This is a genomic window from Kitasatospora sp. NPDC056800 (assembly GCF_042789775.1).
GTDB lineage: Bacteria > Actinomycetota > Actinomycetes > Streptomycetales > Streptomycetaceae > Kitasatospora.
Map to the genome: position 1 here is coordinate 50,748 of NZ_JBHUAL010000003.1, position 52,238 is coordinate 102,985.

Annotated in this window: 52 protein-coding genes, 1 pseudogene and 1 riboswitch; of the genes and pseudogenes, 41 read left to right on the forward strand and 12 right to left on the reverse strand. The window is 73.6% G+C overall.

Annotation, left to right across the window (positions count from 1 at the left end):
• Positions 1 to 200: 200 nt before the first annotated feature.
• The 11 genes from mltG (ACFRQN_RS01360) (at position 201) to ACFRQN_RS01410 (ending at position 12,364) form a co-directional block, all read left to right on the forward strand.
• Complete coding sequence (mltG, locus tag ACFRQN_RS01360; protein ID WP_063780218.1) at positions 201 to 1,472, forward strand: endolytic transglycosylase MltG; 1,272 nt, start codon at positions 201 to 203, stop codon at positions 1,470 to 1,472.
• A 188-nt stretch (positions 1,473 to 1,660) separates the two neighbouring features.
• Complete coding sequence (mltG, locus tag ACFRQN_RS01365) at positions 1,661 to 3,586, forward strand: endolytic transglycosylase MltG (protein WP_380737413.1); 1,926 nt, start codon at positions 1,661 to 1,663, stop codon at positions 3,584 to 3,586.
• 79 nt (positions 3,587 to 3,665) lie between these two features.
• Positions 3,666 to 4,496 carry a shikimate dehydrogenase gene (locus ACFRQN_RS01370; protein ID WP_380737415.1) on the forward strand — a complete coding sequence of 277 codons (831 nt, stop codon included), beginning with the start codon at positions 3,666 to 3,668 and terminating at the stop codon, positions 4,494 to 4,496.
• Between the two features lie 227 nt (positions 4,497 to 4,723).
• On the forward strand, positions 4,724 to 5,908 hold the full coding sequence (gene aroC / locus ACFRQN_RS01375) for a chorismate synthase (RefSeq protein ID WP_107086502.1): 1,185 nt from the start codon (positions 4,724 to 4,726) through the stop codon (positions 5,906 to 5,908).
• Positions 5,905 to 6,426, forward strand: coding sequence for a shikimate kinase (locus ACFRQN_RS01380; RefSeq protein WP_049653982.1), 522 nt, complete (start codon positions 5,905 to 5,907; stop codon positions 6,424 to 6,426). The genes aroC and ACFRQN_RS01380 overlap by 4 nt, the downstream gene beginning before the upstream one ends.
• The gene (gene aroB / locus ACFRQN_RS01385) at positions 6,419 to 7,510 is read left to right on the forward strand and encodes a 3-dehydroquinate synthase (protein WP_049653979.1); all 1,092 of its coding nucleotides are present in this window, start codon (positions 6,419 to 6,421) and stop codon (positions 7,508 to 7,510) included. Before ACFRQN_RS01380 ends, aroB begins: the two co-directional genes overlap by 8 nt.
• A gap of 8 nt (positions 7,511 to 7,518) precedes the next feature.
• A complete protein-coding gene (gene aroQ / locus ACFRQN_RS01390; RefSeq protein WP_049653999.1) occupies positions 7,519 to 7,947 on the forward strand; it encodes a type II 3-dehydroquinate dehydratase in 429 nt (142 codons plus the stop codon).
• Positions 7,948 to 8,032: 85 nt separating this feature from the next.
• Complete coding sequence (locus ACFRQN_RS01395; RefSeq protein ID WP_380737417.1) at positions 8,033 to 8,935, forward strand: AAA family ATPase; 903 nt, start codon at positions 8,033 to 8,035, stop codon at positions 8,933 to 8,935.
• 79 nt (positions 8,936 to 9,014) lie between these two features.
• Complete coding sequence (locus ACFRQN_RS01400) at positions 9,015 to 9,824, forward strand: Fpg/Nei family DNA glycosylase (RefSeq protein WP_380737419.1); 810 nt, start codon at positions 9,015 to 9,017, stop codon at positions 9,822 to 9,824.
• A gap of 135 nt (positions 9,825 to 9,959) precedes the next feature.
• Complete coding sequence (locus tag ACFRQN_RS01405; RefSeq protein WP_074002386.1) at positions 9,960 to 10,286, forward strand: putative quinol monooxygenase; 327 nt, start codon at positions 9,960 to 9,962, stop codon at positions 10,284 to 10,286.
• A gap of 71 nt (positions 10,287 to 10,357) precedes the next feature.
• Complete coding sequence (locus ACFRQN_RS01410) at positions 10,358 to 12,364, forward strand: AAA family ATPase (protein WP_380737421.1); 2,007 nt, start codon at positions 10,358 to 10,360, stop codon at positions 12,362 to 12,364.
• Between the two features lie 44 nt (positions 12,365 to 12,408).
• Here ACFRQN_RS01410 and ACFRQN_RS01415 read toward each other — a convergent pair whose 3' ends face one another.
• Positions 12,409 to 14,082, reverse strand: coding sequence for a hypothetical protein (locus ACFRQN_RS01415; protein WP_380737423.1), 1,674 nt, complete (start codon positions 14,080 to 14,082; stop codon positions 12,409 to 12,411).
• A 122-nt stretch (positions 14,083 to 14,204) separates the two neighbouring features.
• Positions 14,205 to 14,588, reverse strand: a complete 384-nt coding sequence (locus tag ACFRQN_RS01420) for a metalloregulator ArsR/SmtB family transcription factor (protein WP_049656554.1) — start codon at positions 14,586 to 14,588, stop codon at positions 14,205 to 14,207.
• Between the two features lie 82 nt (positions 14,589 to 14,670).
• Positions 14,671 to 14,884, forward strand: a riboswitch (cobalamin riboswitch).
• A 30-nt stretch (positions 14,885 to 14,914) separates the two neighbouring features.
• Here ACFRQN_RS01420 and ACFRQN_RS01425 point away from each other — a divergent pair.
• Positions 14,915 to 16,030 (forward strand): HoxN/HupN/NixA family nickel/cobalt transporter, encoded by a 1,116-nt coding sequence (locus tag ACFRQN_RS01425; protein ID WP_049656561.1) that lies wholly within the window; start codon positions 14,915 to 14,917, stop codon positions 16,028 to 16,030.
• 66 nt (positions 16,031 to 16,096) lie between these two features.
• Here the strand turns inward: ACFRQN_RS01425 and rpmG are convergent, their stop codons facing one another.
• Positions 16,097 to 16,261, reverse strand: coding sequence for a 50S ribosomal protein L33 (gene rpmG / locus ACFRQN_RS01430; RefSeq protein WP_049656556.1), 165 nt, complete (start codon positions 16,259 to 16,261; stop codon positions 16,097 to 16,099).
• 144 nt (positions 16,262 to 16,405) lie between these two features.
• Here rpmG and rpmB point away from each other — a divergent pair, with 144 nt between their 5' ends.
• The 10 genes from rpmB to ACFRQN_RS01480 all read left to right on the forward strand — a co-directional run bounded on the left by rpmB (position 16,406) and on the right by ACFRQN_RS01480 (position 23,002).
• Complete coding sequence (rpmB, locus tag ACFRQN_RS01435) at positions 16,406 to 16,642, forward strand: 50S ribosomal protein L28 (protein ID WP_074002388.1); 237 nt, start codon at positions 16,406 to 16,408, stop codon at positions 16,640 to 16,642.
• On the forward strand, positions 16,642 to 16,947 hold the full coding sequence (gene rpsN, locus ACFRQN_RS01440) for a 30S ribosomal protein S14 (RefSeq protein WP_074002389.1): 306 nt from the start codon (positions 16,642 to 16,644) through the stop codon (positions 16,945 to 16,947). Before rpmB ends, rpsN begins: the two co-directional genes overlap by 1 nt.
• Before the next feature lie 5 nt (positions 16,948 to 16,952).
• Positions 16,953 to 18,119, forward strand: coding sequence for a CobW family GTP-binding protein (locus ACFRQN_RS01445; protein WP_380737453.1), 1,167 nt, complete (start codon positions 16,953 to 16,955; stop codon positions 18,117 to 18,119).
• A gap of 14 nt (positions 18,120 to 18,133) precedes the next feature.
• Positions 18,134 to 18,370, forward strand: coding sequence for a 30S ribosomal protein S18 (gene rpsR, locus ACFRQN_RS01450; RefSeq protein ID WP_049661328.1), 237 nt, complete (start codon positions 18,134 to 18,136; stop codon positions 18,368 to 18,370).
• A 48-nt stretch (positions 18,371 to 18,418) separates the two neighbouring features.
• Complete coding sequence (gene rpmF, locus ACFRQN_RS01455) at positions 18,419 to 18,592, forward strand: 50S ribosomal protein L32 (protein ID WP_380737425.1); 174 nt, start codon at positions 18,419 to 18,421, stop codon at positions 18,590 to 18,592.
• A 199-nt stretch (positions 18,593 to 18,791) separates the two neighbouring features.
• Positions 18,792 to 19,898: a Xaa-Pro peptidase family protein gene (locus ACFRQN_RS01460; RefSeq protein ID WP_117487146.1), complete on the forward strand. Its 1,107-nt coding sequence runs from the start codon at positions 18,792 to 18,794 to the stop codon at positions 19,896 to 19,898.
• Positions 19,899 to 19,977: 79 nt separating this feature from the next.
• On the forward strand, positions 19,978 to 20,541 hold the full coding sequence (efp, locus tag ACFRQN_RS01465) for an elongation factor P (protein ID WP_049651352.1): 564 nt from the start codon (positions 19,978 to 19,980) through the stop codon (positions 20,539 to 20,541).
• Between the two features lie 4 nt (positions 20,542 to 20,545).
• A complete protein-coding gene (gene nusB, locus ACFRQN_RS01470; protein ID WP_049651353.1) occupies positions 20,546 to 20,983 on the forward strand; it encodes a transcription antitermination factor NusB in 438 nt (145 codons plus the stop codon).
• Positions 20,984 to 21,124: 141 nt separating this feature from the next.
• Complete coding sequence (locus ACFRQN_RS01475) at positions 21,125 to 21,952, forward strand: thioesterase family protein (protein WP_049651354.1); 828 nt, start codon at positions 21,125 to 21,127, stop codon at positions 21,950 to 21,952.
• A 135-nt stretch (positions 21,953 to 22,087) separates the two neighbouring features.
• The gene (locus tag ACFRQN_RS01480; RefSeq protein ID WP_380737427.1) at positions 22,088 to 23,002 is read left to right on the forward strand and encodes a hypothetical protein; all 915 of its coding nucleotides are present in this window, start codon (positions 22,088 to 22,090) and stop codon (positions 23,000 to 23,002) included.
• A 148-nt stretch (positions 23,003 to 23,150) separates the two neighbouring features.
• Here ACFRQN_RS01480 and ACFRQN_RS01485 read toward each other — a convergent pair whose 3' ends face one another.
• Positions 23,151 to 23,654 carry a transcriptional regulator gene (locus tag ACFRQN_RS01485; protein ID WP_030056198.1) on the reverse strand — a complete coding sequence of 168 codons (504 nt, stop codon included), beginning with the start codon at positions 23,652 to 23,654 and terminating at the stop codon, positions 23,151 to 23,153.
• A 329-nt stretch (positions 23,655 to 23,983) separates the two neighbouring features.
• On the opposite strand from ACFRQN_RS01485, the gene pyrR reads away from it, so the two are divergent.
• The 14 genes from pyrR to ACFRQN_RS01555 all read left to right on the forward strand — a co-directional run bounded on the left by pyrR (position 23,984) and on the right by ACFRQN_RS01555 (position 40,650).
• The gene (gene pyrR / locus ACFRQN_RS01490) at positions 23,984 to 24,607 is read left to right on the forward strand and encodes a bifunctional pyr operon transcriptional regulator/uracil phosphoribosyltransferase PyrR (RefSeq protein WP_049651356.1); all 624 of its coding nucleotides are present in this window, start codon (positions 23,984 to 23,986) and stop codon (positions 24,605 to 24,607) included.
• A gap of 5 nt (positions 24,608 to 24,612) precedes the next feature.
• Positions 24,613 to 25,602, forward strand: coding sequence for an aspartate carbamoyltransferase catalytic subunit (locus ACFRQN_RS01495; protein ID WP_049651357.1), 990 nt, complete (start codon positions 24,613 to 24,615; stop codon positions 25,600 to 25,602).
• Complete coding sequence (locus tag ACFRQN_RS01500; RefSeq protein ID WP_049651358.1) at positions 25,599 to 26,900, forward strand: dihydroorotase; 1,302 nt, start codon at positions 25,599 to 25,601, stop codon at positions 26,898 to 26,900. Before ACFRQN_RS01495 ends, ACFRQN_RS01500 begins: the two co-directional genes overlap by 4 nt.
• Positions 26,900 to 27,463, forward strand: a complete 564-nt coding sequence (locus ACFRQN_RS01505) for a hypothetical protein (RefSeq protein ID WP_049651359.1) — start codon at positions 26,900 to 26,902, stop codon at positions 27,461 to 27,463. Before ACFRQN_RS01500 ends, ACFRQN_RS01505 begins: the two co-directional genes overlap by 1 nt.
• Entirely contained in the window at positions 27,460 to 28,617 is a 1,158-nt protein-coding gene (gene carA, locus ACFRQN_RS01510) for a glutamine-hydrolyzing carbamoyl-phosphate synthase small subunit (protein ID WP_117487144.1), read from the forward strand. Before ACFRQN_RS01505 ends, carA begins: the two co-directional genes overlap by 4 nt.
• Positions 28,610 to 31,918: a carbamoyl-phosphate synthase large subunit gene (gene carB / locus ACFRQN_RS01515; RefSeq protein WP_117487143.1), complete on the forward strand. Its 3,309-nt coding sequence runs from the start codon at positions 28,610 to 28,612 to the stop codon at positions 31,916 to 31,918. The genes carA and carB overlap by 8 nt, the downstream gene beginning before the upstream one ends.
• Positions 31,919 to 32,007: 89 nt before the next feature.
• Complete coding sequence (locus ACFRQN_RS01520) at positions 32,008 to 33,111, forward strand: quinone-dependent dihydroorotate dehydrogenase (protein WP_117487142.1); 1,104 nt, start codon at positions 32,008 to 32,010, stop codon at positions 33,109 to 33,111.
• A 44-nt stretch (positions 33,112 to 33,155) separates the two neighbouring features.
• Positions 33,156 to 33,986 carry an orotidine-5'-phosphate decarboxylase gene (gene pyrF / locus ACFRQN_RS01525; RefSeq protein WP_380737430.1) on the forward strand — a complete coding sequence of 277 codons (831 nt, stop codon included), beginning with the start codon at positions 33,156 to 33,158 and terminating at the stop codon, positions 33,984 to 33,986.
• A 407-nt stretch (positions 33,987 to 34,393) separates the two neighbouring features.
• Positions 34,394 to 34,720, forward strand: a complete 327-nt coding sequence (mihF, locus tag ACFRQN_RS01530) for an integration host factor, actinobacterial type (RefSeq protein ID WP_030056187.1) — start codon at positions 34,394 to 34,396, stop codon at positions 34,718 to 34,720.
• 49 nt (positions 34,721 to 34,769) lie between these two features.
• Positions 34,770 to 35,327, forward strand: coding sequence for a guanylate kinase (gmk, locus tag ACFRQN_RS01535; protein ID WP_049651364.1), 558 nt, complete (start codon positions 34,770 to 34,772; stop codon positions 35,325 to 35,327).
• A gap of 37 nt (positions 35,328 to 35,364) precedes the next feature.
• On the forward strand, positions 35,365 to 35,631 hold the full coding sequence (gene rpoZ / locus ACFRQN_RS01540) for a DNA-directed RNA polymerase subunit omega (protein ID WP_030056185.1): 267 nt from the start codon (positions 35,365 to 35,367) through the stop codon (positions 35,629 to 35,631).
• A 188-nt stretch (positions 35,632 to 35,819) separates the two neighbouring features.
• Positions 35,820 to 37,049, forward strand: a complete 1,230-nt coding sequence (coaBC, locus tag ACFRQN_RS01545; protein WP_375875501.1) for a bifunctional phosphopantothenoylcysteine decarboxylase/phosphopantothenate--cysteine ligase CoaBC — start codon at positions 35,820 to 35,822, stop codon at positions 37,047 to 37,049.
• 152 nt (positions 37,050 to 37,201) lie between these two features.
• Entirely contained in the window at positions 37,202 to 38,425 is a 1,224-nt protein-coding gene (metK, locus tag ACFRQN_RS01550; RefSeq protein WP_049651366.1) for a methionine adenosyltransferase, read from the forward strand.
• Positions 38,426 to 38,565: 140 nt separating this feature from the next.
• Complete coding sequence (locus ACFRQN_RS01555; RefSeq protein WP_380737433.1) at positions 38,566 to 40,650, forward strand: primosomal protein N'; 2,085 nt, start codon at positions 38,566 to 38,568, stop codon at positions 40,648 to 40,650.
• Between the two features lie 430 nt (positions 40,651 to 41,080).
• On the opposite strand, the pseudogene ACFRQN_RS01560 reads toward ACFRQN_RS01555, so the two are convergent.
• Positions 41,081 to 41,548 (reverse strand): annotated as a pseudogene (locus ACFRQN_RS01560) (hypothetical protein); the annotation flags it as partial.
• Positions 41,549 to 41,870: 322 nt separating this feature from the next.
• Here ACFRQN_RS01560 and def point away from each other — a divergent pair.
• The 5 genes from def (at position 41,871) to ACFRQN_RS01585 (ending at position 46,653) form a co-directional block, all read left to right on the forward strand.
• Positions 41,871 to 42,416: a peptide deformylase gene (gene def, locus ACFRQN_RS01565; protein ID WP_380737435.1), complete on the forward strand. Its 546-nt coding sequence runs from the start codon at positions 41,871 to 41,873 to the stop codon at positions 42,414 to 42,416.
• Positions 42,417 to 42,534: 118 nt separating this feature from the next.
• Positions 42,535 to 43,473, forward strand: coding sequence for a methionyl-tRNA formyltransferase (fmt, locus tag ACFRQN_RS01570; protein ID WP_074002397.1), 939 nt, complete (start codon positions 42,535 to 42,537; stop codon positions 43,471 to 43,473).
• Positions 43,474 to 43,608: 135 nt separating this feature from the next.
• Complete coding sequence (locus ACFRQN_RS01575) at positions 43,609 to 45,042, forward strand: RsmB/NOP family class I SAM-dependent RNA methyltransferase (protein WP_380737437.1); 1,434 nt, start codon at positions 43,609 to 43,611, stop codon at positions 45,040 to 45,042.
• A gap of 432 nt (positions 45,043 to 45,474) precedes the next feature.
• Complete coding sequence (locus ACFRQN_RS01580) at positions 45,475 to 45,630, forward strand: hypothetical protein (RefSeq protein WP_158077698.1); 156 nt, start codon at positions 45,475 to 45,477, stop codon at positions 45,628 to 45,630.
• A gap of 66 nt (positions 45,631 to 45,696) precedes the next feature.
• The gene (locus tag ACFRQN_RS01585; protein WP_380737439.1) at positions 45,697 to 46,653 is read left to right on the forward strand and encodes a MerR family transcriptional regulator; all 957 of its coding nucleotides are present in this window, start codon (positions 45,697 to 45,699) and stop codon (positions 46,651 to 46,653) included.
• 87 nt (positions 46,654 to 46,740) lie between these two features.
• Here ACFRQN_RS01585 and ACFRQN_RS01590 read toward each other — a convergent pair whose 3' ends face one another.
• The 7 genes from ACFRQN_RS01590 to ACFRQN_RS01620 all read right to left on the reverse strand — a co-directional run bounded on the left by ACFRQN_RS01590 (position 46,741) and on the right by ACFRQN_RS01620 (position 51,923).
• On the reverse strand, positions 46,741 to 47,190 hold the full coding sequence (locus ACFRQN_RS01590) for a hypothetical protein (RefSeq protein ID WP_049654244.1): 450 nt from the start codon (positions 47,188 to 47,190) through the stop codon (positions 46,741 to 46,743).
• A gap of 173 nt (positions 47,191 to 47,363) precedes the next feature.
• Entirely contained in the window at positions 47,364 to 47,711 is a 348-nt protein-coding gene (locus ACFRQN_RS01595; RefSeq protein ID WP_380737441.1) for a sulfurtransferase TusA family protein, read from the reverse strand.
• The gene (locus ACFRQN_RS01600; RefSeq protein WP_380737443.1) at positions 47,708 to 48,394 is read right to left on the reverse strand and encodes a class I SAM-dependent methyltransferase; all 687 of its coding nucleotides are present in this window, start codon (positions 48,392 to 48,394) and stop codon (positions 47,708 to 47,710) included. The genes ACFRQN_RS01595 and ACFRQN_RS01600 overlap by 4 nt, the downstream gene beginning before the upstream one ends.
• A gap of 158 nt (positions 48,395 to 48,552) precedes the next feature.
• Positions 48,553 to 49,092 (reverse strand): MarR family winged helix-turn-helix transcriptional regulator, encoded by a 540-nt coding sequence (locus ACFRQN_RS01605; protein WP_380737445.1) that lies wholly within the window; start codon positions 49,090 to 49,092, stop codon positions 48,553 to 48,555.
• 78 nt (positions 49,093 to 49,170) lie between these two features.
• Positions 49,171 to 49,527 (reverse strand): DUF6204 family protein, encoded by a 357-nt coding sequence (locus ACFRQN_RS01610; protein ID WP_380737447.1) that lies wholly within the window; start codon positions 49,525 to 49,527, stop codon positions 49,171 to 49,173.
• Between the two features lie 142 nt (positions 49,528 to 49,669).
• Entirely contained in the window at positions 49,670 to 50,599 is a 930-nt protein-coding gene (locus tag ACFRQN_RS01615) for an aminoglycoside phosphotransferase family protein (RefSeq protein WP_380737449.1), read from the reverse strand.
• An 88-nt stretch (positions 50,600 to 50,687) separates the two neighbouring features.
• Positions 50,688 to 51,923: a serine hydrolase domain-containing protein gene (locus tag ACFRQN_RS01620; RefSeq protein WP_380737451.1), complete on the reverse strand. Its 1,236-nt coding sequence runs from the start codon at positions 51,921 to 51,923 to the stop codon at positions 50,688 to 50,690.
• Positions 51,924 to 52,238: the final 315 nt, after the last annotated feature.

Here is a 52,238-nt window from a genome sequence, read left to right on the forward strand (position 1 = left end):
GGGCCGCGCCCTCCGACCCCGACGGGGTGCTCGCCACGCCCGTGGAGACCGTCCCGGCCGGGGTGAAGTCGCAGGCCAGGATCGCCGCCGGTCCGTGCGGACGCGTCCGCACGGACCCCTTTTCGTTCGCTTCCTTGTCTGTTTTGGATCGATTCATGTCGATCCGGATCGATCTGGGACCGCCGAAGGGGGCGCGAGCCATGACCGACCAGGACTTCCACCCGGGTCTCACGCCCGGACATCTGGGCGCACCGGTGCTGGAACCGGAGGGCCGTCCGCCGGGTGCGCCCCGTCCGCGCTTCGATGCGCCCGATCCGCACCGACGGCGCAACGGGCTGGCCTGCGGGCTCACCGCGCTCGCGCTGATCGCGGTGTTCGGCGGGGTCGGGCTGACCGGGTACACCTGGATCCAGGCGCAGCGCAAACCCCCGGCCGCCGCCGACTTCGCCGGGCAGGGCACCGGCAGCGTGCAGGTCTCGGTGCCGGAGGGCGCCGGCCTCTCCCAGATCGCCTCCGCGCTGGTCCGCAACGGCGTGGTGGCCAGCTCGCTCGCCTTCACCCGGGCCGCGAAGGGCAGCGCGGCGGCGGCCGGGCGGATCCAGCCCGGGACGTACACGCTGAAGCAGCGGATGTCGGCCGCGGCGGCGCTGGCGGTCCTGATCGACCCGGCCAACGCCAACGGCCTGACCATCCCCGAGGGATGGCGCGGCTACCAGATCTACGCGGCCATCGACAAGAAGCTGAACCTGCCCGCGGGCACCGCCCAGAAGACCGCCCAGGACCAGGGCGCCGAACTCGGCCTGCCGGACTTCGCCAACGGCAGCCCGGAGGGCTACCTGTTCCCGGCGACGTACAGCGTCACCGAGGGCACCACCGCCTTCGACCTGCTGAAGCAGATGGTGGACCGGGCCGGCCGGGAGTTCGGCCGGGACGACGCCACCGTGGTCGCGCAGAACCTCGGGCAGAGCGTGTACGGGCTGATCACCGTGGCCAGCATGGTCCAGGGCGAGGCCGACAACACCGAGGACATGGGCAAGGTGGCCCGGGTGATCTACAACCGGCTGGCCAAGGGCATGCCCCTGCAGCTGGACTCCACCATCAACTACGCGCTCGGCCGCTCGACCCTGAACACCTCGGTGACCGACACCAGGCTGGACTCCCCGTACAACACCTACCTGCACGCCGGACTGCCGCCGAGCCCGATCTCCAACCCCGGGCGGCAGGCGATCATGGCCGCGCTGGACCCGACGCCGGGGGACTGGCTGTACTTCGTCACCGTGAAGCCGGGGGACACCCGCTTCACCGACAGCTTCGACGTCCAGCAACGCAACGTGGCGGAGTTCAACGCCAACCGGGCGGCGGCCAAGCCGAGCGCCCCGGCGTCGGGCGCGCCCTCCGACCCGGCGGCGACGGCCCCGGGGGCCTCGGGCGGGGCCGGTGCGCCTTCCGCTCCCGGTGCGGGGACGCCGTAACGGAGTTGTGTGCCGTCGGTGAGATCGCTCACTGACGGTGCGTCCGCCCGGCCGGGGGTAAGGCTGCGGTACGGTAACGTCTCCCTCCAGGCGCTGCGCTAGCACGCCGGTTCGAGAATCAGCCGGGACCGCGTCGTCCCGGACGGCCGGTTTGATCCTCCGGTCGTCACCGTCGGTTAAGGGGATCAATGACCGATCTGGGCGGGGGCTACAACCCCCAGGGCGAGCCGTGGCACCCCGGTGATCCCGGGTACGACGGCCGGCAGCCGGTCCCCGGCCAGCAGGACGGCCAGTGGCAGCAGCAGTACCCGCAGCAGGGCCAGCAGGTCCAGCAGCAGTACGGGGACGTGCAGCAGGGGTACGCGCAGCAGCAGATGGCGCCGCAGATGCAGCAGCAGATGATGGCGCAGCAGGGCTACCAGCAGCAGGCCCCCCAGCAGCAGATGCCGCAGCAGGGCTACCCGGGCGGTCAGCAGGGCTACCAGCAGCAGATGGCGCAGCAGCAGGCGCCGGTGCAGCAGCAGGGCTACCCCCAGCAGGGGTACGTGCCGCAGCAGCCGCAACCGCAGCAGCCGATGCAGCAGGGGTACGCGCAGCAGCAGGCGCCGGTGCAGCAGCAGGGTTACCAGCAGCAGGCTCCGCAGCAGGTCCAGCCCCAGCAGGTCCAGGCGCAGCAGCCCCTCCAGCAGCAGCCCCCGCAGCAGCCGGCCCCCGAGCAGCAGGCTCCGCAGCGGCAGGTGCCGAGACGCCGGGCCAAGCCGCAGCCGGCCCCGGAGCCGGTGCCGGCCTCCGGCCCCGGCCCGGACGGGATCGACTGGGAGGCCGAGGCCGCCGCGCTGGAGGCCGGCGCCGACCCGGTCGGCGCCGCGCGCGAGGTCGGGACGGACGAGTGGGACGGCCACGCGGACGGCGGCCGCCACGAGGAGGACGGGTACCCCGACGAGCACGCCGAGGCCGGGGAGGCCGGCTTCCTCGGCGAGCAGGACGACTCCCGTGAGGCCCAGAAGAAGCGCAAGGAGAAGGGCAAGAAGTCGGGCCGCCGCAACGGCGGCGCCTGCCTGCTGGTCGCCGCGGTGCTGCTCGGCGCCGTCGGCGGGGCCGGCTGGTGGGGCTACGGCTTCTACCAGGACCACTTCGGCCCGGCACCGGACTTCACCGGCGAGGGCACCGGCTCCGTCCAGGTCGAGGTCAAGAAGGGCGCGGTCGGCGGGCAGATCGGCCTGGCGCTGAAGAACGCCGGCGTGGTCAAGAGCGTCGACGCGTTCAACACGGCCTGCAAGGCCGAGCCCAAGTGCGGCACCATCCAGTACGGCTTCTACGAGATGAAGAAGGAGATGCCGGCCGCGGCCGCGCTCAAGGAGCTGCTCGCCCAGGCGGGCGGCGCGGCGATCGTCGTACCGGAGGGCAAGAACTCCACCGAGATCTACACCCTCATCGACACCAAGCTGAAGCTGCCGCCGGGCACCACGGCGGGCGTCGCCAAGGCGCAGGTCAACGACCTCGGCCTGCCGCCGTACGCGAACGGCAACATCGAGGGCTTCCTCTGGCCGACCCGCTACAACATCGCCGAGGGCATGAAGCCCGAGGACCTGCTCAAGCAGATGGTGAAGAACGCCACCGAGAAGTACGCCGGCCTGGACGCCCAGGCCGCTTCGGTGGGGCTGAAGACCGGCTACGAGGTGCTCATCGAGGCGAGCATCCTCCAGCGCGAGGGCAACAACCCGGAAGACTTCGCCAAGATGGCCAAGACCATCCAGAACCGGCTGGCCGCCGGCGGCGAGATCAACCACCGGCTCGGCATGGACACCACGCTCCAGTACTCGCTGGGCCGCAAGGACCTCGACAAGAAGGACATGGACGACGCGAACAACAAGTACAACACCTACGTGAACCAGGGCCTGCCGCCCGGTCCGATCTCCAACCCCGGCGACGAGGCGCTCAACGCGACGCTGCACCCGGCGGACGGAAAGTGGCTGTACTTCATCGCGATGTCCCCGACCCAGACCCGGTTCGCCGAGACGAGCAAGGAGCACTACGCCAACGTCAAGGAGTACTGCCAGTCGGCCGGGCAGGGCTTCGACGAGGCGCGCGGCCACTGCACCACCAAGAAGTAGCCGCACCACCAGGAAGTGGCCGCGGCACCAGGAAGCAGCCGCGGCCGGACGACAGTTCGCCAGTTCGCGGAGAGAAGCGTTGACCAGCAAGCACCGGGCGGCCGTTCTCGGCTCGCCGATCGCCCACTCGCTCTCGCCGGACCTGCACCGGGCCGCCTTCGCGGCGCTCGGGCTGGACGGCTGGCGCTACGACGGCTTCGAGGTCGACGAGGCCGGGCTGCCCGGGTTCGTCGCCGCGCTGGACGAGGCCGAGTGGGCCGGGCTGTCGCTCACCATGCCGCTGAAGCGGGCGGTCATCCCGCTGCTCGACGAGGTCAGCGCGACGGCCCGCTCGGTGGACGCGGTGAACACCGTGGTGTTCACCGCCGACGGCCGGCGCACCGGGGACAACACCGACGTCCCCGGGCTGGTCAACGCGCTGCGCGAGCGCGGGATCACCGAGGTGCCCGAGGCGGCCGTCCTGGGCGCCGGGGCCACCGCCTCCTCGGCACTGGCCGCGCTCGCCCAGATCTGCACCGGCGAGGTGACGGTCTACGTGCGCAGCGCCGAGCGGGCCCGGGAGATGGCCGAGCTGGGCGAGCGGCTGGGCGTGGCCGTCCGCACCGCCGACTGGGAACTCGGGGCGCAGGCGCTGACCCGGCCGCTGACGATCTCCACCACGCCGGTCGGCGCGACCGACGTCTTCGCCGAGGCGCTGCCCGCCGAGCCGGGCGCGCTGTTCGACGTGCTGTACCACCCGTGGCCGACGGCGCTGGCCGCCGCCTGCGCCGGGCGCGGGGCGACCGTCCTGGGCGGGCTGGACCTGCTGGTGCACCAGGCGGTGCTGCAGAACGAGGCCTTCACCGGGCGGACGCCCGGGCCGCTGGCGGCGATGCGCGAGGCGGGGGAGAAGGCGCTCGCCGGGCACTGAGCCCGGCCGCCGTCGGACCTGGGCGGGCCCGGCCCCACGGCCGGGTGCCCGCCCGCCCTCCGTCCGGTTTCCCGGGCGGTTCCCGGCCGGATCGTGGCCGGTTGCTGTCCGTCACGCGGACTGTGCCCCCGGGTGCCGCTGGGGCATGAAAGGATTCAGGTACAAAAGGCACGCCCGGGGCGGGCCCCGGCGGTGCCGTGGTCCGGTCCGCTGATGAAGGAGCTCCGTTGGGTACGTTGCGCTGGCTGACGGCGGGGGAGTCGCACGGCCCCGCACTCGTCGCGACGCTGGAAGGCCTGCCCGCCGGTGTACCGGTCACCACCGACGTGGTGGCCGACGCGCTGGCGCGCCGCCGGCTCGGTTACGGCCGCGGGGCGCGGATGAAGTTCGAGCAGGACGAGGTGACCTTCCTCGGCGGCGTCCGGCACGGTCTGACCATGGGCAGCCCGGTCGCGATCATGGTTGGCAACACCGAGTGGCCGAAGTGGGAGCAGGTCATGTCGGCCGACCCGGTCGACCCCGAGGTCCTGGCGGGCCTGGCCCGCAACGAGGCGCTCACCCGCCCCCGGCCCGGCCACGCCGACCTGGCCGGCATGCAGAAGTACTCGATCGACGAGGCCCGGCCGATCCTGGAGCGCGCCAGCGCCCGCGAGACGGCCGCCCGGGTCGCGCTGGGCGCCGTCGCCCGCGCCTACCTCCGCGAGGTGGCCGGGATCGAGATCGTCAGCCACGTGGTCGAGCTGGCCGCCGCCAAGGCGCCGGCCGGCGTGGTGCCGCTGCCCTCGGACGAGGCCAAGCTGGACGCCGACCCGGTGCGCTGCCTGGACGCCGACGCCTCGAAGGCGATGGTCGCCGAGATCGACCAGGCCCACAAGGACGGCGACACCCTCGGCGGCGTGGTCGAGGTGCTGGCGTACGGCGTGCCGGTGGGCCTCGGCTCGCACGTGCACTGGGACCGCCGGCTGGACGCGCGGCTGGCCGCCGCGCTGATGGGCATCCAGGCGATCAAGGGTGTCGAGGTCGGCGACGGCTTCGACCTGGCCCGGGTGCCGGGCTCCCAGGCCCACGACGAGATCGTCCCGACCGCCGAGGGCGTCAAGCGCACCTCCGGCCGCTCCGGCGGCACCGAGGGCGGCCTGTCCACCGGCGAGGTGCTGCGGGTGCGCGCCGCGATGAAGCCGATCGCCACCGTGCCGCGGGCGCTCCAGACCCTGGACGTGCGCACCGGCGAGCCGGCCAAGGCGCACCACCAGCGCTCGGACGTCTGCGCGGTGCCGGCCGCGGGCATCGTCGCCGAGGCGATGGTCGCGCTGGTGCTGGCGGACGCGGTGAACGAGAAGTTCGGCGGCGACAACGTCTCCGAGACCCGCCGCAACGTGCAGGGCTACCTCGACAACCTGATCATCCGATGACGAACCCCGTTGTCGTGCTGGTCGGCCCGCCCGGCAGTGGCAAGTCCACCGTCGGGCGGATGCTGGCCGAGCGCCTGGGCGTCGGCTTCCGGGACACCGACGCCGACGTCGAGGCGACGGCCGGCAAGCCCATCCCGGAGATCTTCATCGACGAGGGCGAGCCGCACTTCCGCGCGCTGGAGGCGGCCGCCGTGCGCGCGGCCGCCGAGGGGCACGACGGGGTCCTGGCGCTCGGCGGCGGCGCGGTGATGGCCGAGGCCACCCGTGCGCTGCTGCACGAGCTGCCGGTGGTCTTCCTGGAGGTCCCGCTCGCCGACGCGGTCAAGCGGGTCGGCCTGGACGCCCCGCGCCCGCTGCTGGCCGTCAACCCGCGGGCCCGCTGGCGCGAGCTGATGGAGGCCCGCCGCCCCCTCTACCTGGAGGTGGCCACCGCCGTGGTCGACACCGCCGGGCGCACCCCGGAACAGGTCGCGGACGCCGTACTGGAAGCACTGGAGCTGAAGACCCCCCATGACTGACACCACCGTCAGGATCCACGTCGGCGGCAGCGCCGGCCACGACCCGTACGACGTGCTGATCGGGCACCAGCTGCTCGGTGAGCTGTCTCCGCTGATCGGGACCCGCGCCAAGCGGGTGGCGCTCATCCACCCGGAGGCGCTCGCCGCCACCGCCGACGCGATCCGCGAGGACCTGCTCGGCGAGGGCTACGAGGCCATCGTGCTCCAGGTGCCCAACGCCGAGGACGCCAAGAGCGTCGAGGTCGCCGCGTACTGCTGGTCGGTGCTCGGGCAGACCGGCTTCACCCGCAGCGACGTCATCGTCGGCCTCGGCGGCGGCGCCACCACCGACCTGGCCGGCTTCGTCGCCGCGACCTGGCTGCGCGGGGTGCGCTGGATCTCCATGCCCACCACGCTGCTCGGCATGGTCGACGCGGCCGTCGGCGGCAAGACCGGCATCAACATCGCCGAGGGCAAGAACATGGTCGGCGCCTTCCACCCGCCGGTGGGCGTGCTGGCCGACCTCGACACCCTGGAGACGGTGCCCAAGCACGACTACGTCTCCGGCCTCGCCGAGGTCATCAAGTGCGGCTTCATCGCCGACCCGGCCATCCTCGACCTGATCGAGGCCGACCCCGAGGGCGCCAAGACCCCGTCCGGCCCGCACACCGTCGAGCTGATCCGCCGCGCCATCCAGGTCAAGGCCGACGTGGTCTCCGGGGACCTCAAGGAGTCCGGCCGCCGCGAGATCCTCAACTACGGCCACACCCTCGGCCACGCCATCGAGCGCAACGAGCGGTACAAGTGGCGGCACGGCGCCGCGATCTCCATCGGCATGGTCTTCGCCGCCGAACTCGGCCGCCTGGCCGGGCGGTTGGACGACGAGACGGCCGACCGGCACCGCACCGTGCTGGCCTCGGTCGGCCTGCCGCTGAGCTACCGGGCGGACGCCTGGCCGAAGCTGCTGGACGCGATGAAGATCGACAAGAAGTCGCGCGGCGACCTGATCCGCTTCATCGTGCTGGACGGCCTCGGCAAGACCTCCGTACTGGAGGGCCCCGACCCGTCGCTGCTGGTCGCCGCGTACGCGGAGGTCTCGGCGTGACCAGGGTGATGGTGCTCAACGGCCCCAACCTGGGCCGGCTGGGCAGCCGCGAGCCGGACGTCTACGGCGCCACCTCGTACGCCGGGCTGGTCGAGCGCTGCACCGCGCTGGGCAAGGAGTTCGGCTTCGAGGTCGAGGTGCACGAGACCAACTCCGAGCAGCAGATGGTGGAGTGGCTGCACGAGGCGGCCGACGGGCAGGTGCCGGTGGTGATCAACCCCGGTGCGTTCACCCACTACTCGTACGCGATGCGGGACGCCGCGGCCCAGCGCACCGCGCCGCTGATCGAGGTGCACATCTCCAACCCGTACGCCCGGGAGACCTTCCGGCACACCTCGGTGATCGCCGCGGTGGCCTCCGGCACCATCGCCGGTTTCGGGCTCGGCTCCTACGAGCTGGCGCTGCGCGCGCTGGCCGAGCGGCTCACCACCCGCTGAGGGTACGGGCGGTGGCCCGGCGGCGGACTGTGCCCGCTGCCGGGCCGCCGTGTAGTGTCCCCGCTGAGAAGTGTCGGGAGGTGCCGTGACGCAGTACACCGGAGGCGGGCAGGTCCCGCCGCGTCCCGTCGCCCCGCCGGTGCCGCCGGGGGGCGGAACGCGGGGGACGTCGTCGGGGGCGCAGCCGCCCTCCCCGCAGCCTCCGCCGTCCCCGCCGCCGGGCCGGCCGGCGCCGGCGGCGCCCGTCACTCCCGGGCCGACCGGCCCCGGGCCCGCCGCCCACCCCGTTCCCGCCCACCCGGCTCCGGCCCCCGCGGCCGTACCCGTGCCGAGCGCGCCGCCCGTACCCGCCGGGGGCACCGGGCACTTCGTGCTGCCGTCCGGCGCACCCGTCCAACTGCCCGCCCACCCGCCGCGGCAGCACGCGGCCACCGGGCCGATAGCCGTCCTGCTGATCGGACCGGCCGGGGCCGGCAAGACCACCGTCGCCCGCCACTGGGCCGAGCGGCGGCCCACCCCGACCGCGCACATCAGCCTGGACGACGTCCGCGAGTGGGTGCAGGCGGGCTTCGCCAACCCGCAGTCCGGCTGGAACAACGCCTCCGAGGCGCAGTACCGGCTGGCCCGCCGCACCTGCGGCTTCGCCTGCCGCAACTACCTGGCCAACGGCATCTCCTGCATCATCGACGACGCCGTCTTCCCGGACCGCCCGGCGATCGGCCTCGGCGGCTGGAAGCGGCACATCGGCCCCGGCATGATCCCGGTCGTGCTGCTGCCCAGCCTGGACTCGGTGCTGCACCGCAACGCCCGGCGCAGCGGCAACCGCCGGCTCGGGGACGAGGAGGTGGCCCGCATCCACGGGCGGATGGCCGGCTGGTACAACTCCGGGCTGCCGATCATCGACAACTCCGCCCTGGACGTCGCCGGGACGGCCGCCGAGCTGGACCGCGTCATCCTGGCCCGGCTGATGGGCGTCCCGGTCCGCTGACCCGCGGCGGCACGGGGCTGTCGGTGCCGGCTGCGATGATGGACGGGTCCAGTCGCCGAGCCCGGAGGAGCCGACGCCCGTGCCCGAAGGCCACATCATCCACCGCCTCGCCACCGAGAACCGCGAGGCTTTCGGCGGCCGCCCGGTGCGGGTCTCCAGCCCGCAGGGCCGGTTCGCCGACGAGGCCAAGGTGATCGACGGGCAGCTGCTCACCGGCGCGGAGGCCACCGGCAAGCACCTCTTCCTCGGCTTCGAGGAGGGCGCCTGGGTGCACGTCCACCTCGGCCTCTACGGCGGCTTCACCTTCGGCACCGGCCCGGCGCCCGAGCCGGTCGGGCTGGTCCGGCTGCGGCTGGAGAACGAGGACGGCTACGCCGACCTGCGCGGGCCCAACACCTGCGCGCTCGTCACGGACGACCAGAAGGCCGCCGTCGCCGCCCGGCTCGGCCCCGACCCGCTGCGCGCCGACGCCGACCCGGAGGCCGCCTGGCGCCGGATATCCGGCAGCCGGACGACCGTCGCGGCGCTGCTGATGGACCAGAAGGTGCTGGCCGGGGTGGGCAACGTCTACCGGGCCGAGGTGCTGTTCCGCCACGGCATCGACCCGCACCGCGCCGGGCGCGACCTCACCCGCCGGGAGTGGGACGCGATCTGGGCCGACCTGGTCGCCCTGATGCGCGAGGGCGTCACCGCGGGCCGGATCGACACCGTCCGCCCCGAGCACACCCCCGAGGCGATGGGCCGCCCGCCCCGGGTGGACGACCACGGCGGCGAGGTGTACGTCTACCGGCGGGCCGCCATGCCCTGCCTGGTCTGCGGCACCGACGTGCGGACGGAGGAGCACGCCGCCCGCAACCTCTTCTGGTGCCCCGCCTGCCAGGCGGCGTGACCGGCCCCGGCCGGGACGCGCAACGCCCCCGTGTCGTGGAGAGCCCTTCTGACCTGCGACGATGGACGGGTGCCCGCCGAGCGGCGGGCACCTGTCCGCACGGCCACGTGTGAACGTGGAAGGGAAGGAAGTCCCATGATCTTCATTACGGTCAAGTTCGCGGTCCGCCCCGAGCGCGCCGACGAGTGGCTCGACCTGGTCGACGGTTTCACCCAGGCCACCCGCAGCGAGCCCGGCAACCTCTTCTTCGAGTGGTCCCGCAGCGTCGACAACGCCAACGAGTTCGTCCTGGTCGAGGCGTTCCGCGACGGCGACGCCGGCAAGGAGCACGTGGAGTCCGCGCACTTCACCAAGGCCATGGACGAGATGTCGTACGCCGTGGCCGCCAAGCCGCAGATCGTCTCGATCGAGATCCCCGGCATGGACGGCTGGGGCGAGATGGGCGAGATCACCCCCCGGTGACACCCGAGCGCCCCTCCGGCCGGGTGCCCAGCCCGTAGGCTGGGGCCCGGGCGGCCGGAGGGAGCAGGCGGATGGAGCGGCACGAGGTGGCCAACACCGTGTCAGGCGCCACGGTGGGCGGCCATGTGGTGCAGGCCGGGAGCATCGGGTCGGTGCACCTCCACCAGCCGCCGACGGTGCCGACGCCCCGTCAGGTGCGCGCGCCGCACGGCCCGTTCGTCAACCGTGAACCGGAGTTCGCCGCACTGGCCGGCGCGCTGGACCGGGTCGAGGAGGGCGGACTCGGGGTCGTGGTGTTCACCGGCCTCGGCGGGGTCGGGAAGACCGAGCTGATCGCCAAGTTCACCGAGCGCCACCGGGAGCGCTTCCCCGGCGGGGACCTCTACGCCGACCTGAAGGCCTACCGGCACCAGGGCGGGGTGGACCTCCCCGGGCTGCTGGCCGGCTTCCTGCGCGCCCTGGGCGCCGAGCCCCCGGCCGTGGAGGCCGAGCGGTTCACGGCCTTCCGCACCGCCACCGCCGGGCGCCGGTGCCTGTTCTTCCTGGACAACGTCGAGCACGCCGCGGAGGTCCGGGCGCTGCTCCCCGCCTGCGGGCTGGTGGTGGTCGCGAGCCGGCGGCGGCTGCCCGCGCTGCGGATGGACGGCGCCGAGGTGCGCCGACTCGGGCCGCTGAGCGCGGCGGCGGGCGCCGAACTGGTGCGGGGCTGGGTGGGCTCCGGGCGGGGAACCGACGGGGAACTGGCCGAACTGGTCGAGCTGTGCGGCGGGTTGCCGCTCGCGCTGAACGCGGTCGGGAGCCAGCTGCTGGACCGGGACAGCCTGCCGGTCGGCCGGGTGGTGGCCGAACTGCACGACCGGGAGGGCAGGTTGGCGATGCTGGAGGACGAGGAGAGCGATCTCGGCGCGACGTACGACCTGGTCCACGAGCGGCTGTCGGCGCCGGGCCGGGCGCTCTACCAGCTGATCGGCGTGCACCCCGGCCCCTTCGTGTCCGCCGAACTGGCGCGGGCGGTCGGCGTCGAGCGCGCCGAGCAGGCGGTCAGGGAGCTGCGTGGCGTCCACGTGCTCGACGAGGTGGTGGACGACGACGGCGAGGACCGATTCCGGGCCCACGACGTGGTGCGGCTGCACGCCTACGGCCGGACGCGGGAGCTGCCCGACCGCGCCGGGCTCCTCGCCGGCGTCGTGGCGTACTTCCGGGGCCGTGCCTCGCTCGCCGACCGGACGATGGGCAGGGACCGGCTCCGGCTGCAGGACCCGAGCGGCGACGACCTGCCCGGCTTCGCCTCCGACGCCGCGGCCCTGGAGTGGCTGTACGCCGAACGCGCCGACTTCCGCGCGGTGGTGGAGGAGGCGGCCGCGCAGGGGTGGCACGGCGAGGTGTGGCGGCTCTGCGAGTCGCTCTGGCCGCTGTACCACGGCCGCAAGCTCTACGACGACTGGATCGCCACCCACCGGCTCGGCATCGAGTCGGCCCAGTGGGACAACCAGCCGGCCGCCGTGGTCAAGATGCGCAACCAGCTCGCCCGCGCCCACCAGGAGCGCAAGGAGTACCGGCTCGCCGCCGAGCAGCTGGCGCTCGCCACGGAGCTGGTCCCGCTGGTGACGAACCGCCGGGTGGTCGGGGTGCTCTACGAGACCGACGGCCTGCTCTGCCTGGCCGACGGCCGCCCGGGCGACGCGGTGGAGCGCTTCACCCTGGCCCTGGCGGAGAACCGGGGCGACGACCACGGCGAGATCGTCCAGAGCTACAACCTGGCGCAGGCGCTGATCGCCGACGGCCGTCCGGAGGAGGCGCTGACCCTGCTGGCCGAGGCCACCGCCCGGGCCGGGCGGACGCGGGACAACGACATGCTGATGAAGCTGCCGCTGGTCCGGGCCCGGGCCCACCGGGCCCTCGGGCAGCTGGACCTCGCCGTCGCCCACGCGGACGACTGCGCCCGGCGGGCCAAGGAGCGGAACCAGTACGCGAAGGAGGCGCAGGCCCACACCCTGCTCGTCACCCTCGCCGAGGAGCTGGACGACGCGGAGCTGGCGGAGCGCAGCCGCGAGCGGCTGCGGCAGCTGGCGGGCTGAGGGGCGGTCCGGGCCGAGGGGCGGTCCGTAGCGGGCGGGCGGGGTCAGGGCCCGGTACGGAAGGACACCCGGGTGCGGTCCCCGCCGGTGCGGACGGTGAGTCCGTGCTCGGGGAGGCCGGCCGGGTCGCCGCCGTCGGCGAGCCAGCAGGCCACGGCGGAGCCGAGCAGCAGCGGGTCGACGGCGGGGTCGGGGCGGCCCCAGTCCGGTTCGGCGCGGGCCTCCAGCAGTCGGCCGCCGTGCAGCCGGAGCAGGTGGCGGGCCGGGCCGAGGGCGGCCACCGCGACGGCGAGGCCGGGCAGTTCGGCGGCGGTGTCGGCGAGCCAGCGGGTGGCGGTGCGTTCGGCGTGCGCCTCGGTGCGGGCGATCACCTCGGCCGTGTAGCGCAGGGCGTCGCCCGGGTGCTCGTCGGTGAGGGCGTGGAAGCCGCGCGGGGTGTGGTCGTCCGGGTGGAAGGGGTAGCGCCGCAGGCTCACCTCGGTCCCCTCGGTGCTGCCCTCGACGTCGTACGCGGTGGGCCACTCGGCGGCCCCGGGGCAGGGGACGGGCCTGGGGTAGGGCGGCAGGGCCGGTTCGTCCCCGGGTTCGTCCAGGCCGTCCAGGAAGGAGTAGAGCAGCGGGCGCAGCAGCCGGGCGGATTCGCCGCGGTGGGCGAGCGAGCGGTCGGTGATCTCGCGCAGGCCGGCCGGGGCCTCGGCGAGGGCCCGTTCGAGCTGGGCGGCGAGGTCCCCGTCCGGGTCGAGGACGGGGGCGGCCTGGCCGAAGGCGTAGCTGGGGGAGCGCGGGTCGAGTTCGGCGGCGCCGGTGGCGACGAGCATGGTGCGGTGTTCCAGGGCGGCGCCGTAGACGGTGACCGAGCCGTGGTCGCCGATCACGCAGTCGGCGGCGACGAGCGCGGCCTGCCAGCCCTGGTGGGGCGGGATCAGGCGCAGGCCCATCCGGCGGGCGTCGTCGAGCAGCGCCCCGGGGGCGTGGCGGCTCCACACGTTGGGGTGCAGGACGACGGCCACCGTGTACTCGTCGGCGGGCAGTTGGCGGACGAGCCGCCGGGGCAGGTCGGGGTGGCGGCCGAATAACGAGTGCTCGCTCCAGGTGGAGCTGACGACGACGAGCCGTCGGCCGCCGACGGCGCCGAGCGCGGCGCGGTAGCCGTCCCGGGAGCGCCGGCTGGCGAGCATCCGGTCGAAGCACGGGTCGCCGACCACCCGGGCGACGTCCAGGGCCTCGGGGCAGGAGGTCCGCAGCCGGTCCAGCTGTTCGGGGTGGGAGAGCCCGAGGACGTCCACGAACACCCGCCCGCGGTGGGTGAGTTCGTTGCGGGACAGGCCGGCGGCGCTGACCGTGTCGCCGGTGGACTCGGTGACCAGGCGGTTGTAGCCGGCGCCGTGCGGCAGGACGACGAGGCGGGCGTCCAGGCGGTGCATGGAGGAGTGGACGGCGCAGGCGACGGCCAGGTCGAAGCGGTGGCGGACGGCGTCGTCCCAGTCCAGCACGGTGAAGCCGGACAGGCCGTGCAGGTAGTCGTCCAGGGCGCGGTCGGCGAAGACGGAACCGGGGTTGACGGTGAAGTACCACTCGATGCCGTGCGGGCTCAGCAGGGAGAGGACGTCCAGCACCCGGGTGGCCGAGGTGAGGGTGCGGGCGACCGCCAGCACGCGGGCCTTGACCGGGTCGGTGTTCCAGCGGTCGGCGGGCCAGGCATGGGGGTGGGACGGCACATCATGATCGTACTGGCCGGGGCCGTTCACGGCGCGCCTTCCCGAGCGGGAGTCAGCGGCCCGGGCGGGAGTCGGCGGACCGAGCGGGAGTCAGCAGGTCGGGCAGGCGTCGGCGGGAGGGGTCAGCCCACTGCCGCGCTGGGCTCGTGGTGCTCGGCGGCGGCGCACTCGTCGAGGAGGGGGCGCATGGCCTCGTCCACGAGCCGGTAGCGCACCACTCGTCCGTCCCGGTCGCCGGTGACCACGCCGGCCGTACGGAGCAGCCGCAGGGCCTGGGAGACGGCGGGGTCGCGCATGCCGGTGGCCACCGCGAGGTCGCTGACGGCGAGCGGGCCGGCCCGGTGGAGGGCGAGCAGCAGGGCGAGCCGTCCGGGGTCGGCGAGCAGGGAGAACCGCTCGGCCCAGGACCGGACGTGCGCGGGGTCGCCGATCGCGGCGATGGCCTCGCAGACCCGGTGCCCGTCGATGGTGCGGTGGCCCGCGCGGTCGGCCGGTACGAGATGCATGCGGACATTCTTGCAGGCGGTCGCCTGTGATCCTGGACACCTGCGCAGGTGCGCAGCCTTGCACGGGTCGGGGCGCGGCCCCTACGGTGTTCCCCGCCGTGGTGCTCGGGAAGACCGGTGACGGACCCTCAGGGGTCCCAGCCCGGAGCGGCCCTCGCCACTGTGATCGGGTCGTTCCTCCGCCCGCGGAGGAACGTCGTCCGTGCCCACGGAGCCACTGGGTGCCTCGCGCACCTGGGAAGGCGGGCACGGGTATCCCGTCAGCCAGGAGACCGGCCACGGCATCTCACGAGGTTTTCCACGAGGTGCTGGAGCGTGATCCGCAGATGACCCTGCCCGAAACCGTTGCCGCCGGCGCGAAGCCGGCCCCTTCCGTGCTGCCCAGCTTCAGATGGCGGCGCGAGGACACCGTCCGTACGGCCGGGCTGATGGCGGTGATCGTGGCCATGCACGTGGTGGCCTTCGGCACGCTGATCTTCCTGGTCGCGCCCGAGCGGTACGCGGTCGGTACCCAGGTCTTCGGGGTGGGCCTCGGCATCACCGCGTACACCCTCGGGATGCGGCACGCCTTCGACGCCGACCACATCGCGGTGATCGACAACACCACCCGCAAGCTGATGGCGGACGGCAAGCGGCCGGTCTCGGTGGGCTTCTGGTTCGCCCTCGGGCACTCCTCGATGGTGGTGCTGATGGCCGCCCTGGTGGCGGGCGGCGCGCAGCTGGCGAACACGCTGATGGACGACGAGTCGGCCACCCACAAGTGGCTGGGCGTGATCGGGACGACCACCTCCGGCGTGTTCCTCTACCTGATCGGCGCGCTCAACCTGGCGGCGCTGCTCGGCATCCTCAGGGTGTTCCGCTCGATGCGGGCCGGGAAGTTCGACGAGAAGGAGCTGGAGGCGCACCTCGACTCGCGCGGCTTCATGGCCCGGGTGCTGAACCGGGCGACCCGTTCGATCACCCGGCCGGGGCAGATGTTCCCGGTGGGCATGGTGCTGGGCCTGGGCTTCGACACCGCGACCGAGGTCACCCTGATGGTGATGGCCGGCTCGGGCGCGGCCTCCGGGCTGCCCTGGTACGCGATCGTCTGCCTGCCGCTGCTGTTCGCGGCAGGGATGAGCCTGTTCGACACCCTGGACGGGACGTTCATGAACTTCGCGTACCAGTGGGCCTTCGCCAACCCGGTCCGGAAGGTGTACTACAACCTGACCATCACGGGTCTGTCGATCGCGGTGGCCTTCATCATCGGCACCATCGAGCTGGTCGGGGTGCTGCACGAGAAGCTCGACCTGACCGACCCGGTCACCGGGTTCGTCGCGGACATCTCGCTGGACAACGTGGGCTACGCGATCGCCGGGCTGTTCGTGGTGGTCTGGGCGATCGCGATCGGGTACTGGAAGCTCGCCCGGGTCGAGCAGCGCTGGACGCCCGAGGGCTCCTGAGCCGAGCGGCCCGGCCACCCACGGCGCCTCCCCGAGTCCGGGGAGGCGCCGTTCGCGTGTCCGGGGTCAGCGCTCCTCGCGGAAGTCGACGTGCCGGCCCGCGGCCGGGTCGTACTTGCGCAGGACCATCCGGTCCGGGTCGTTGCGGCGGTTCTTGCGGGTCACGTACGTGAAGCCGGTGCCGGCGGTGGAGCGGAGCCTGATCACCGGGCGCAGTTCGCTGCGGGCCATGGGACGTCCTCCTGGGGTCTGGGGGTCGGGGTCTCGGGTTCCGGTCCGAGGGGTTGGCTCGAACCGTACATCGAAATGGAAGTCATTTTCATCTGGTGTAACGTGAGCCCGGTCCTGCCCATTCCCGGACGCCAGGGAGCACCCATGTCCGCCCGCTGCCAACTCACCGGCCGCCGGCCCGGCTTCGGCAACGCGATCTCGCACTCGCACCGCCGCACCGGCCGCCGCTTCGACCCCAACATCCAGCGCAAGCGCTACTGGCTGCCCGGCGAGGGCCGGTACGTCCGGCTGGCGCTGAGCGCCAAGGGCATCCGCACCGTCGACGCGATCGGCATCGAGGCCGCCGTCGCCCGCATCCGCGCCCGGGGGGAGAAGGTCTGATGGCCAAGCAGAGCAAGATCGCCAAGAACGAGCGGCGGCGCGCCGTCGTCGCCCGCTACGCCGAGCGCCGGGCCGAGCTCAAGCGGACCATCGCCCACCCCGGCACCGGCCCCGCCGAGCGCGCCGCCGCCCAGGCCGAGCTCGCCCGCCAGCCGCGCGACGCCAGCGCCACCCGGGTCCGCAACCGGGACGCCGTGGACGGCCGGCCCCGCGGCTACCTGCGGGCCTTCGGCCTCTCCCGGGTCAACCTGCGCGCCCACGCCCACGCCGGGCACCTGCCCGGTGTCCGCAAGGCGAGCTGGTGAGCGCCGTGGACGGGACCAGGCTGCCGGTGGTGGTCGTCGCCGGCCTGCACGCGGAGCAGCGCCGGGCCGCCGTCGAGGAACTGGCGGCGGCCGCGGTGGACGCCGTGGTCCTGCACCACGACCTGCGGGACGCCGCGCTCGGCACCGTCCGCTGCGAGCTGCGCGACGCCGCCGGGGCCTTCGACGCGGCCGACGTACCGCTGGCGAACGACTGCCCGTGCTGCGCCCTGCGCGAGGACCTGCTGCCCCGGCTGCTGGAGATCGCCGACGGCGGCCGGTACGGACTGGCGATCGTCGAACTGTGGGGCGGCAGCGACCCGCACCCCGCGGTCGAGGTGATCGCCGGGGGAGAGGTGGACGGGCGGCCGCTCGACGACGCCGTCGAACTGGCGGGCGTGGTCACCGCCGTCGACCCGGACCGGCTGGTCGGCGAGCTCTCCGTCCCCGACGACCTGGTGGAGCACGGCGAGCAGACCGCCTCGCGCGACGACCGGACCCGCGCCGAGGCGCTCGCCCACCAGATCGAGTACGCCGGCACGCTCGCCGTGCCGCGCGCCGCGGCGCACGCGCCGGGGCTCGCCCTCCTGCGCCAGCTGCACGCCACCGCCCGGACCGTCCGGCTCGGCACCGGCGCGCTCACCCGGGCCGCGCTCGGCGGCTTCGACGTGGCCGCCGCCCGCGACCGGGTCAACCCGGCGCTCGCGCTGCTGCCGCAGGAGCGGGACGAGGCGGGCGTCGCCACCCTGCTGTGGGAGCGCCGCCGACCGCTCCACCCCGAGCGGCTGCACCGGGCGCTGGAACTGCTCGTCCCGGCGGCGCAGCGCAGCCGCGGCCGGTTCTGGCTGGCCAACCGGCCCGATCTGATACTCGCCTGGGACGCCGCCGGGGCGAACCTCGCGGTCGAGGAGTGCGGGCCCTGGCTCACCTCCCTGCCCGACGCGGCCTGGGAGCTCTACCCGCCCGCGCGCCGGGCCGCCGCCGCCCTCGACTGGCACCCCCGGCACGGCGACCGGGTGCAGCAGCTCAGCTTCACCGCCGAGGGGCTGGACGTCGACGGCATCACCGACCTGCTCGACTCCTGCCTGCTCACCGACGCCGAACTCGCCGCCGGCGAACCCGGCTGGAAGGCCCTGCCGGACGCCTTCCAGGACCTGCTCGACCCCGTCCACTGAAGGAGCGCCCTCCCGTGCGCAAACGATCCGCCCCGCCGAAGCCCCGGCCCAACCCGCTGCTCGCGGCGGGCATCGAGTACATCGACTACAAGGACACCGACCTGCTGCGCCGCTTCGTCTCCGACCGCGGCAAGATCCGCGGCCGCCGGGTCACCCGGCTCACCGCCGAGCAGCAGCGGGCGGTGGCCCGGGCGATCAAGAACGCCCGGGAGACGGCCCTCCTGCCGTACGCCTCGGGCGCCACCCGCTAGCGCCGCCCGACGACGCGTTCGACCACACCACCCGAGAAGGAGCCCGCGATGGCCGTACCCAAGCGCAAGACCTCCCGCAGCAACACCCGGCACCGCCGGGCCCAGTGGCGGGCGACGCCCCCGAAGCTGGTCGCGATCACCCTGAACGGCCGGGAGATGCTCGTCCCGCAGAACCTCGCCCCGGCGTACCGGCGGGGTCTGCTCGAACCGTACGGGCAGTAGGCGCGACGGGAGGAAGCCGCCGCCGAGGGGAGGTGGGCCCCTCGGCGGCGGCGCGCGTCCGAGCGGCGGTGGGGGCGGGGGCCCCGGCGCGGGCCGGAGGGCGACGGCGCGGTCGCGCGGGGGGCGCGCAAGGGGCACCGGGGGTTCTGGCGGGGGTGCTCGGCGGGCGCTTCGGGCCGGGGGTTCGTAGGCTCGACGCATGGCGGATGCGTACGCGGGGCGGCGGGAGCGGGTGAGGGAGCACTGCAGCGCGGCCGGGGCCGATGCGGCGCTGATCACCCGTGCGGCGAACGTGCGGTACCTGACGGGCTGCGCGCCCTGCGGGGCGAGCCTGTTGCTGACCAGGGAGCGGGCGCTGCTGGCGCTGCCGGACGACCTGCCGCCGGACGACACCGGGGAGCACCTGATCGCCCCGGACGTCACCCGGCTGCCGGTGGCGGCCGGCTCGGACACCGCGCTGGCCGCCGCGGCCGCGGCCACCCGCTCCGGGGTGTCGGGCCTGGCGGTGGAGGAGCACGACCTGACCGTCAGCCGGCACCGGGCGGTGGGCGACCTGATAGCGGGGACCCGGCTGGTGGACCTCGGCCGGACGGTCGAGCGGCTGCGGGTGGTCAAGGACGAGCACGAGATCGCGGACCTGCGGATCGCCGCCGAGATCGCCGACCAGGCGCTGGGCGAGCTGCTGGAGTCGATCCTGGTCGGCCGCACCGAGCGGCACCTGGCGATGGAGCTGGAGCGCCGGATGATCGACCACGGCGCCGACCGGGCGGCCTTCCCGGTCTCGGTCGGCACCGGCAGCCACTCCGGCCAGGCCGCCCACCAGCCGACCGACCGCCGGGTGGAGGAGGGCGACTTCCTGACCGTGGTGATGGGCGCCCAGTACCGCGGCTACGGCGTCTCCACCGCCCGCACCTTCGTGATCGGCGCCGCCCCCGCGCCCTGGCAGGTGGAGCTGCACCGGCTGGTCTTCCGGGCCCAGCGGGCCGGGCGGGAGGCGCTCGGACCAGGCGTGGAGCAGTGCGTACCCGACCGGGCCGCCCGGCAGGTCCTGGAGGCGGCCGGCCACACCGAGCCCTCCCCGCACCCGGTGGGCCACGGCATCGGGCTGGAGATCCGGGAGGCGCCGCGCCTCGGTCCGGCGGACATGGGTAAACTGGACAGCCGCGTGCCGGTCACCGTCGGTCCGGGGGTTCACCTCCCGGGCAGGGGCGGCGTCCGGATCGAGGACACGCTCGTCGTGCGCCCCCTTGAGGAGGGCGGGCCCGAGCTGCTCACCATCACCACCAAGGAGCTCCTCGCCCTGTGACCGCGACCCCCCGGGGGGCCGTGGGCGGCAGGACGCAATCCCTTGGTTCCTTGACAGCTATACAGGAGTAAGTGCGCCCGTGGCTTCCACGAACGATCTCAAGAACGGCATGGTCCTCAAGCTGGAGGGCGGCAAGCTCTGGTCCGTCGTCGAGTTCCAGCACGTCAAGCCCGGCAAGGGCCCGGCCTTCGTGCGTACCAAGCTCAAGGAGGTCCTGACCGGCAAGGTCGTCGACAAGACCTTCAACGCGGGCACCAAGGTCGAGACCGCCAACGTCGACAAGCGCGGCATGCAGTTCTCGTACAAGGACGGCGAGAACTTCGTGTTCATGGACATGGACACCTACGACCAGCTGACCATCGAGCCGTCGGTCGTCGGCGACGCCGCCAAGTACCTGCTGGAGGGCTTCGAGGCCCTCGTCGCGCAGAACGAGGGCTCGGTCCTCTACATCGAGCTCCCGGCCGCGGTCGAGCTGACCATCGCCGAGACCGAGCCGGGCGTCCAGGGCGACCGCTCGACCGGTGGCACCAAGCCGGCCACCCTGGAGACGGGCGCCGAGATCCAGGTGCCGCTCTTCGTCACCACCGGTGAGAAGGTCAAGGTCGACACCCGCGACGGCAGCTACCTCGGCCGGGTGAAGTAAGTCCGTGTCGGCCGCACGCAGCAAGGCCCGCACGCGGGCCTTCCAGATCCTCTTCGAGGCCGACCACCGTGGGGTAGACCCGCAGCAGGTCCTCGCCGACTGGGTGGCCCGCGCCCGCGAGCCCAAGCCCGACGAGGGCACCCCGCAGGTCGGTGAGTACACCATGGAGCTCATCGAGGGGTACGTCCAGCACGCTCGTCGCATCGACGACCTGATCGAGCAGTACGCCGTGGGCTGGACGCTCGACCGGATGCCGATCGTGGACCGCAACGTCCTGCGGCTCGGTGCGTACGAGCTGATCTGGGAGGACGGCGTCCCGGACGCCGTCGTCCTGGACGAGGCCGTCGAGATCGCCAAGGAGTTCTCCACGGACGACTCCCCGGCCTTCGTCAACGGCCTGCTCGCCCGCTTCCTCGAGCTGAAGCCGAGCATCCGCCGCTGAGTGGTCGAATCCCGTGAACGGCCGTCGGACCCGAACAGGTGTCCGGCGGCCGTTCCGCGTTTCATGCGGGCGGCGTAGGGTGAGGGCCTACTTGTCAGTAACTTGACGTCCGGAAGCACGCGTGAAGGGCAGGCCCCCCACATGACCACGGCGATCCGCAGCGAGTTCGACCAGGGCATCGCCCTGACCAGGCACCCCGAGGAGGCCGGCCGGTACGAGGCCGAGCTCGGCGCCGGCTGGCAGATCGGCGGCGGGGTGAACGGCGGACTGCTGCTCGCGGTGGCCGGACACGCGCTGTCGCTGGAGCACGGCACCCACCCGGACCCGGTGTCGATCAGCGGTTACTACCTGTCCGCCTCCACGCCCGGCCCGGCCACCGTCCGCACCGAGGTGCTGCGCACCGGCCGCGGCCTGTCCACCGGCACCGCCTCGCTCAGCCAGGACGGCGTCGAGCGGCTGCGCGTGGTGGCCAGCCACGGCGACCTCGCCACCGCCGACGGCGAGGTGCGCACCAGCGCGCTGCCGCCGCAGCTGCCGCCGCCGGACCAGTGCATCGGCGTCGAGCACGCGCCCAAGGAGCTGATCGCCCAGGCCGCCCTGCTGGAGCGGTTCGACCTGCGGCTGGACCCGGCCACCATCGGCTGGGCGCTCGGGCAGCCCTCCGGCAACGGGCGGATCCAGGGCTGGTTCCGGCTCGCCGACGGCCGCGAGCCCGACCCGCTGCTGCTCCTGCTGGTCGCCGACGCGCTGCCGCCGGTCACCTTCGACCTCGGCCTGCCGGGCTGGGCCCCCACCGTCGAGCTGACCGTCCACCTGCGCGCCAGGCCGGTGCCCGGCTGGCTGCGGGTCACCCACGCGACCCGCAACCTGGCCGGCGGCTACTTCGAGGAGGACGCGGAGGTCTGGGACGAGTCCGGCCGCCTGGTCGCGCAGTCCCGCCAGCTGGCCCGCGCGCCCCGCTCCGCCTGACGCCCGCGCGACCCGCATTACCGGTGGTTACATTCCTGTGACACGCCGTACGTGTGCGACGCGCGCGGATGGGGAGGAAGACGGTCAGCGGCACGCCTGCCGCCGACCGTCCTCCCCTGAAGCCAGGAGCCACCGATGAGTCATTTGGGGCGCGCCCGCCGTAACTCCGACTGCACCGCCGGCGGCTCGCGGCCCGTGGTGCGGTCGCACCGGCCGCGGCGGGTCGAGGGCGCCGAGCAGGCGTTCGTCATCGGAGTGCTCACCAACGCCGCGGACTTCGCCCGGGCCCGCGCCTGGGGGATCTCCGACGCCCCCGACCACGAGCGCTACCTGGCCGACACCGCGGACCTGCTGGCCGAGGCGCTGGAGCGGTTCGACACCGTCCGGGCCCGGACGTTCCACCCGCAGGACTTCGAGGAGTTCTGCCTGCTGAACGGGCTGGACCCGGCCGAGCCCGCGGCCCGCGACCGCTACCTGGTCAACCCGGCCCTGCAGACCCAGCTGCTGGCCTATCAGGGCGAGGAGCTGGCCGGGGACTTCGTGCCGCGCCTGGTGCGCGCCCGGGAGAACGGGCTGACGCTCTGCCACGCCGACCTGCTGCTCGACGGGGGCCTGTACGGGGGCGCGGGCGCGTCCGACGAGGAGCACGCCGCCTGGGTGCGCGCCGCCTACGAGCGCGGGGGCGAGGTGTTCCGGCGGATTCTGGTCGGCGCGGGCGCCGGGGTGTACGAGCTGCGCCTGCGGGTGGACGCGCCCGGCGGCGGGCTGACCGCCGCGGCCCGGGTGCTCCAGTGGGAGGACGGCGTGGTCCGGATCAACGACGAGGACCTGGAGCTGGTCTGCGCGGTGCTCTGCACCGGGCTGGCCCTGGAGCTGCCGGGCGTCGCGGTGCTGCACGGCTCGCAGGGCTCGGCGGCCTCCTGCGGGGAGTACCTGCCGGCCTCCTGGGCCTGGTCGAGCGGCGGGCAGGAGTGGGCCCCGGCCGACCGGCCGGTCCGGCTGGACGGCGTGGCGGCGCAGCCCGGCTACAGCCTGGGGACGGTCTGCTGACGCCTCCGCCGCCCCGGGGTGGTGTGGCTACACCGCGGCGCGGCCCCCGGTCTGGGGAGCCGCGCCGTGACGTTTCTGCTTGCCAGCACTAGTGGCGCGAGTGCTGGATCGTGCCTGGATCCGCTGGCGGGAGCCGGTGCGGTGAGCCTCAGCTCGCATCCTCCTCGCGCACCGCACGGCGCGCGTCGGGGTTCAGCACGCCCCAGGAGATCAGCTGCTCGGTGAGGATCGACGGGGACTGGTCGTAGATCACGGCCAGGGTGCGCAGGTCGTCCTGGCGGATCGACAGCACCTTGCCGTTGTAGTCGCCGCGCTGGCTCTGGATGGTCGCCGCGTAGCGCTGCAGCGGGCCGGCCTTCTCGGAGGGGACCTGGGTCAGTCTCTCCAGGTCGAGGACCAGGCGCGGCGGCGGCTCGGCCGCGCCGCCGGGCGTACCGCCGGGCAGCAGCTCCTGGACCGGGACGCCGTAGAACTCCGCCAGTTCGGCCAGTCGCTGCACGGTGACCGCACGGTCACCACGCTCGTACGAACCGACGACGACTGCCTTCCAGCGCCCCTGGGACTTCTCCTCGACACCGTGCAGGGAGAGACCCTGCTGAGTGCGGATCGCTCGGAGCTTGCCTCCGAGTTGCTTCGCGTAGTCGCTGGACATTGATCTCCCCGGACGAGATTGCTTCGCGTTCAGTGGTGGGTCACGGGCGATTGCCGACGCCGTTACCGGTGGGTCCGACGTCCGTCTCGTAACTCACTGTGAGGTTACGTAGAGTAAGGTAGTTGCGTCAAGCCGAATGGGGCAGTCGTGCGAATGGCCCGCATCGGCGGCGCGTCCGGAGTGTTAACCCGGGGAAGCGGAATGGTGGACGTCTGTTTGCCGTCCGGCGCGCTGGTAGGATGACCGAAGCCCGCGCCCGGTCGGCGGGGGCCATCCCAGACATCCTTTAAGGCCCGTCCAGTGAGGCGGGGAAGGAGGTCCGCTTCGGCATGACCACACACCACGAACCCACGCCGCGGCCGCCGCACCAGGTGCTCGACGGCACGGACATCGCCCGGGTCGTCACCCGGATAGCGCACGAGATCGTCGAGCGCGCCAAGGGCGCGGAGGACGTCGTGCTGCTCGGCATCCACACCAGGGGCGTCCACCTCGCCCGCCGCCTGCACGACCGGCTGGCCCAGATCACCGGGCGCGAGATCCCGCTGGGCTCCCTGGACATCACCATGTACCGGGACGACCTGCGGCTGAAGCCCGCCCGGGCCCTGGAGCACACCGAGATCCCGCCCGGCGGCATCGACGGCAAGCTCGTCATCCTGGTCGACGACGTGCTCTTCTCCGGCCGCACCATCCGCGCCGCGCTCGACGCGCTGAGCGACATCGGCCGCCCGCGCGCCGTCCAGCTCGCCGTCCTGGTCGACCGCGGCCACCGCGAGCTGCCGATCCGCGCCGACTACGTGGGCAAGAACCTCCCCACCTCGCTGCGCGAGGCCGTGCAGGTGCGCCTCGCCGACCGCGACGGCGTGGACGCCGTCCTGGTCGGCGACCGCGACTTCGCCCAGCGCTCCTCGCAGGCCCTGGCCCCCCAGTCTTCCGAACCGCACCTCCCGGAGTAGCCCGCGTGAAGCGCCACCTCGTCTCCGCCGCCGATCTCAGCCGCGACGACGCGCTGCTGATCCTGGACACCGCCGAGGAGCTCGCCCAGCTCTCCGGCCGGGCCGTCAAGAAGCTGCCCACGCTGCGCGGCCGCACTGTCGTCAACCTCTTCTTCGAGGACTCCACCCGGACGAAGACCTCCTTCGAGGTCGCCGAGAAGCGGCTCTCGGCCGACGTCATCAACTTCTCCGCCAAGGGCTCCTCGGTCTCCAAGGGCGAGAGCCTCAAGGACACCGCGCTGACCCTCCAGGCGATGGGCGCCGACGCGGTGGTCATCCGCCACCACGCCTCCGGCGCCCCGGCCCGGCTGGCCCAGTCCGACTGGCTGCACGGCAGTGTGATCAACGCCGGTGACGGCACCCACGAGCACCCCACCCAGGCGCTGCTCGACGCCTTCACCATGCGCCGCCACCTCAACCCGGGCGCCGGCCAGGACCTCGCGGGCCGCCGGGTGACCATCGTCGGCGACGTCCTGCACAGCCGGGTCGCCCGCTCCAACGTCCACCTGCTGAACACCCTCGGCGCGCAGGTGACCTTCGTCGCCCCGCCGACCCTGCTGCCGATCGGGATCGAGAACTGGCCCTGCGAGGTCAGCTACGACCTGGACAGCGTGCTGCCCAAGACGGACTCGCTGATGATGCTGCGGGTGCAGCGCGAGCGGATGAACGCCGCGTTCTTCCCGACCGAGCGCGAGTACAGCCGCCGCTACGGCATGAACGGCCGCCGGATGGCCCAGCTGCCGGACCACGCGATCGTGATGCACCCCGGTCCGATGGTCCGCGGCATGGAGATCACCGCCGAGGTCGCCGACTCGCCGCGCTGCACCGCGATCGAGCAGGTCGCCAACGGCGTCTCCGTCCGGATGGCCGTCCTCTACCTGCTGCTCGGCGGCGCCGTCTTCGCCGACGCGCCCACCGACACCCCCCGTACCGACTCCGTGGAGACCGCCCAGTGACCAGCTACCTGATCCGCAACGCCAAGATCCTGGGCGGCGCCCCGCAGGACCTCCACCTCGCCGACGGCGTCGTCCAGGCGATCGGCACCGGCCTGACGGTCGAGGCGGACATCGAGATCGACGCCACCGGGCTGATCGCCCTGCCCGGCCTGGTCGACCTGCACACCCACCTGCGCGAGCCCGGCCGCGAGGACGCCGAGACCGTGCTCACCGGCACCCGGGCCGCCGCGATGGGCGGCTTCACCGCCGTGCACGCGATGGCCAACACCACCCCGGTGGCCGACACCGCCGGCGTCGTCGAGCAGGTCTGGCGGCTCGGCCAGGAGGCCGGCTACTGCGACGTGCAGCCGGTCGGCGCCGTCACCGTCGGCCTGGAGGGCAAGCAGCTCGCCGAGCTCGGCGCGATGCACGAGTCCGCCGCCGACGTCCGGGTCTTCTCCGACGACGGCAAGTGCGTGGACGACGCGGTGCTGATGCGCCGCGCCCTGGAGTACGTCAAGGCCTTCGACGGCGTCGTCGCCCAGCACGCCCAGGAGCCGCGGCTCACCGAGGGCGCCCAGATGAACGAGGGCCAGGTCTCCGGCGAGCTCGGGCTCGGCGGCTGGCCGGCCGTCGCCGAGGAGTCGATCATCGCCCGCGACGTGCTGCTCGCCGCGCACGTCGGCTCCCGGCTGCACGTCTGCCACCTCTCCACGGCCGGCTCGGTCGAGATCGTCCGCTGGGCCAAGTCCAAGGGCTGGGACGTCACCGCCGAGGTGACCCCGCACCACCTGCTGCTCACCGACGAGCTGGTCCGCACCTACGACCCGGTCTACAAGGTGAACCCGCCGCTGCGCACCGCCGAGGACGTCCGGGCACTGCGCGAGGCGCTCGCCGACGGCACCATCGACGCCGTCGCCACCGACCACGCGCCGCACCCGGCCGAGGACAAGGACTGCGAGTGGGCCGTGGCCGCGATGGGCATGGTCGGCCTGGAGACCGCGCTGTCGGTCGTGCAGCAGACCATGGTCGACACCGGCCTGCTGAACTGGGAGGGCGTCGCGGACCGGATGTCGCACCGCCCGGCCCGGATCGGCCGTCTCACCGGTCACGGCCGGCCGATCTCGGTGGGTGAGCCCGCCAACCTGGTGCTGTTCGATCCCGCGTACCGTGGTGCCGTGAACCCGGACAGCTTCGCCACCCGCAGCCGCAACACCCCCTACAAGGGCCTGGACCTGCCCGGACGGGTGCACGCCACCTTCCTGCGCGGGCGCGCCACCGTGCTGGCCGGCGAGCTCGCCGAGCGGGGCGAGGCGTGATGGACCGCGCCACGCTCGCCCAGGAGCAGGCGAAGGTCACCGACTGGCCCGGGTACATCGGCTGGTCCATCGGCCTGCTGATCGTGATCGGCCTCGTCTACTGGCTGATGCGCCAGGGCTGGAACTGGCGGCGCACCCTGCAGTCCGGGATCCCGCCGCTGCCGGCCGTGCCGGCCCGCGCCGGGCGCACCATCCTGGAGACCAGCGGCCGGTACCACGGCACGACCACCGCCGGGAACTGGCTGGACCGGGTCGTCGCCCACGGCCTGGGCACCCGCAGCCGCGCCGACCTCACCCTCGGCGAGGACGGCCTGCTGGTGCAGCGCCCGGGCGACGTCGACTTCTGGATCCCGGCCGAGCACCTGACCGGTGCCCGTACGGACTCCGGGATCGCCGGCAAGGTCGTCCCCTCCGGGCTGCTCGTCGTCACCTGGACGCACGAGGGCGCCGAGCTGGACTCCGGTTTCCGGGCCGACCACCCCGATGAGCACGCCGCCTGGGTCGAGGCGGTCGCCCAACTCGCAACACGTACGAAGACGAAGACGGAAGAGGCCGCGCAATGACCGCACCTGCCCCCACCACGCAGCGCCAACGGCGGGAACGAGTGCCTGCCGTGCTCGTCCTGGAGGACGGCCGGACGTTCCGCGGACAGGCCTACGGCGCCATCGGCGAGACCTTCGGCGAGGCGGTCTTCAACACCGGCATGTCCGGCTACCAGGAGACCCTCACCGACCCGTCGTACCACCGCCAGGTGGTCGTGATGACCGCCCCGCAGATCGGCAACACCGGCTGGAACGACGAGGACGACGAGTCCAAGCAGATCTGGGTCGCCGGCTACGTGGTGCGCGACCCCGCCCGGGTCGCCTCCAACTGGCGCTCCCGCCGCTCGCTCGACGAGGAACTGGTCAACCAGGGCGTCGTCGGCATCAGCGGCATCGACACCCGCGCGCTGACCCGCCACCTGCGCGAGCGCGGCGCGATGCGCTGCGGCATCTTCTCCGGCGAGGCGCTGGCCGACCAGGCCGCCCTGCTGGCCCGGGTGCAGCAGTCGCCCGAGATGAAGGGCGCCGACCTGTGCGCCGAGGTCGCCACCACCGAGGCGTACGTGGTACCCGCGATCGGTGAGAAGAAGTTCACCGTCGCCGCGCTGGACCTCGGCATCAAGGCGATGACCCCGCAGCGGATGGCCGAGCGCGGCATCGAGGTGCACGTGCTGCCGGCGAACTCCACCCTGGAGGACCTCTACGCCGTCAACCCGGACGGCGTGTTCTTCTCCAACGGCCCGGGCGACCCGGCCACCGCCGACCACCAGGTCGCCGTGGCGCAGGGCGTGCTGGAGCGCAAGACCCCGTTCTTCGGGATCTGCTTCGGCAACCAGATCCTCGGCCGCGCCCTGGGCTTCGGCACCTACAAGCTCAAGTACGGCCACCGCGGCATCAACCAGCCGGTGCAGGACCGCACCACCGGCACGGTCGAGGTGACCGCCCACAACCACGGCTTCGCCGTGAACGCCCCGCTGGACAAGGTGAGCGACACCCCCTACGGGCGGGTCGAGGTCTCCCACGTCTGCCTCAACGACGACGTGGTCGAGGGCCTCCAGGCACTCGACGTCCCCGCCTTCAGCGTGCAGTACCACCCCGAAGCGGCCGCCGGTCCGCACGACGCCGCCTACCTGTTCGACCGCTTCGTGAAGCTCATGGAGGGCCAGCGTGCCTAAGCGCTCTGACATCAAGTCCGTCCTGGTGATCGGCTCCGGTCCGATCGTGATCGGCCAGGCCGCCGAGTTCGACTACTCGGGTACGCAGGCCTGCCGGGTCCTCAAGGCCGAGGGCCTGCGGGTCGTGCTGGTCAACTCCAACCCGGCCACGATCATGACCGACCCGGAGATCGCCGACGCCACCTACGTCGAGCCGATCACCCCGGAGTTCGTCGAGAAGATCATCGCCAAGGAGCGCCCCGACGCGCTGCTGCCGACCCTGGGCGGCCAGACCGCGCTCAACACCGCGATCTCGCTGCACGCGGCGGGCACGCTGGAGAAGTACGGCGTCGAGCTGATCGGCGCCGACGTCGAGGCGATCAACAAGGGCGAGGACCGCGAGCTCTTCAAGGGCGTCGTCGAGGCCGTCAACGCCAAGATCGGCCACGGCGAGTCCGCCCGCTCGGTCATCTGCCACACCATGGACGAGGTGCTGGCCGGCGTCGACACGCTCGGCGGCTACCCGGTCGTCGTCCGCCCCTCCTTCACCATGGGCGGCGCCGGCTCCGGCTTCGCCCACAACGAGGAGGACCTGCGCCGCATCGCCGGCCAGGGCCTGACCCTCTCGCCGACCACCGAGGTGCTCCTGGAGGAGTCCATCCTCGGCTGGAAGGAGTACGAGCTGGAGCTGATGCGCGACAAGAACGACAACGTCGTGGTCGTCTGCTCCATCGAGAACTTCGACCCGATGGGCGTCCACACCGGTGACTCGATCACCGTCGCCCCGGCGATGACGCTCACCGACCGCGAGTACCAGATCCTGCGCGACATCGGCATCGCCGTCATCCGCGAGGTCGGCGTGGACACCGGCGGCTGCAACATCCAGTTCGCCGTCAACCCCGAGGACGGCCGGGTCATCGTCATCGAGATGAACCCGCGCGTCTCCCGCTCCTCGGCGCTCGCCTCCAAGGCCACCGGCTTCCCGATCGCCAAGATCGCCGCCAAGCTGGCCGTCGGCTACACCCTGGACGAGATCCCCAACGACATCACCGAGCAGACCCCGGCCTCCTTCGAGCCGACCCTCGACTACGTCGTCGTCAAGGTGCCGCGGTTCGCGTTCGAGAAGTTCCCGAGCGCCGACGCCACGCTGACCACCACCATGAAGTCGGTCGGCGAGGCGATGGCCATGGGCCGCAACTTCCCCGAGGCCCTGCAGAAGGCGCTGCGCTCGCTGGAGAAGAAGGGCTCCCAGTTCAACTGGACCGGCCCGCTCGGGGAGAAGACCGAGCTGCTGGTCAAGGCCACCGTGCCGACCGACGGCCGGATCAACACCGTGATGGACGCCATCCGGGCCGGCGCCACCCCGGAGGAGGTCTTCGAGTACACGAAGATCGACCCGTGGTTCGTCGACCAGCTCTTCCTGCTGGACGAGATCGCCGGCGAGCTGGCCGAGGCCGAGGAGCTCACCCCCGAGCTGCTGCGCCACGCCAAGCGGCACGGCTTCTCCGACCAGCAGATCGGCGAGATCCGCGGCCTGAAGCCGGACGTCGTCCGCGAGGTGCGGCACGCCCTCGGCATCCGCCCGGTGTTCAAGACCGTCGACACCTGCGCCGCCGAGTTCGCCGCCAAGACCCCGTACTTCTACTCGTCCTACGACGAGGAGAACGAGGTCGCCCCGCGCACCAAGCCCGCCGTGATCATCCTGGGCTCCGGCCCGAACCGCATCGGCCAGGGCATCGAGTTCGACTACTCCTGCGTGCACGCCTCCTTCGCGCTCGCCGACGCCGGGTACGAGACCGTCATGGTCAACTGCAACCCGGAGACCGTCTCCACCGACTACGACACCTCCGACCGGCTCTACTTCGAGCCGCTCACCCTGGAGGACGTGCTGGAGATCGTCCACGCCGAGCAGCAGGCCGGCCCGCTCGCCGGCGTGATCGTCCAGCTCGGCGGCCAGACCCCGCTCGGCCTGGCCCAGGCGCTCAAGGACAACGGCGTGCCGATCGCCGGCACCCAGCCCGAGGCGATCGACCTCGCCGAGGAGCGCGGCGCCTTCGGCCGCGTCCTGCGCGACGCCGGCCTGCCGGCCCCCAAGCACGGCACCGCCTTCTCCTTCGAGGAGGCCAAGGCGATCGCCGACGAGATCGGCTACCCCGTGCTCGCCCGCCCGTCCTACGTGCTCGGCGGCCGCGGCATGGAGATCGTCTACGACGAGGCCTCGCTCGCCTCCTACCTGGAGCGCCACGCGGGCCTGATCTCCGAGCACCCGGTGCTCATCGACCGCTTCCTCGACGACGCGGTGGAGATCGACGTCGACGCCCTCTACGACGGCACCGAGCTCTACCTCGGCGGCGTCATGGAGCACATCGAGGAGGCCGGCATCCACTCCGGCGACTCCGCCTGCGCGCTGCCCCCGATCACCCTCGGCGGCTACGACATCAAGCGCCTGCGCACCTCCACCGAGGCCATCGCACGCGGTGTCGGCGTCCGCGGCCTGATCAACATCCAGTTCGCCATGGCCGGGGACATCCTCTACGTGCTGGAGGCCAACCCGCGCGCCTCCCGGACCGTCCCGTTCACCTCCAAGGCGACCGCCGTGCCGCTGGCCAAGGCCGCCGCCCGGATCTCGCTCGGCGCCACCATCGCCGAGCTGCGCGCCGAGGGCCTGCTCCCGGCCGAGGGCGACGGCGGCACGCTGCCCGCCGACGCGCCGATCGCGGTCAAGGAGGCCGTGATGCCGTGGAGCCGCTTCCGCGACATCCACGGCCGCGGCGTGGACACCGTGCTCGGCCCGGAGATGCGCTCGACCGGTGAGGTCATGGGCATCGACAAGGTGTTCGGCACCGCCTACGCGAAGGCGCAGTCCGGCGCGTACGGCGCGCTGCCGACCAAGGGCAAGGTCTTCGTCTCGGTGGCCAACCGGGACAAGCGCAACCTGGTCTTCCCGGCCCGGGCGCTGGTCAACCTCGGCTTCGAGGTGCTCGCCACCGCCGGCACCGCCGAGGTGCTCCACCGCGGCGGCATCCCGTCCACGCTGGTGCGCAAGCACAGCGAGGGCGAGGGCCCGAACGGCGAGCGGACCATCGTCCAGCTGATCCACGACGGTGAGGTCGACCTCATCATCAACACGCCGTACGGCACCGGCGGCCGCCTCGACGGCTACGAGATCCGCACCGCGGCCGTGGCCCGCGCGGTGCCCTGCCTGACCACCGTCCAGGCGATGGGCGCGGCCGTGCAGGGCATGGACGCGCTGCTGCGCGACGAGGTCGGGGTGATGTCGCTCCAGGAGCACGCCGAGCTGATCAACGCCGGCCGCAAGTAGCACCACCGCAGTGGGGGGCACCGGAGCCAGCCGGGTGCCCCCCACTTCCATGAGCAAGCCCGTTATCCGCTCCGGGAGTTGAACCACCCTTGTACAAGCTTCTGTTCGACCTGCTCTTCAAGAGGATGGACCCCGAGAAGGCCCACCACCTCGCCTTCTTCTGGATCCGCCTCGCCTCCTCGGTGCCCGGCCTGCGCACCCTGGTGCGGCTGGTGCTCGCCCCGCGCGACCGGGCCCTGCGCACCCGCGCCCTCGGCCTCGACCTGCCCGGCCCGTTCGGCCTGGCGGCCGGCTTCGACAAGAACGGCGTCGGCATCGACGGCCTGTCGATGCTCGGCTTCGACTACGTCGAGATCGGCACCGTCACCGGCGAGGCCCAGCCCGGCAACCCGGCGCCCCGGCTCTTCCGCCTGGTCGAGGACCGCGCGCTGATCAACCGGATGGGCTTCAACAACCAGGGCTCGGCCCGGGTCGCCGCCCGGCTGGCCGCCCGCCCGCACACCAGCTCCACCCCGGTGCTCGGCGTCAACATCGGCAAGACCAAGGTGGTCGAGGAGGCCGACGCCGTCGCCGACTACGTGAAGTCCACCGAGCGGCTCGCCCAGTACGCCGACTACCTGGTGGTCAACGTCAGCTCGCCGAACACCCCCGGGCTGCGCAACCTCCAGGCCGTGGACCACCTGCGGCCGCTGCTCTCCGCCGTCCGCGAGGCCGCCGACCGCACCACCGCGCACCACGTGCCGCTGCTGGTCAAGATCGCCCCCGACCTGGCCGACGAGGACGTCGACGCGGTCGCCGACCTCGCCCTGGAGCTGGGCCTGGACGGCATCATCGCCACCAACACCACGATCGGCCGCGAGGGCCTGCGCGCCGACGCCGCGCGGGTCGAGGAGATCGGCATGGGCGGCCTGTCCGGCGCCCCGCTCAAGGCCCGCGCCCTGGAGGTCCTCCAGCGGCTGCGCGCCCGCACCGGGGGCCGGCTGACCCTCGTCTCGGTCGGCGGCATCGAGACTGCGGAGGACGCCTGGCAGCGGATCGTCCACGGCGCCGACCTGGTCCAGGGCTACAGCGCCTTCATCTACGAGGGCCCGTTCTGGTGCCGGCGGATCCACAAGGGCCTGTCCGCCAAGGTCCGCGCGGGCGGCTTCCGCAGCCTGGCCGACGCCGTCGGCAGCGCCGTCCGCGGCTCGTGAACACCCCCATCGGTTCTGGACCCACCGGTCCTGGAAAGGACGACATGACCCTCGCCCCGTTCGGCGCCCGGCTGCGCCAGGCCCTCGACACCCGCGGCCAGCTCTGCGTCGGCATCGACCCGCACGCCTCCCTGCTCGCCGCCTGGGGGCTCGGCGACGACCTCGCCGGGCTGGAGTCCTTCAGCCGCACCGTGGTCGAGGCGCTGGCCGACCGGGTGGCCGTGCTGAAGCCGCAGGCCGCCTTCTTCGAGCGCTTCGGCAGCAAGGGCGTCGCGGTGCTGGAGCGCACCGTCGAGGAGGCCCGGGCGGCCGGCGCGCTGGTCCTGATGGACGCCAAGCGCGGCGACATCGGCTCCACCATGGCCGCGTACGCCGAGGCCTTCCTGTCGCCGGGCAGCCCGCTGTTCTCGGACGCGGTGACGGTCAGCCCGTACCTGGGCTTCGGCTCGCTGCGCCCGGCCCTGGACCTGGCCCGGGAGCAGGGCTGCGGCGTGTTCGCGCTGGCGCTCACCTCCAACCCCGAGGGCGCCGAGGTGCAGCGCGCGGTGGGCGCGGACGGCGAGCCGGTCGCGGCCTCGGTGCTGCGGCAGCTGGCGGCCGAGAACGAGGGCGCCGCGCCGCTCGGCTCCTTCGGCGCGGTCGTCGGCGCGACGCTGGCCGACGCGGGCGTGGACCTGGCCATCAACGGCCCGCTGCTGGCCCCCGGGATCGGCGCCCAGGGCGCGACCATGGCGGACCTGCCGCGGGTCTTCGGCGCCTCGGTGATGAACGTGGTGCCGAGCGTCAGCCGCGACGTGCTCAAGCACGGCCCCTCGGTGCCGGCGCTGCGCGCGGCGGCGGAGCGCTTCGTCGGGGAGTTCGCGGAGGCCGTGTAGGGCCCGTCCTGCCGGTCAGCCCGGATCGGGAGTGATCGGCAAGACGGGTCCTGGTAGCGGGACCCGTCCTTCAGGTAGCGGGGTGGTGACCCTGCGGAGTGTCCGCAGGACCGCGCGGTGGCCGCCGAGTTGACGTGAGCGCCGTCACATCGGCCCCGCCAAAGTCTCGCAATCGCGGTCATTTTGCCCTGGAAAGTCCTGGTCGGCCTTGGCTGACCAGGACTTTTCGTGTTCTTTTCCTGACGTGGCGCCGCAATCCGGGTAGTGTCCGGCGATAGGTCATCGGCGAGCCGCGATTTCCGTGGCTCCCGCAGGTCAGGGCCTTGTGGTTCCCCTTGCGGACGGTGTCCTCGGTACCGAAACCAGTCCTAGCTCAATCCATCCATCCACACCCTGAGGTGAACGGCGTGGCCCTTCCGCCCCTTACCCCTGAACAGCGCACCGCCGCGCTCGCCAAGGCCGCCGAGGCTCGCCGGGAGCGCGCCGAGGTCAAGAACCGGCTCAAGCACTCCGGCGCCTCCCTGCACGAGGTGATCAAGGCCGGCAAGGCCGACAACGACGTGATCGGCAAGATGAAGGTCTCGGCTCTGCTCGAGTCCCTTCCCGGCGTCGGCAAGGTCCGCGCCAAGCAGATCATGGAGCGCCTCGGCATCAGTGAGAGCCGGCGTGTCCGCGGCCTCGGTACGAACCAGATCGCTTCCCTGGAGCGGGAGTTCGGCGGTGGCGCCGCCTGACCGTGCCCCCGTGGTCCCAGGATCCCCCGCGATCCGGGATAATCGGTGCATGAGTGAGCGTCCGCGGCTGACCGTGCTCTCCGGCCCTTCGGGGGTCGGCAAGAGCACGGTCGTCGCTCATATGAGGAAGATGCACCCCGAGGTCTGGCTCTCGGTGTCGGCGACGACCCGGCACCCGAGGCCCGGCGAGAAGAACGGGGTCCAGTACCACTTCGTCGACAACGACGAGTTCGACAAGCTGGTCGCCAACGGCGAGCTGCTGGAGTGGGCCGAGTTCGCCGGGAACCGTTACGGGACCCCGCGTGCGGCCGTGCAGGAGAAGCTGGAGCGCGGCGAGCCGGTGCTGCTGGAGATCGACCTCCAGGGCGCCCGGCAGGTGCGCGAGTCGATGCCCGAGGCGCAGCTGGTCTTCCTGGCCCCGCCGAGCTGGGACGAGCTGGTCCGCCGGCTGACCGGCCGGGGCACCGAGTCGCAGGACGTGATCGAGAAGCGGTTGGCGGCGGCCAAGATCGAGCTCGCGGCCGAGCCCGAGTTCGACACGACCCTTGTCAACACCTCGGTCGAGCAGGTAGCGGCCGAACTGCTAGCCTTGCTCGGTGTAGCCTGACCTGTCTGTCTTTTCCACCCTTTCGGAAGGTTTTAGCGTGTCCTCTTCCATGACCGCGCCCGAGGGCATCATCAACCCGCCGATCGACGAGCTGCTCGAGGCCACCGACTCCAAGTACAGCCTCGTGATCTACGCCGCCAAGCGCGCGCGCCAGATCAACGCTTACTACTCCCAGCTCGGCGAGGGCCTGCTGGAGTACGTCGGCCCGCTGGTCGACACCCACGTGCACGAGAAGCCGCTGTCGATCGCGCTGCGCGAGATCAACGCGGGCATGCTGACCGCCGAGGCGGTCGAGGCTGCCTGAGGCGGTCGCTGAATTTCCGGGAGGGCCCGGCGGAATCGTTTCCGCCGGGCCCTCCGGCGTTCCCGGCGCCGGAGCGCGGTGCGGAGCGCCGTACGGGGTCGGGCCGGGGCGCTGTGCGGGGCGGGGCCAAGGGGCCGTAGGGTGGGCGCGTTCCCGATGCGGAGCCCGATGCGGAGAAAGGCCGGTAGATGACTCTGAGTGCGGACGCCCCCCGCGTGGTCCTCGGCGTGAGCGGCGGGATCGCCGCGTACAAGGCGTGCGAGCTGCTGCGCCGCTTCACCGAGTCCGGCCACCAGGTCACCGTGGTGCCGACCGCGGCCGCGCTGCACTTCGTCGGCGAGGCGACCTGGGCCGCGCTGTCCGGCCGCCCGGCCGCCACCGAGACCTGGGAGCGCGTGCACGAGGTGCCGCACGTGCGGATCGGGCAGCAGGCCGACCTGGTCGTGGTCGCCCCGGCCACTGCCGACCTGATCGCCAAGGCCGCCCACGGCCTCGCCGACGACCTGCTGACCAACACCCTGCTCACCGCCCGCTGCCCGGTGGTGCTGGCGCCCGCCATGCACACCGAGATGTGGGAGCACCCGGCCACCCGGGACAACGTCGCCACGCTGCGTCGCCGGGGCGTGATCGTGCTGGAGCCGGCCGTCGGGCGGCTGACCGGCAAGGACACCGGCAAGGGCCGGCTGCCCGAGCCCTCCGCGATCTTCGAGGCGTGCAAGGCCGTGCTGCGCCGCGGCGGGCCGGTGCCGACCGACCTGGCCGGCCGGCACGTGGTGGTCTCGGCCGGCGGCACCCGGGAGCCGCTGGACCCGGTGCGCTACCTCGGCAACCGCTCCTCCGGCAAGCAGGGCTACGCGCTCGCCGTGACGGCCGCGGCGCGCGGGGCCCGGGTGACGCTGCTCTCGGCCAACGCCGAGCTGCCGGACCCGGCCGGGGTGGACGTGGTGCACGTCTCGACCGCGCTGGAGCTGCGCGAGGCGGCGCTGGAGGCGGTCAAGGACGCGGACGCCGTGGTGATGGCCGCGGCGGTGGCGGACTTCCGGCCCGCCGAGTACGCCACCGGCAAGATCAAGAAGGTCGAGGGGGTCGAACCGGCCGCGGTCGCGCTGGTCCGCAATCCGGACATCCTGGCCGAGCTCTCGGCCCACCGGGCCCGTTCGGGCCAACTGGTGGTGGGTTTCGCGGCGGAGACGGACGACGTGCTCGCCAACGGCCGCGCCAAGCTCGCGCGCAAGGGCTGTGACCTGCTGGTCGTGAACGAGGTGGGCAACGGAAAGGCCTTCGGCACGGACGTCAACGAGGCCGTGGTGCTGGGCTCGGACGGCGGCGAGACGGCCGTTCCGGTGGGCCCGAAGGAGGCGCTCGCGGACGTGGTCTGGGACCTGGTCGCAAAGCGGCTGGAAACAGGCGGCAACTGATCGGATTCGCTCGCGCGGCGGTCGAGAAATCCTGAAGCGGGTGACGTTCGGCGGAACCAGACCGTTAGACTCCAGGAATCAAGTCTTTCCGGAGTTCCCCGGTACGAGCCGGGGAACTTCAGTCAGCAGCCGCTGCAACCCCAGGGAGCGCTGTGTCTCGCCGCCTGTTCACCTCGGAGTCCGTGACCGAGGGACACCCCGACAAGATCGCTGACCAGATCAGCGACACCATCCTTGACGCTCTCCTGCGGGAGGACCCGACGTCCCGGGTCGCCGTGGAGACGCTCATCACCACCGGCCAGGTGCACGTGGCCGGCGAGGTGACCACCAAGGCGTACGCGCCGATCGCCCAGCTCGTCCGGGACAAGATCCTGGAGATCGGCTACGACAGCTCCAAGAAGGGCTTCGACGGCGCCTCCTGCGGCGTGTCGGTGTCCATCGGTGCCCAGTCGCCCGACATCGCGCAGGGCGTCGACACCGCGTACGAGGCCCGTGTCGAGGGTTCCACCCAGGGGGACGGCGCTGACGACCTGGACAAGCAGGGCGCCGGTGACCAGGGCCTGATGTTCGGCTACGCGTCGGACGAGACGCCCGAGCTCATGCCGCTGCCGATCACCCTGGCGCACCGCCTCTCCCGCCGCCTGACCGAGGTGCGCAAGAACGGGACCATCCCCTACCTGCGCCCCGACGGCAAGACCCAGGTCACCATCGAGTACGACGGCGACAAGGCCGTCCGCCTCGACACCGTGGTCGTCTCCACCCAGCACGCCAGTGACATCGACCTGGAGTCGCTGCTCACCCCGGACATCCGCGAGTTCGTCGTCGAGCCGGAGCTGAAGGCGCTGGCCGAGCAGGGCATCAAGCTGACCACCGAGGGCTACCGCCTGCTGGTCAACCCGACCGGCCGCTTCGAGATCGGCGGCCCGATGGGCGACGCCGGCCTCACCGGCCGCAAGATCATCATCGACACCTACGGCGGCATGGCCCGCCACGGCGGCGGCGCCTTCTCCGGCAAGGACCCGTCCAAGGTGGACCGCTCGGCCGCGTACGCGATGCGCTGGGTGGCGAAGAACATCGTCGCCGCCGGCCTCGCCCGCCGCGCCGAGGTGCAGGTCGCGTACGCGATCGGCAAGGCCGAGCCGGTCGGCCTGTTCGTGGAGACCTTCGGCACCGAGTCGGTGCCGGTCCTGGCGATCCAGAAGGCCGTCTCCGAGGTCTTCGACCTCCGTCCGGCCGCGATCATCCGCGACCTGGACCTGCTGCGCCCGATCTACTCCCAGACCGCCGCGTACGGCCACTTCGGCCGTGAGCTGCCGGACTTCACCTGGGAGCGCACCGACCGCGTGGAGCAGCTGAAGGCCGCCGTCCAGGACTGACGTCCTGCGCCCGGTGCCCGAGCGCCGGCCCGTAGCGTTCTGACGCTCGGCCCGTAGCGCCCGGAAGCGGCGCCCGTCCCCGTTCGGGGGTGGGCGCCGCTTCGTGCATTGTCGGTGTGACCTGGTAGTACTTGGTGGCGATGAGCAGCACAGGGGAGAACGGGGCCGCCGAGCCGGAGCAGCTGGCGTTCATCCGGGAGACGGTCAAGCGGGCCAAGCCGCGCACCTGGCACGGGGCCAAGCGGGCCGAACACCTGCCGGTGGCCCGGGTCGTGGTGGACAAGGGCGTGCTCACCATCGACAAGTTCTTCGACTACGCCGTGCCGGCCGCCATGGCCGAGGAGGCCCAGCCCGGGGTGCGGGTGCGGGTGCGGTTCGGGGCGCGGGTGGTGAAGGGCCAGCGCGAGGGCGGGGAACTGCACGACGGGTTCATCGTCGCCCGGCTGGAGAAGAGCGACTTCGCCGGCCCGCTCGCCCCGCTGGCCCAGGTGCTCTCGCCCGAGCCGGTGCTCACCCCGCAGCTGCTGCGGCTGTGCCGGACCGTCGCCGACCGGTACGCCGGGACGCTGGCCGACGTGCTCCAGCTGGCCGTCCCGCCCCGGCACGCCAAGGCCGAGGCCGAACCCTCGCCCCCGCCGCTGCCGCGCCCGGCCGCCCCGGCCCCCGGCGGCTGGCAGCGCTACCCCGCCGGGCCCGACTTCCTCGCCTCGCTCACCGCCGGCGGCTCGCCGCGCGCGGTCTGGGCGGCGCTGCCCGGGCCCGGCTGGCCGTACGAGATCGCACGCGCCGTGGCCGCGACCCTGGCGGGCGGGCGCGGGGCGCTGGTCGTGCTCCCGGAGGGGCGCTCGGTGGCCCGGGTCGACCAGGCACTGACCGAACTGCTCGGCCCCGGGGCGCACGTGGCGCTGGAGGCCGACCTCGGCCCGCGCGAGCGGTACAAGCGCTGGCTCGCGGTGAGCCGGGGCTCGGTGCGCGCCGTGATCGGGACCAGGGCCACCATGTTCGCGCCGGTCCGGGACCTCGGGCTGGTCGTCGTCTGGTCGGACGGCGACGGCAGCCACAGCGACCCGCGCGCCCCGCACCCGCACGTGCGCGAGGTGGCGCTGCTGCGGGCCGCCGACGAGGGCGCCGCGGTGCTGCTCGGCGGGCACGCGGTGACGGTCGAGGGCGCGCAGCTGGTCAGCACCGGCTGGGCGCGCCCGCTGGTCGCGGACCGCGAGACGGTGCGGCAGGCCGCGCCCCGGGTGCGGACCGTCACCGACCAGGACCAGCACCGGGACGCCGCCGCCCAGGCCGCCCGGCTGCCCTCGGTGGCCTGGGAGGCCGCCCGGGAGTCGCTGGCCGCCGGGCACCCGGTGCTCATCCAGGTGCCCCGGCGCGGCTACGTGCCCCGGCTGGCCTGCGGGCGCTGCCGGACCCCCGCCCGCTGCCGGCGCTGCGAGGGGCCGCTGGAGGCGCCCTCGGCGGACGCCACGCTGTGCTGCGCCTGGTGCGGGGAGCCGGAGAACGACTGGCACTGCCCCGAGTGCGGGTCCTTCCGGCTGCGGGCCCAGGTGGTCGGGGCCCGGCGGACGGCGGAGGAGCTGGGCAAGGCGTTCCCGCGCATCCCGGTGCGGACCTCGGGCCGGGACGCGGTGCTGGCCACCGTGCCGGACGAATCCTCCCTGGTGATCTCCACGCCCGGCGCGGAACCGGTGGTCGAGGGCGGCGGCGGGTACGGGGCCGTGCTGCTGCTGGACGGCTGGGCGCTGCTCGGCCGGCCGGACCTGCGGGCGGGGGAGGAGACGCTGCGGCTCTGGCTCACGGCGGCCGCGCTGGCGCGGTCCTCGACGGAGGGCGGGACGGTGGTCGTGGTCGCCGAGCCCTCGGCCCGTCCGGTGCAGGCACTGGTCCGGTGGGACCCGCTGGGGCACGCCGGGCTGGAACGGGACGAACGGGCGCAGCTGCACTTCCCGCCGGTGTCCCGGATGGCCTCGGTGAGCGGCAGCCCCTCGGCGGTCGCGGACCTGCTGAACCTGATCCGGCTGCCGGAGGAGGCGGACGTGCTCGGGCCGGTGCCGTCGCCGGCGCTGCGGGGGGAGGAGCAGGAGCGGGCGCTGCTGCGGGTGCCGCCCGGGCAGGGGGCCGCGCTGGCGGCGGCGCTCAAGGCGGCGCAGATCGCGCGGATCGCGCTGCGGACGGCGGAGCCGGTGCGGGTGCGGGTGGATCCGACGGACATCGGCTGAGACGGACATCGGCTGAGGGGCGGGGGTCGGGGGCTTCGGGGGCTCGCGGGTGGGTGCGTCGCGTTCGGGGGCTTGGGGACCGGCGGCCCGGCGGGGCGGGGTGAGTGGGCCACCCCGCCCCGGACGGCCCGGGTGCGTGGCTCGGTCAGCCGCGCAGCGGGATGCCGGGTCGGTCCGCCTGGGGGCGGTCGACGGGGGTGCTGCGGTCGGTCGTGGTGCGGTCGACGGGGGTGCGGTCGATCGTGGTGCGGTCGATGCCGGGGCGGTCCAGCGGGCCCCGGTCCAGCGCGCCCCGGTCGATGCCGGCGCGGCCGATGCCGGTTCGGTCGATGGGCGTGCGGTCGATCGTGGTGCGGTCCATCGGCGTGCGGTCGATGCCGGTGCGGTCGATCGTGGCGCGCTCCAGGGCGCGACCGTCCAGGCCGCCCTGGCGGGCCGCCGGGACGGTCGTGGCCAGTCCGGTGCGCTCGGTGCCCGTGGGCAGCTCCTCGGAGCGGTCCGGACGGGCCTGGCCCGGGACGGCGCCGCTCGCGGCGAGGAGTTCGCTGGTCGGCCGGCGCATCCCGTAGCGCCGGTGCACCGCCTGCTTGGTGACCCCGAGGGCGGAGCCCACCGAGTCCCAGGAGAACCCCAGCGCCCGGTCGAACTCGACCGCCGCCGCCACCAGGGTCTCCACGCTCTCCCGCAGCTCCTGTGCCAGGCGCACGGTCGGCGCCGGCGCCCGCCCGTACACCACGAAGCCGGCCGAGGTGCTCGGTCGGCGCGGACGGTAGACGTTGCCCAGTTGAGCGGTGAGCGTCCGCAGCGCGTCGACCTGCCGCCTCACCCGCTCGATGTCCCGCACCAGCAGGTGCAGGCTCGCCCGCGCCCGGGCGTCGTGGTTGATCTGCTCGGCCATGGCCTACGTGCCACCTTCCGTACGGTTCAGCTCGGCCGGGACGCGGTGTCCCGTGCGCCCGGCCCCGGTCAATCTCTCTTGACCAACGCCGAAGCGGGGGCCGGGGTAACGCGGCTCGGCACAGTCGGGGCGTGCCGGGCGGCGATCCGGCGGCGATCCGGTGCTGATCCGGCGCCGGTCCGGGCCCTGAGGCGGTGCCGGTCCGGTGCCGGTCCGGACTCCGGGGAAGCCCTCGGCGGGCGGCCGCGCGGGTTGCATAGACTGGCGGGTGAACCAGCCGCCGACCGCAGCCCGCGCCCCTACGGACAGGAGCCCGTACCCCGTGGCGATCCAGCCGATCCGTCTCTTCGGAGACCCCGTCCTGCGGTCCACCGCCCAGCCGGTGACCACCTTCGACAAGGAACTGCGCAAGCTGGTCGGCGACCTCACCGACACCATGCTGGACGCCCCCGGCGCCGGCCTCGCCGCGCCGCAACTCGGCGTCTCGCTGCGGGTGTTCACGTACCACGTGGACGGCGCCACCGGGCACCTGATCAACCCGGACCTGTCGCTGAGCGAGGAGGAGCAGGACGGCCCCGAGGGCTGCCTGTCGCTGCCGGGCCTGCGCTACGACACCACGCGCGCGTACGGCGTGGTGGCCAAGGGCTTCAACATGTACGGCGATCCGGTGACGGTGGAGGGCACGCAGTTGCTCGCCCGGTGCATCCAGCACGAGACCGACCACCTGGACGGCATCATCTTCATCGACCGGCTGGACCGCGAGCAGCGCAAGGCCGCGCTGAAGGCGATCCGGGAGGCGGACTGGGGCGCCGGGCCGGCCCCGGTGGTCAAGGTCTCGCCGCACAGCACCTTCGGTTCCGCCCGCTGAGTCCGGCCGGTTCCTTCGGTTCCGTCGCTGCCGGCGGTCCTGGTGGCCCCGGTGGTCTTCCCCGGTCGTTGTCGGTCTTCGTTGGTTTCTTGAACTTCCGTTTGCAGAAAGGCACTTGATGCGTCTCGTCTTCGCCGGCACCCCCGAGGTCGCCGTTCCCGCCCTGGACGCCCTGCTCGCCTCGGACCGGCACGAGGTCGTCGCCGTGGTCACCCGCCCCGACGCCCCGGCCGGGCGCGGGCGCAAGCTGGTCGCCAGCCCCGTCGCCCAGCGCGCCGAGGAGGCCGGGATCGAGGTCCTCAAGCCGGCGAAGCCCAGCGACCCGGACTTCGTCGCCCGGCTCACCGAACTCGCCCCCGACTGCTGCCCGGTGGTCGCCTACGGCGCGCTGCTGCGCCCCGGCACCCTGGAGATCCCCAAGCACGGCTGGGTCAACCTGCACTTCTCGCTGCTGCCCGCCTGGCGCGGCGCGGCCCCGGTCCAGCACGCGGTGCTGGCCGGCGACGAGGTCACCGGCGCGTCCACCTTCCTGATCGAGCAGGGCCTGGACTCCGGCCCGGTCTACGGCGTGATCACCGAGGAGATCCGCCCGACCGACACCAGCGGCGAGCTGCTCACCCGGCTCTCCCTCTCCGGTGCGCGGCTGCTCGCGGCCACCATGGACGGCATCGAGGACGGCTCCCTGCACGCCGTGCCGCAGCCGGCCGAGGGCGTCACGCTCGCGCCGAAGATCAGCGTCGAGGACGCGCGGATCGACTGGAGCCACCCCGCGCTGCGGATCGACCGGGTGGTGCGCGGCTGCGCGCCGGCGCCGGGGGCCTGGACGGAGTTCCGGGGTGAGCGGCTGAAGGTCACCGGGCCGGTCAGGCTGCTGCCGGACTCCACCGAGCTGGCGCCGGGAGAGGTCGCGATGGCGGGCAAGAACAGCGTCCGGGTCGGGACCGGCAGCCACGACATCGAGCTCGGGGAGGTGCGTCCGCAGGGGAAGAAGGAGATGCGGGCCGCCGACTGGGCCCGGGGCGCGCGCCTGGAGGCGGGGGAGCGCTTCGGGGGCTGACGCTCCGGTTTGGCGCTACTGTTCGTTTGAGATCGTCCGTGTTCGTTCGACTTCGTTGTCGTCCGATTGCGTTGTCGTCCGAGTTCGTTGCTAACCACCGTTCGTTGATAACCACCGCAGCACCTTGAGGCACCTGTGACCACCCCCAGCGCCAAGCGCGCCCCCCGCCCGCACCGCCGCCCGAAGAAGGACCCGGCCCGGATCGTCGCGTTCCGCGCGCTGCGTGCCGTCGACGAGCGCGACGCGTACGCCAACCTGATCCTGCCCTCGCTGCTCCGCGAGGCCGAGCAGAAGGGCATGGACCGGCGCGACGCCGCCCTCGCCACCGAACTGGTCTACGGCACCCTGCGCCTGCAGGGCACCTACGACGCGGTCATCGCCGCCTGCATCGACCGGCCGCTCGGCAAGGTCGACCCGCCGGTGCTGGACGTGCTCTCGCTCGGTGCCCACCAGCTGCTCACCACCCGCATCCCCAGCCACGCGGCCGTCTCGGCGACCGTCGAGCTGGCCCGGGTGGTGCTCGGCGACGGCAAGGCCAAGTTCGTCAACGCCGTGCTGCGCCGGATCAGCGCCCACGACCTGGATGCCTGGATCGAGAAGGTCGCCCCGCCGTACGACAAGGACGCCGAGGACCACCTGGCGGTCGTGCACTCGCACCCGCGCTGGGTGGTCTCCGCGCTCTGGGACTCGCTCGGCCGCTGGCAGCCGGACGCCTCCGGGCGCGCCGCGATGGAGGACCTGCTGCGGGCCGACAACGAGCGGCCCGAGGTCACCCTGGTCGCCCGCCCCGGCCGGGCCACCGTCGACGAGCTGGCCGACGCGCTGCCCGAGGCCGAACCGGGCCGCTGGTCCCCGTTCGCCCTGCGGCTCGCCGAGGGCGGCGACCCGGGCGCGGTCGCGGCGGTCCAGGAGAACCGGGCGGGCGTGCAGGACGAGGGCAGCCAGCTGGTCGCGCTGGCACTGGCCGCGGCGCCGCTGGACGGGCCGGACCGGCTCTGGCTGGACGGCTGCGCGGGCCCCGGCGGCAAGGCCGCGCTGCTCGGCGCGCTGGCCGCCGAGCGGGGCGCGGCGCTGGTCGCGAGCGAGAAGCAGCCGCACCGGGCCCGGCTGGTGGCACGGGCGCTGGCGGGCAACCCCGGCCCGTACACCGTGATCGCGGCCGACGGGACGCGCCCGGCCTGGCGGTCCGAAGGCTTCGACCGGGTGCTGGTCGACGTGCCGTGCTCCGGCCTCGGCGCGCTGCGCCGCCGCCCGGAGGCGCGCTGGCGGCGCCGGCCGGCGGACATCGCCGCCTTCGGCCCGCTCCAGCGGGACCTGCTGCGTTCGGCCATCGAGGCCACCCGGGTCGGCGGCGTGGTCGGCTACGCGACCTGCTCGCCGCACCTCGCGGAGACCCGGGCGGTCGTGGACGACGTGCTGCGGGCCGAGGGCGGCCGGGTCGAGTGGATCGACGCGCGCCCGCTGCTGCCCGGCGTCCCGGCGCTCGGCGACGGCCCGGACGTGCAGCTGTGGCCGCACCTGCACGGGACGGACGCGATGTACCTGGCGCTGCTGCGGCGTACCGCCTGACGGCGGGGTGCCGATGCCGCCTCCCCGGTCGGGGTCGCATCCCCGGCCGGGGTCGTCGCTTCGGCCGGGGTCGTCGCTTCGGCGGGGAGGCCGGCCGGTCGGCTCCGGCAGGTGAACCGCCGCCTGTCCGGGCGGGGTTGACGCGGCGTCGGATGTCGGCTTCCATGGCTGCTGTGTAGCCGCTCGGCTGCATGATCTTTGGGGGGCAGGCTTCGTCGCGTCGAGCGGCGGAAGCCGGGGAAGCAACCCCACAAGACATGCGGCGCGATGCGGCTGTTTCGTTGTGTGGAGTCGGATCCTCGGCGCTGCCCTCCCCGGCCGTGGGAGGCGGCAGTGTCATCGGAGATTCGACGTTCGACGGGGGAGCCTGCCGGTTCGCGGGGTGACGGTGGTGCCGGGACGGACGGCCGCGCGCTCGATCTGATCGCCCTGATGTCGATCCTGGCGGTGTGCACCCTGATCTGCCTGCTGGCCGGTACGGGGGCGCTCCAGGCGGTCATCGGCGCGGCGGGCATCCTGTTCGCCGCCTGGCGGACACCGCGGCGCTCCGGGCGGGAGGAGGGGCGTCGGCGCGGGCCCCGTGGGTGAGACGGGGGCGGCCGCGGCCGTGGGCGGCTTGCATCTCCTGTAGGGGGAGGTAGCAGGGTGGTGGCCATGAACGGCGACGCGCTCTGGACGATCGGTGAGCTGGCCCGGCGCACGGGGCTGACGGTCAAGACCGTCCGCTTCTACTCGGACCAGGGGATCGTGTCGCCGGCCGACCGCAACCCGGCCGGCCACCGGCGGTACGGCCCCGAGGCCGTCGCACGCCTCGAACTGGTCCTTGCCCTGCGGGAACTCGGGCTCGGACTGCCCGCGATCCGACGGGTGGTGGAGCGTGAACTGACGCCGGCCGACGTCGCCGCCGCGCAGGCGGAGGCGATCGACCTCCAGATCCGGGTGCTGCGGCTGCGGCGGGCGGTGCTCGGGGCGGTGGCCCGGCTCGGTTCCACACCTGAGGAGTTGACGCTCGTGCACCGGTTGGCCCGGCTCACGGAGGATGAACGGGGACGCCTGATCGGGGAGTTCCTGACAGGGGTGTTCGGCGGGATCGAAGACGGCGGGATCGAAGACGGCGGGGTCGGGGGCGGCGGGCGGTTCGCCGCGGTGGCGCGCTCGTTGACGCCGGAGCTGCCGGAGGAACCGTCGGTCGAACAGGTCGAGGCCTGGGTGGAGTTGGCGCAGCTGGCGGGGGATGCCGGGTTCCGGGCGCTGCTGCGCGGGCTCGCCGAGGCGGAGGCCGCGGAGGCGGCCGGCACGGGGCTGCCGAGGCCCGGACTGGCGGTGGCGGTGCGGGAGTTGGCCGGGCCGGCGGTCGCGGCCGGGGTGGAGCCCGGGTCGGCGGAGGCGGCGGCGGTCGTCGCGGTGCTGGTGGAGCGGTACGGGCGGTGCTGTGCGGGGGCGGTGCCGGGGGAAGCCGGGGCGGTGCGCGACCGGTTGGCGGAGCGGCTGGGGGCGCTGGCCGATCCGCGGCGGGAGCGGTACCTGGAGCTGCTGGCGGTGGTCAACGGTTGGGCCGCGCCCGAGAGTTGGGCGGCCGAGGTGGACTGGGCGGTGCGCGCGGTGGCGTGAGTCGGGGCTGCTCGGCGGCGAGGTGGCGAGGTGGCGAGGTGGCGAGGTGGTGGGGCCGTGGGGCCGTGGGGCCGTGGGTCTGTACGGCTACCGGCGGGTGGGGCCGGAGAAGGTGGTAAGGAAGGCGTGGGCCTGGGCACGGAGGTGGTCGACCGGCGGGTCCTCGCAGATCACCTCCAGGCCGAGTCCGGTCGCCCGGCCCAGGTCGTAGTAGGACTGGTAGGCGAGGTACGGGCGGTGGTCGTCGGTGGGGTCGAGGCCGACGGCGAAGGTCGCGAAGTGGGGCTGCGGCCCGCCCGGGGCGGGGGCCGGCCCGCTGCGGGAGAGCTGCCACTCGAACTCGTACGGCTCGGGTTCGGCGGGCAGGTCCAGCAGGGCCTGGGCGAGCCGGCGGACCTCGTCCGGGTTCGCGAAGGGGATCGACTCCGACGAGGAGGGGGCCGAGGCGAGCAGTTCCCAGGCGTCGCCGTTGTGGCCGACGGTCAGGGCCCACTCGCCGCTCGGGTCCTGCCAGCGGCAGCTGATGATCGGGTCCACGGCGGTCAACCTCCCTGTGGCGCTGGATCGTTCGTACCTCATCATGGTGGCACACCGGTCGCTGCGGGGGCCTCGGCCGCGAGCCGTCCTCGGGCCCGTTGCCAGGCTTCCTGGAGCGTGCGGCAGCCGTGGCCCGCTCTGGGTGCGCCCTGCGGGGCGGGTCGGTCAGCCGGTCAGTCGGTGACGGGGGCCGGGTGCCAGGGGCGGTCGGGGCGGGTCTGGACCGGGGCGGAGGTGAGGCGCAGCGCGTACACCTCGCGGTCGGTGGCCTCGTACGGGACCCGGCCGAGGTACTCGTGGCCGGTCAGGTGGCACCAGGCGGGGAGGTCGAGCGGGGCGGCGGGGTCGGTGGTGTGGATGTGGACCACCGCGCCGGCGGGGAGGTGCGCGATCCGGGCGCGCAGCCGGAGCAGGAGCTGGACGCAGAGCAGGCCGGTGCCGTCGATGGTGAGGTCGGGGGCGTTCGGGGCGTCGGGGGTGGCGGTTTCGGGGGTCCCTGCGGTGGCGTCGGGGGCGGTCATCGGGGCTTCTCCTGGGTGATGCGCCAGAGGCGGCGGGGCAGTTCGCCCTCCTCGAAGGGGTGGACGTCGGTCAGGTGCCAGCCTTCGGCGAGCCTGTCCACCAGCTCGCGGGGGAAGAAGTGGACGGCGAAGCCGCCGTGCTCCCAGATGTCGTCCCCGTGGCCGGTGCCGGCGCCGTAGTGGGCGTCGCCGGTGTGGCGGACGGTGTGGACGAGGGTGCCGCCCGGGCGCAGGACCCGGCGGACCTCGGCGACGAGCGCCTCGATCTCCCCGGTGGAGAGCGCCATGCAGAGCAGCATGTGGGCGAAGACCGCGTCGACGGAGGCGTCGGGGAGGGGCAGCGGGTCGCGGACGTCGTGGGCGAGGACCGAGAGCCGGTCGGCCAGGCCCTGGTCCGCCGCGGTGGCGCGCAGCTGCTCCAGGCCGGTCGGGCTGAAGTCGGCGGCCAGCACGCGGAAACCCGCCCGGGCGAAGTACAGCGCGTCGCGTCCGTGACCGGCGCCGAGTTCCAGCACCTCCCGGGCCCCGGCGGCGGCGAACACTCCGGCGGCGTACTCGGCGGGGGCGGAAGGCCGCTCGCCGTACATCCCCGGGTTGGCGGTGTAGGTCTGCTGCCAGTGCGCGCGTTGGGCGTCCGCGAGGGCGCGCTCCGGGCCGGGCCCGGTGTCGGGGGTGTCGGTCATGGTGCGGCCCTTCGCGGGGGTGGGGTGGTGCGGGTGGTGCCAGTGGTGCCAGATGGCACGGAGGTGCCCGTGGTGTGGGGCCAGCCTAGGAGGTGGGCTCGGGTGGAGGGTGTGGCGGGGTACGGAAGGTCGTGCGCGGGGGCGGTGAGGCGGGCGGATCAGCCGAGGTGCCGGCCCGGGGCGGTGCCGCCGAGGCGGGTGAGCAGGGTGGACAGCCGGCCGAGGTCCTCGGCGCTCCACTGCTCGGCCGCGAAGTGCTCGGCGGCGACCTTGCGGGCGGTGTACAGCATCTCGGCGAGCCGCTCGCGGCCGGTCGGGGTGAGGGCGGCGTAGGTGACCCGGGCGTCGCGGGCGGCGGCCTCGCGGGCGACCAGGCCGATCCGCTCCAGCGGTGCGAGGCCGCGGGTCACGCCGGAGGCGGTGAGCCCGAGGGCCTCGGCGAGGTCGACCCGGCGCATCCGGCCGCCGGGGGCCTGGGAGAGGTGGAGCAGCATGGTGAAGTCGGCCAGGCTGACGCCGTGCAGGCGGCTGAGGCCCGCGTCGAAGCGCTTGACCACGGCGGTCTGGGCGCGGACCAGCCGCAGGGCGGTGTCGAGGGGATCGGGGCTCGGGTTCGTCGCGGCTGGTGCGGTCGCGGCCCGGTCCACCTGGTCCGGCTGCTGCTGGTCTGAACGCTGATGGTCTGGACGCTCTGTCATTGCCACCTCCTTGACTGCTCAAGTATAGCGCTAGGGCGAGCCGTCAAGGAGGTGGCGGAGGGGGAGGGGAGGGGTGGGTCAGTGCGCGGTGTTGGCGGCGCGGCGCTGACGCTTGCCGAGCGGGGCCTGGGAGAGGTCCTCGGCCTGGGAGCGGAGGTTCTTGTAGCCGTAGCCGCGTTCGATGAGCCAGTCCCGCGCCGACTGCTCGGCCCGCTCGGTGGCCTCCAGGATGTCCTCCTCGGCCTCGCCCTCGTCGAGGAAGCGGAAGGTGAAGGCGGCCCGGGCGGAGAGGTCGTAGCTGAGGTGGCCCTCGCGGGTGAAGGCGGCGCGCAGCACGTCGTGCTCGGGGGCGGCGGCGAGCAGTTCGGCACGCTGGTCGGCGGTGAGGCCGTCGAAGACGCCGCGCACCATGATGCGGAAGGTTCGAGTGGTCATCCCCCGACCATAGGCAGTGCGGGCCGCCGACCGCCAACGTGATTCCTGGGCCGGGCGCTTCTCGGTGACGGTCGGTGGTCGCGGGTCTCCTTGGGTGCCCGTAGGCGGTCGTCGGGTGGTCGCCGGTGGTGGTGGGCGCCGGTCAGCCGGGGGTGAGTGCTTCGGCGAGCTCGTCCGCGTACCGGGTGAGCCGGTCGAGCCCGGGGCCTCCTCGGGCGCGCCGGAAGCCGTGCCGCCGACCGTGGAAGGCGGCCTGGACGGCGTGGAGTTGGGTCCAGCGGCGGAGGCGTTCGCGGTCCAGCTCGGCGGCCTCGGCGAAGACGTCGAGCGCGCGGAGGAGAGCGCGCTGCCGGTCCGGCGCGTCGAGCAGCGTCAGGGCGTGGACCTTGAGCAGCGCACCGCCGTCGTAGGCGCGGTCTCCCACGTAGCCCTTGGGGTCCACGGCCAGCCAGGGTTCGCGCTCCGCCCGCAGGATGTTGCGGGGGTGGAGGTCCCCGTGGACGAGCACGTCCGGCTGGGTGCGGGCGAGTTCGCGGACGGTGGCGAGGGCGGCGCCGACCGTGCGGGCCGGCAGGGGGTGGGAGAGGGAGGCCGCGTCGGCGCGCAGGCCGGCCTCCCATTCCGCGGCCTGCTCGCTCAGCCGGGGCAGGCCCGGGGGCGCCGGGACGGCGAGCCGCCGGCTGAGCCGCCCGGCGACCGTCGGCACCTCGTCGCCGTCCCGGGCCTCCGCGAGCGTGGTCGGGCTCGCCCGTTCGAGCAGCATCGCGAAGCGCTCGTCGTCCCGTTCGTAGAGCCGGACGGCGCCCCGGCCCGCCCACACCGCGAAGGCGTCCGGCTCGTGCACGTTGCCGGGGTGGGGGAACGAGACCTTCAGTACGGCCACGCGCTCGGCCGCCTGCCGGACCGGGAGGATCAGGCCGACCCCGCCGTGGGTGGCGGCGCCGTCCGGCACGCAGCCCCAGCGTTCCAGCAGCTCGGCGGCGAGGCCGGGGAGTTCGGCGATCCAGGCCGCGCCGGGGGCTCCCTCACGGTCGATGGTGGTGCGGGCGAGCCCGCCGGGGATGCTGATCATCTGCTTCCTTTCGACGGTGGGGGGAGGGCGCTGGTGTGGCTTGCCGGTTCGGTCCGGTTCGGTCCGGTTCGGTCCGGTCCGGTCGGGCTCAGGGGGCGAAGGGACCGAAGGTCGTGACGGCGAGGCGGAGCACCGGTGCCGGGGTGCCGCTCCCGGCGCCGACGGAGTAGACCAGCCGCCTGCGCAGGTCCGGGGTGGTGAAGACGCCGTCGGAGTACCCGAGGTCGTGCCCGGTCTTGCCCCAGAGCACCGTGCCGTCCTGCAGCGGGACGGCCATCAGTCCGGCGCTGTAGCAGGCCCGACCCTTGTCCGGACCGAACAGGCACTCGCCCGCTCCGCGTACGGGCACCAGCCGGCCGGAGGCGTCGCGCGGCAGGGTGAGCAGGTCGTGCAGCTGCTGCGGAGGCAGGAGTTCGCCGTCGAGCAGGGCGCGCAGGAACCTGTCCAGGTCGGCCGGGGTGGACACCATCGACTCCGGGTTGCCGCCCTGCTCGGAGACGTCCGTCGGGGTGTCGGCGCTGTCGGGGACGTAGCCGGCCAGGTGGGGCTCGGGCATCGCGGGCCTGCCCTCCGTCACCTCGGTGTGCCGCAGGCCGAGCGGCTTCAGGATGCGGGCCGTCACCTCCTCCCTGATCGTGTGCCCCGTCACCTGCTCGATGATCCGGCCCGCCACCCGGTAGTTGAAGTTGTTGTATTCCTGCTCGATGCCCGGATCGAAGGCCGGGCCGGCCTCGGGCAGGCCGCGCTCCGGGTGGGGCCGGAGCGTCCGCTGGACGACCAGGTCGAGCGTCTCGATCGCGAAGCGGTTGGCGATCAGGCCGTCGCGCTTCTCCAGCTCGGTGCCCTCGAGTTCCGGGCCCTCGACGGCCTGCGGAAGTCCGCTGGTGTGGTCGAGGAGTTGACGGACGGTGATCGGCAGCGTGAAGCTCGCGGGCAGCGTGCCGGGCAGGTACTGCTGGACGGTGCCGTCCAGGGAGATCCGCTGCTCGGCGGCGAGTTGGAGCAGCACCGCGGCGACGAAGGTCTTGTTGATGCTGCCGATCCGGAACGCCGCGTCCGGCGCCACCGGCCGCCCGCTCACCGGATCGTCGGCGCTGCCGCGCCAGACCAGGCCGTCGGCCGTCACCCGGGCGACCGCGCCCGCCACCGGGTCGCCCGGCCGGGCGGCGATCGCGGCGTCGAGGGCAGCCGGATCGAGGACAGCCGGACCGAGAGCGGCCGGAGCAGGCGTGGCGGCGAAGGCGGGTGCGGTGGATGCGGACGCCGCCGCGAGGAGCAGGGCGGCGAGGCCCCGCGCGAGGGTGGCGGGTTTGCTGACGGCCATGTGCCCTCCGAAGCGGGTGGGACGGCTGCGGGCCGGAGCGATCCGCCCTGGAGAACACGCGGCTGACGGTCATTCAGTTGCACGCGACCGGTGCGAAGGCGGAGAGCGCGGGCACGGAACACGGTGAGGACTCCCTTCCGCGGCGGCCCGGGTGGCCACCGTCGCGATGCCCCCAAGAGTGATCGCCGGAAGCCCCTTCGCGCATGTGCCGTTCGGCAGGAATCCGGCGGGAAAGCGGCCGGGCCTCCCCTGCCGATCGGCGGGGGGGGGCCGGGCGGGGGGCGCGGCCCCCCCCCGCCGCGGGGGGCGGCCCCC

Coding starts and splice junctions, on each gene's coding strand:
- mltG (WP_063780218.1), top strand. CDS start 201: ATGACCGACCAGGACTTCCACCCGGGTCTCACGCCCGGACATCTGGGC.
- mltG (WP_380737413.1), top strand. CDS start 1,661: ATGACCGATCTGGGCGGGGGCTACAACCCCCAGGGCGAGCCGTGGCAC.
- ACFRQN_RS01380 (WP_049653982.1), top strand. CDS start 5,905: ATGACGAACCCCGTTGTCGTGCTGGTCGGCCCGCCCGGCAGTGGCAAG.
- aroB (WP_049653979.1), top strand. CDS start 6,419: ATGACTGACACCACCGTCAGGATCCACGTCGGCGGCAGCGCCGGCCAC.
- aroQ (WP_049653999.1), top strand. CDS start 7,519: ATGGTGCTCAACGGCCCCAACCTGGGCCGGCTGGGCAGCCGCGAGCCG.
- ACFRQN_RS01405 (WP_074002386.1), top strand. CDS start 9,960: ATGATCTTCATTACGGTCAAGTTCGCGGTCCGCCCCGAGCGCGCCGAC.
- ACFRQN_RS01410 (WP_380737421.1), top strand. CDS start 10,358: ATGGAGCGGCACGAGGTGGCCAACACCGTGTCAGGCGCCACGGTGGGC.
- ACFRQN_RS01420 (WP_049656554.1), bottom strand. CDS start 14,588: ATGCATCTCGTACCGGCCGACCGCGCGGGCCACCGCACCATCGACGGG.
- ACFRQN_RS01425 (WP_049656561.1), top strand. CDS start 14,915: ATGACCCTGCCCGAAACCGTTGCCGCCGGCGCGAAGCCGGCCCCTTCC.
- rpmG (WP_049656556.1), bottom strand. CDS start 16,261: ATGGCCCGCAGCGAACTGCGCCCGGTGATCAGGCTCCGCTCCACCGCC.
- rpmB (WP_074002388.1), top strand. CDS start 16,406: ATGTCCGCCCGCTGCCAACTCACCGGCCGCCGGCCCGGCTTCGGCAAC.
- rpsN (WP_074002389.1), top strand. CDS start 16,642: ATGGCCAAGCAGAGCAAGATCGCCAAGAACGAGCGGCGGCGCGCCGTC.
- rpmF (WP_380737425.1), top strand. CDS start 18,419: ATGGCCGTACCCAAGCGCAAGACCTCCCGCAGCAACACCCGGCACCGC.
- ACFRQN_RS01460 (WP_117487146.1), top strand. CDS start 18,792: ATGGCGGATGCGTACGCGGGGCGGCGGGAGCGGGTGAGGGAGCACTGC.
- ACFRQN_RS01475 (WP_049651354.1), top strand. CDS start 21,125: ATGACCACGGCGATCCGCAGCGAGTTCGACCAGGGCATCGCCCTGACC.
- ACFRQN_RS01480 (WP_380737427.1), top strand. CDS start 22,088: ATGAGTCATTTGGGGCGCGCCCGCCGTAACTCCGACTGCACCGCCGGC.
- ACFRQN_RS01485 (WP_030056198.1), bottom strand. CDS start 23,654: ATGTCCAGCGACTACGCGAAGCAACTCGGAGGCAAGCTCCGAGCGATC.
- pyrR (WP_049651356.1), top strand. CDS start 23,984: ATGACCACACACCACGAACCCACGCCGCGGCCGCCGCACCAGGTGCTC.
- ACFRQN_RS01505 (WP_049651359.1), top strand. CDS start 26,900: ATGGACCGCGCCACGCTCGCCCAGGAGCAGGCGAAGGTCACCGACTGG.
- carA (WP_117487144.1), top strand. CDS start 27,460: ATGACCGCACCTGCCCCCACCACGCAGCGCCAACGGCGGGAACGAGTG.
- pyrF (WP_380737430.1), top strand. CDS start 33,156: ATGACCCTCGCCCCGTTCGGCGCCCGGCTGCGCCAGGCCCTCGACACC.
- gmk (WP_049651364.1), top strand. CDS start 34,770: ATGAGTGAGCGTCCGCGGCTGACCGTGCTCTCCGGCCCTTCGGGGGTC.
- coaBC (WP_375875501.1), top strand. CDS start 35,820: ATGACTCTGAGTGCGGACGCCCCCCGCGTGGTCCTCGGCGTGAGCGGC.
- ACFRQN_RS01555 (WP_380737433.1), top strand. CDS start 38,566: ATGAGCAGCACAGGGGAGAACGGGGCCGCCGAGCCGGAGCAGCTGGCG.
- fmt (WP_074002397.1), top strand. CDS start 42,535: ATGCGTCTCGTCTTCGCCGGCACCCCCGAGGTCGCCGTTCCCGCCCTG.
- ACFRQN_RS01580 (WP_158077698.1), top strand. CDS start 45,475: ATGTCGATCCTGGCGGTGTGCACCCTGATCTGCCTGCTGGCCGGTACG.
- ACFRQN_RS01585 (WP_380737439.1), top strand. CDS start 45,697: ATGAACGGCGACGCGCTCTGGACGATCGGTGAGCTGGCCCGGCGCACG.
- ACFRQN_RS01595 (WP_380737441.1), bottom strand. CDS start 47,711: ATGACCGCCCCCGACGCCACCGCAGGGACCCCCGAAACCGCCACCCCC.
- ACFRQN_RS01600 (WP_380737443.1), bottom strand. CDS start 48,394: ATGACCGACACCCCCGACACCGGGCCCGGCCCGGAGCGCGCCCTCGCG.
- ACFRQN_RS01605 (WP_380737445.1), bottom strand. CDS start 49,092: ATGACAGAGCGTCCAGACCATCAGCGTTCAGACCAGCAGCAGCCGGAC.
- ACFRQN_RS01610 (WP_380737447.1), bottom strand. CDS start 49,527: ATGACCACTCGAACCTTCCGCATCATGGTGCGCGGCGTCTTCGACGGC.
- ACFRQN_RS01615 (WP_380737449.1), bottom strand. CDS start 50,599: ATGATCAGCATCCCCGGCGGGCTCGCCCGCACCACCATCGACCGTGAG.
- ACFRQN_RS01620 (WP_380737451.1), bottom strand. CDS start 51,923: ATGGCCGTCAGCAAACCCGCCACCCTCGCGCGGGGCCTCGCCGCCCTG.